The organism is Pseudomonas sp. D47 (assembly GCF_045447305.1).
Lineage (GTDB): Bacteria > Pseudomonadota > Gammaproteobacteria > Pseudomonadales > Pseudomonadaceae > Aquipseudomonas.
Map to the genome: position 1 here is coordinate 1 of NZ_JBJGXU010000008.1, position 57,671 is coordinate 57,671.

Consider the following 57,671-nt stretch of genomic DNA (forward strand, 5'->3'; position numbering starts at 1 on the left):
AATAGCAGCCGTTACCGCAGCAACGGATATGTACTCAATCTACCTAAACCATCGCAGGCTAAAAGCAACACAAAAAGTTGCATAGATACCCATGGCTTGCCCGCGACGAGGTCCGCCCCGTCAACGCACATTCATCGCCGAGCATTAAATGCCGACAACGCCGCTATCGCCTCCGGTGATTTCAGCCGCTGGACAAACAACGCCCCCTCCTCCTCAATCACCCGCCGCAACTGCTCCCGATCAACACTCCTCATCAATTGTTTGGTCACCTGCACCGCTGCGGGCGCCAACGTTTCAAAACGCTCAGCCACTTCCCGCGCCTTGGCTAAGGCCGCCTCACCACTGCCCAGTGCCTCGGTGGCAAAGCCCCATGCCGCCGCCTGCTCGCCGGTAAAACCGTCCCCCAACAGCAACAGTTCAGCCGCTTTCGCATGCCCCAACAGCCGCGGCAGGATCAGGCTGGAACCAAACTCCGGGCACAGCCCCAAGTTGACGAACGGCATGCGCAAGCGTGCATCGCGACTGATATAAACCAGGTCGCAATGCAGCAGCAGCGTTGTACCAATGCCAACGGCCGCACCGGCCACGGCGGCGATCACCGGTTTACGGCAATTGAGCAGGCTTTTCATAAAGTGGAACGGTGGGCTATCGAGGTCGCTGGGTGGTTGCTCGAGGAAGTCGGCAATGTCGTTGCCGGCAGTGAAGCAGTCGCTGCTGCCCTGGATCAACACAGCTCGGACGCCTTCGTCCGCATCAGCCTGCTCCAGCGCCTGGGCCAATTGCGTGTACATGGTCCGGGTCAGGGCGTTTTTCTTGTCGGGGCGGTTGAGCTGCAAGGTCAGCAGCCCGCGTTCACGTTGCAGCAGGATCGCGTCGGTCATGGTGAATCTCGCGGCTGTAGAATTCAGCGCTCAACCACGGGGCAAAAACACATCGGCCAGCAGTTGATTACGCGGCAAACCCGCCAGGAACAGGCGCTTGGAAAACGCCTCGACGCTGGCAGGGTGCCCGCAGAGTAAAGCCAGAGTTTGCCGCGAAACAAGCCGCAGTTGCGCCAATGCCTGGGTTAACTCAGCCGCCGTCCACAGCTCCACGGTCAGGTTCGGGTGCTGCGCAGCCAACTGCGCCAGGGGCTCGGCCAAGTAATGCGCGTCGGCATCATGGGCCAGGTGAATCACGCGAATGGCGCCCTGGTGATCCTGGCGCAACGCCTCACGCAACACGCCCCATAACGGCCCAAGCCCCGTGCCAGAGGCCAGAAGCCAGAGCGGCCGCAATTGCCAATCGGGGTCATAGTGCAGCGCCCCGCCTCTCAACTCGCCCAGTCGCAGGCGGTCGCCCACTTGCAACTGACGGGCAATATCGCTGAATTCACCGGGTTGACGGCAATCGAGATGAAATTCCAGGAAGGTATCTTCCTGGGGCACGCTCGCCAACGAGTAGGGGCGTGCCACCTGCCCCGCCCACACCACCAAGTGCTGCCCGGCCCGGTAACGCAGGCCGCGTTCCGGTTGCAGACGCAGGCGCAGCACCGCCGCGCTCAACCAATCGACACCCACGACCTGAGCCGGCAAACCGTCACGCAACGGGTCAAACGTTTCGACCTGAAGATCCCCGCTGACCTGGCACTGGCAGGCCAAGCGCCAGCCGTCCTGACGTTGCGCCGGGCTCAGGGCGTCAGGTTGCTTGTCCTCGACCTCACCCAGGCAGCGCACCAGGCAGGCATGGCAACTGCCTGCCCGGCAACTGTAAGGCACGGCCACACCCGCCTGATTCAAGGCATCCAACAGGTTACTGCCGGTGGCTACCGACCAGTGGCGTTCGCCGACGTGCAGTTCAGGCATATAAGGTCTCAATCAGAAGGGCCGCGTACAGGAAATCATGCCCGACAGAGTTTGACCATAGTCGGGTGTATCGGCCACCGCGCCGGGTTATACTGCCGCGCCTTTTTAGCGTCGCGCCTGCACCATACGGCGTGCCTTGGAAAGGTGGACTCAGCCGACCGATGTACCCCACTGAGCCACCTTTATTGAATGTTCCCTTATAGAGGAGCGCGACTCATGACCGTGATCAAGCAAGACGACCTGATTCAGAGCGTTGCCGACGCCCTGCAATTCATTTCCTACTACCACCCCGTTGACTTCATCCAAGCGATGCACGAAGCCTACCTGCGCGAAGAGTCGCCGGCAGCCCGTGACTCCATCGCGCAGATCCTGATCAACTCGCGCATGTGCGCCACCGGCCATCGCCCGATCTGCCAGGACACCGGTATCGTTACCGTGTTCGTGCGCGTGGGCATGGATGTACGCTGGGACGGCGCCACCATGAGCCTGGACGACATGATCAACCAGGGCGTGCGCCAGGCTTACAACCTGCCGGAAAACGTCCTGCGTGCATCGATCCTCGCCGACCCGGCAGGCGCGCGCAAAAACACCAAGGACAACACCCCGGCCGTGATCCACTACTCCATCGTCCCGGGTAACACCGTGGAAGTGGACGTGGCGGCCAAGGGCGGCGGCTCCGAGAACAAGTCGAAAATGGCCATGCTCAACCCGTCCGACTCGATCGTCGACTGGGTGCTCAAGACCGTTCCGACCATGGGCGCCGGCTGGTGCCCACCGGGCATGCTCGGCATCGGCATCGGCGGCACCGCCGAGAAAGCCGCCGTGATGGCCAAGGAAGTGTTGATGGAATCCATCGACATTCACGAGCTGAAAAAGCGCGGCCCGTCCAACCGTATCGAAGAGATGCGCCTGGAGCTGTTCGAGAAGGTCAACCAACTGGGCATCGGCGCCCAGGGCCTGGGTGGCCTGACCACCGTGCTCGACGTGAAAATCATGGACTACCCGACCCACGCAGCCTCGCTGCCGGTGTGCATGATCCCCAACTGCGCCGCCACCCGTCACGCGCACTTCGTGCTCGACGGTTCGGGCCCTGCGTCGCTGGAAGCGCCATCGCTGGACGCCTACCCGGAAATCGTCTGGGAAGCCGGCCCGTCGGCCCGTCGCGTCAACCTCGACACCCTGACCCCAGAAGACGTGCAGAGCTGGAAGCCGGGCGAAACCGTGCTGCTCAACGGCAAGATGCTCACCGGTCGCGACGCGGCGCACAAGCGCATGGTCGAGATGCTGAACAAGGGCGAAACCCTGCCGGTGGACCTCAAGGGTCGCTTCATCTACTACGTCGGCCCGGTTGATCCAGTGCGCGAAGAAGTGGTTGGCCCGGCTGGCCCAACCACCGCCACGCGGATGGACAAGTTCACCCGCCAGATCCTCGAGCAAACCGGCCTGTTGGGCATGATCGGCAAATCCGAGCGCGGCCCGACTGCGATCGAAGCGATCAAAGACCACAAAGCCGTGTACCTGATGGCTGTGGGCGGCGCCGCTTACCTGGTGGCGCAAGCCATTAAGAAGTCGCGCGTGGTGGCTTTCGCCGAACTGGGCATGGAAGCGATCTACGAGTTCGACGTGAAAGACATGCCGGTCACCGTTGCGGTGGACAGCAAGGGCGAATCCGTCCACATCACCGGTCCTGCCATCTGGCAGAAAAAGATCAGTGAAAGCCTGGCGGTAGAAGTGCAGTAAACACTTCCCCCGCAAGGATAAAGGCGACTGTTGCCCCATGGCCCAGTCGCCTTTTTTATGCAGGGTAATTTTGTAATGACGAACGCGGTCATGTGGGAGCTGGCTTGCCTGCGATGCAGGCACCTCGGTTTTTCATTGAACCTGAGGTGATGCCATCGCAGGCAAGCCAGCTCCCACAACATCAACGTTGTGCATGCTATGGTGCTCACCCCTTACTGTGCCTGTTCATCACCGTATGATCGCGATCCCACGCCCCCTGCGCCTGACCTTCTACTCCCTGTTGATCATCGCCGGTGCGGTGCTGGCCGCTGCCTTGGCCACACGCCATGCCGAACGCCAAGCTTTGGTAGACGACGCCGCCCGCGCCAATCAACAGCTGGCGCTGTACGCCAACTCCCTGCACACCCTGATCGAACGCTACCGCGCCCTGCCCGCCGTACTGGCGCTGGACTCGGAAATGATCAACGCGTTGAAAGGCCCGTTGAGCGACACCACCCAAGACCTGCTCAACCGCAAACTGGAGCGCATCAACAGTGCTGCGCAGTCCTCCACCCTGGAGCTGATGGACCGCACCGGCCTGGCCGTGGCCGCCAGCAACTGGAACCTGCCGAGCAGTTATGTCGGGCACAACTACGCATTTCGCCCCTATTTCAGCCAGACCTTGAGCCAGGGCACCGGGCGTTTTTATGCGGTGGGCGTGACCACCGGGATCCCGGGTTACTTCCTCTCCAGCGCAATGGTCGATGAACATGAACAGTTCCTCGGCGCCATGGTCGTGAAGCTCGAATTCCCCGAACTTGAGCGCGAGTGGGCCCAGGGCAACGACCTGCTGCTGGTCAGCGATGCGCGCGGCGTCGTGTTTATCGCCAACCAGCCAGGCTGGCGTTACCGCAACCTGCGCCCGCTGTCGGCCAGTGACCTCGCCGACCTCAAGGCCACCCGCCAATACGACAAAAAACAATTGCAGCCGCTGGACACGCAAACGTTGCAGCGCTTTGACGAAAACAGCCACCTGATGCGCGTCAACGGTCCCGACGGCAGCGCCAATTACATCTGGGAATCGCTGCCGCTGAAGGCCGAAGGCTGGACCTTGCACCTGCTGCGCAAACCGCAGTTCGCCTTTGAAGACCAGCGCAATGCCGGCCTCGCCGCTGCCGGTTCCTGGCTGGCGCTGGTGTTCCTGGTGCTGTTCCTGACCCAACGCTGGCGCCTGGCCCGTTTGCGCCAACGCAGCCGCGAAGAACTTGAACGGCTTGTGGAGGAGCGCACCCAGGCGCTACGTACGGCCCAGGATGGGTTGGTGCAATCGGCCAAACTGGCGGCATTGGGGCAGATGTCCGCCGCCCTCGCCCATGAGATCAACCAGCCACTGACCGCCCAACGCATGCAGTTGGCGACCCTGCGCCTGCTGCTGGACCACGGCCGTGTGGACGATGCCTACAAGGCCCTCACGCCGCTGGACGACATGCTCACGCGCATGGCTGCACTTACCGGCCACCTCAAGACCTTCGCGCGCAAAAGCCCCAGCGGCCTGCGCGAAAAGCTGGACCTGGCCACCGTGGTCGATCAATCCCTGCACTTGCTCGACGCGCGCCTGCGCGACGAAACCATCGGCGTGGTGCTGGACCTGACCCGCCCGGCCTGGGTGCGCGGCGATGCCATCCGCCTGGAACAGGTGCTGATCAACCTGCTGCGCAACGCCCTCGACGCGATGGCCGACAAGCCGCGCAAACGCCTGGAAATCCGCCTGCAGGCCGATCAGCAACTGTGGCAGTTGACCGTCAGCGATAGCGGCGGCGGGATTGCCGAGGAACACTTGAACAGCGTGTTCGACCCGTTTTTTACCACCAAACCCGTGGGCGACGGCCTCGGCCTTGGGCTGGCGGTGTCCTACGCTATCGTCCACGAACTGGGCGGGCGCTTGCTCGCCGGCAACCGTGGCGACGGCGCAGTATTTACCTTGACCTTGCCGATTGCGCTGGAGACGCCCGACCTATGTTGAACGCAGTGATTGTGGTCGATGACGAAGCCAGCATTCGCACGGCTGTCGAACAATGGTTGAGCCTGTCGGGGTTTGAGGTGCAGTTGTTCAGCCGCGCCGAAGAGTGCCTGGCGCAACTGCCCAAGGACTTTCCCGGAGTGATCTTGAGCGACGTGCGCATGCCCGGGCTCAGCGGCCTGGAGCTGCTGGCCGAAGTGCAACGCCGCGATGCCGACTTGCCAGTGATCTTGCTGACCGGCCACGGCGATGTGCCGATGGCGGTGGAAGCCATGCGCGACGGCGCCTACGACTTTCTGGAAAAACCCTTCAGCCCCGACGCCTTGCTCAACAGCCTGCGCCGCGCCTTGGACAAACGCGGGCTGATCCTGGAAAACCGTCGCTTGCATCAACAGGCCGACCATCGCGCGCAACTGGAATCCAGCCTGCTGGGCGTGTCCCGCGGTTTGCAGAATTTGCGCCGCCAGGTGCTCGACTTGGCCAGTTTGCCGGTCAATGTGTTGATCCGTGGCGAGACCGGCAGTGGTAAAGAGCTAGTCGCGCGCTGCCTGCATGATTTCGGCCCGCGCGCGAAAAAGCCATTTGTAGCGCTCAACTGCGCCGCCATCCCCGAGCAACTGTTTGAGGCCGAATTGTTCGGCCACGAAAGTGGCGCGTTCACCGGCGCCCAAGGCAAGCGCATCGGCAAATTGGAATACGCCCACGGCGGCACGCTGTTCCTGGATGAAATCGAAAGCATGCCCTTGGCGCAGCAAGTGAAACTGCTGCGTGTGTTGCAGGAGCAAAAGCTGGAGCGGTTGGGCTCGAACCAAAGCATTCACGTGGACCTGCGCATCATCGCTGCCACCAAGCCGGACCTGCTGGAAGAGGCCCGCGCCGGAAGGTTTCGCGAGGATTTGGCGTATCGCTTGAACGTCGCGCAACTGCGCCTGCCGCCGTTGCGCGAACGCCGCGAAGATATTCCGCTGCTGTTCGACCACTTTGCCCACAGCGCCGCCGAGCGGCTGGGGCGTAGCGCCGAACCCTTGAGCGGCGCGCAACTGGGGCGGCTGCTCAGCCATGATTGGCCGGGCAACGTGCGTGAGCTGGCTAACGTTGCCGAACGCCAAGTGCTGGGCCTGGGTGAGCCGGAGCCGGAAGGTATCGAGGCGGGGCAATCGTTGGCGGCGCAGCAGGAGGCCTTTGAAGCGCACTGCCTGAAAGCGGCGCTGGTTCGGCATAAGGGTGATATCAAGGCGGTGTTGGCCGAGTTGCAACTGCCGCGGCGAACCTTCAATGAAAAGATGCAGCGCCATGGGTTGGTGCGGGATACGTTTCTGTAGGCCGGTTTTTGTGTTGTTTTCACAGACGCCATCGCAGGCAAGCCAGCTCCCACATTTTGATTTGTGAACACATTCAACTGTGGGAGCTGGCTTGCCTGCGATGAGGCCAGTAGCCATAAGCGGATTTCCGCTCATCACCCTCAAACCATCAGCGACTTTCCGCTCAAAAATATTCTGAAACCCTTCTAAACCGGGCCTTCATCTACTTGGCACAGCTCCTGCTATAGCCGAACCAGGCAGCGCTCGCGCCGCTCCACAAAAACAATTAGATGAAGGATCCTTCAATGGATAACTCCAACACCTTGCCTCTGGGGTCGGTGGCTGCGCCGGCAAAAGAACGCACGACGTCCAGCCGGATCAAATCGATCTTCAGCGGCTCCGTCGGCAACATGGTCGAGTGGTATGACTGGTACGTCTACGCCGCCTTCTCGCTGTACTTCGCCAAAGCCTTCTTCCCCGCCGGCTCTTCAACCGCCCAGTTGATGAACACCGCCGCCATCTTCGCCGTGGGTTTCATCATGCGCCCGATCGGTGGCTGGCTGATGGGCCTCTACGCTGACTACAAGGGCCGCAAGGCCGCGCTGATGGCCTCGGTATTGCTGATGTGCTTCGGCTCGCTGCTGATCGCGTTGACCCCGGGTTACGACACCATCGGCATCGGCGCACCGATCCTGCTGGTGTTCGCACGCTTGCTGCAAGGCCTGTCGGTCGGCGGCGAGTACGGCACCTCGGCCACCTACTTGAGTGAAATGGCGACCAAGGAACGTCGCGGTTTCTTCTCCAGCTTCCAGTACGTGACCCTGATCTCCGGCCAACTCATCGCCCTGGCCGTATTGATCGTGCTGCAACAAACCCTGACCACCGAGCAGCTGTATGCCTGGGGCTGGCGCATCCCGTTCGCCATCGGCGCGCTGTGCGCAGTGGTCGCGCTGTTCCTGCGTCGTGGCATGGAAGAAACCGAGTCGTTCACCAAAAAGGAAAAAGCCAAGGAAAGCGCGATGCGCACCTTGATGCGCCACCCCAAGGAAGTGTTGACCGTGGTCGGCCTGACCATGGGCGGCACCCTGGCGTTCTACACCTACACCACTTACATGCAGAAGTACCTGGTGAACACCGTCGGCATGAGCATCTCCGACTCCACCACCATTTCAGCCGCCACGCTGTTTCTGTTCATGTGCCTGCAACCCCTGGTCGGCGGGCTCTCCGACAAAGTCGGCCGTCGCCCGATACTGATCGCCTTCGGCATACTCGGTACGCTGTTCACCGTGCCAATTCTCACCACCCTGCACACCATCCAAAGCTGGTGGGGCGCGTTCTTCCTGATCATGGCGGCGCTGATCATCGTCAGCGGCTACACCTCGATCAACGCGGTGGTGAAAGCCGAGCTGTTCCCTACGGAGATTCGCGCCCTGGGCGTGGGCCTGCCGTATGCGCTGACCGTGTCGATCTTCGGCGGTACCGCTGAATACATCGCACTGTGGTTCAAGTGCATTGGCATGGAAACCGGTTACTACTGGTATGTAACGGCATGTATTGCGGTGTCGCTGGTGGTTTACGTGACCATGAAGGACACGCGCAAGCACTCGCGGATTACTACGGACTAAAGGTTTATCGCGCTAAAACATGTGGGAGCTGGCTTGCCTGCGATAGCATCACCTCGGTCTACCTGATAAACCAAGGTACCTGCATCGCGGGCAAGTCAAAGCGTCGAACCGCCGGCTCCCACATAAGCCCGCTCCCACATTTTGAATCAGGACACGTCCGCTAATGCGGCGCGCCCATACCGACGCTGCGCATACGACGCGCCGGCAATCATCACCACCAACACGCCCGCCAACACCGCCGATGAACCAATGGTGCCGAAATCCAGCCCGCCCTTTTCATGGGGCTTGGTGAGGAAATCGCCCAGGGTCGCGCCAAACGGTCGCGTCAGCACAAACGCCACCCAGAACAACAGCACCGACGACAGTTGAGTGAAGTATTTGAGTGCCACCACCACCGCAATGGCCGAGCCGATCAGCAAGGCGCCGCCAGCAAAGCCCAGCCCGGAATCGTCCGCCAGGAAGTCGCCCAACGCGGTGCCCAAGGTGTTGGAGAACAGAATCGCCATCCAGTAAAACAACTCACCCCGCAAGGTCTGCACCTTGTTCACATTCAGCGAATCGCCGCTGAGGTGCCACACGGCAAAGATGATCATCAGGATCACGATCAGGATCATCGACCCCGTGGCATACCCCAGGCCCAGCGTACGGTCCATAAAGTCCGACATCGTGGTGCCGGCCGTGCTGGTGGACAAAATCACGATCCAGTACAGCACCGGGTTGTAGGTTTTCGACCAGAGTTGCGTCACCAGGGTGACGAGAAACACGCTGATCAGGATCATCGAGCTGATGGCGTAGCCAACGTTCAGGGTCATCGACAACAAATCCCCGGCGGTTTCGCCCAGGGTAGTTGCGCAGATTTTCATGACCCAGAACGCCAGGGTGATCTGAGGAAGTTTGTTCATGATGCGCAAGGCTCCGAAGCTCAGTCTTTCATTGGGCCGACTTATAGGGGGTATCGACCTGGCGCGCAGACTGAACCGGACGCTGTGAAAAATAGGTGGGCAATCAATGAAAATTCCATCCAGCCAATGGAATTTCGCCGCTATGGATTGCACTATGGCTACCTCCCAGAACCCCGCAGCAGGAACCCCGGCCCATGTCTGACGATATCCATTTCTACGAGCCCGCCAACGGCCACGGCCTGCCCCACGACCCGTTCAACGCCATCGTCGGCCCTCGGCCGATCGGCTGGATTTCCTCCCACGACCGCGAAGGCCGCCTGAACCTGGCGCCCTACAGTTTCTTCAATGCGTTCAACTACATTCCACCGATCATTGGGTTTTCCAGCGTCGGGCGCAAAGACAGCCTGAACAATATCGAGCAGACCGGCGAGTTTGTGTGGAACCTGGCCACCCGCCCACTGGCCGAGCAGATGAACCAGAGTTGCGCGGCGGTATCGCCGGATGTGAATGAGTTCGAGCTGTCCGGCCTGACGCCGGTGGCGTCGAAAATCGTCGGCGTGCCGCGCGTGGGCAAAAGCCCGGTGTCGTTCGAGTGCAAGGTGACGCAGATCATTCAGCTGCAGCGCGCCGACAAAGAGTTGGTACCGAGCTGGCTGGTACTGGGCGAAGTGGTCGCGGTGCACATTGCCAAGTGGCTGCTTAAGGATGGGGTCTACGACACCGCCGCCGCGGAGCCGATCTTGCGCGGTGGTGGGCCGGCGGATTACTTCCAGTTGGGGCCGGAGGCGTTGTTCAAGATGTATCGCCCTCGCTGATTGGAATACTTCCCAACAGACACAACAGACCAGTGTGGGAGCCGGGCTTGCCCGCGATAGCGGCGTGTCGGCCACCCAATGAGTCGACCATTACGCCCTCATCGCGGGCAAGCCCGGCTCCCACATTTGGTCTATGTTGATCAGCAGAAAGAGCGTTAGCTGGCGGCAGTTGCCCAGGTCAGTTGACCCTCTTCGTCCACATCGATCAACCGCTCTAATTGCACGGTAGCCGCATCATCAGCGTCGGAGGCGGTCTTGAACGTCTGCCCATCAAGGATCTTGTGAAAACGCGGTGCGCCCATGCCATCCAGTGCCTTTACGGCGATGGCAGCGCTGTAGCCACCCGCCTCTTCACGTACCAAGGCGGAAACAGCTTCGTGGTGGGCAAATTGTTTACGTGCCATGTTGCAGGTCCTGGCCAATGGGTAAGTCGGCCATTCTAAAGCACTAGCCGGCCAGTTGCAGGTACTCGCCATAGGCATGCGCAGCGGATGCATCGGTAAAGGTCTGGAAGTCCATGCTGCGCAACACCCTGTCGTTCAACAGCTCGGTAAAGATCATCAAGGCGGGAGAATTGAAGTAGGCGCTCATCGCCTGCTCGCTGCTCCAGAAGCCCGAAACCAGCCATACATCGGGGTCGACCTGTGAGTGCTGCAACGAGAATTGCAGGCAACCCTGAGCCTGACGGCCCGGTTCGATCAAACTGCTCAAGCGTGCACCGAGTTCGGTGCTGCACCCGGTACGGGCGCGGATAAAGGCCATATGGCTCGCGGGAATGGGGGTGGACATGTTCAACTCTCCCGTTGAGAAGTGATGCTCGGCAAGCACTGTGAGGGCGTGTTGCCACAGGATCAAAGATAACGGCGCGGGTGTGGGTGCGGTTAGTCAATTCCTGCCGGCTTATTGCACAATCCTGCGAGAAGCGCAGGCGAGACGTAGGGCCCCTGAGGTTTATTCCAGGCTCATGCTCAGTGTTTCAGGGAGATGACAGGCGCGGCACTTGCCTGATTCGCAACTTATCGCAGGATCAGGCAAGGATTGTGCAGAATCGACGTAACACCTTTTCAAACACCGCCGCTAAGCTTGGCCCATCAAAGAAGTGTGTAGAGGACGCCCCAATGCCGTCGCCGGAACATAAGTCCATTCCCCTCGATGCCGAGACGGAAAAACAGCGCGCCGAACTGGCCAGCATCGTGCATCGGCATACCTGGGAAGACGGCTCCTACGGCACCGCAATCACTTCACTGTTCCTCAACCGTCATAACACGCCACGCGACTTCATGCCGGTGCTGGTGGAGCCCGCGCTGTGCATCCTCGCCAGCGGCAGCAAGGAAGTGCGCCTGGCCGACGAAATCTTTGCCTACGACCCGCTTAACTATTTGGTGTTCTCGGTCGCCATGCCGGTGGCCGGGCGGATCATCGACGCCACCCCCGAAGATCCGAACCTGTCGGTGCGCATCAACATCGACCCCGCGCAGCTGACGGCGCTGATCGCCGAGGCCGGCCCGATGGGCGTGCCCTCGCGCCCGACATCGCGCGGCATGTACGTCGACTGCATCGACTCCCAACTGCTCGACGCGGTGCTGCGCCTGGCGCGCCTGCTGGACAGCCCCAAAGACATCACGATGCTCGCGCCGTTGATCAACCGCGAGATTCTTTATCGTTTGCTGCGTGGGCCGCAGGGCTATCGGCTGTATGAAATCGCCGTGGCCAACAGTCAGAGCCATCGCGTGAGCCAGGCGATCAAGTGGTTGAACAGCAACTATGAACAACCGCTGCGCATTGATGACCTGGCCAAGGAAGTGAACCTCAGCGTCTCGACCTTGCACCACCGCTTCAAGGCGATCACCGCCATGAGCCCGCTGCAATACCAGAAGCAGTTGCGCTTGCAGGAGGCGCGGCGGCTGATGATTGCCGAAGGCCTGGAGGCCTCGGCGGCGGGGTATCGGGTGGGGTATGAAAGCCCGTCGCAGTTCAGCCGGGAGTACAGCCGGTTGTTTGGGGCGCCGCCGCTGCGGGATCTGGCCAGACTGCGCCAAAGTATCTGACTCAGCGCAGCTCCCACATTTGATCCTCGGTGTTCTTTAGTCCAGGGTCCGGGGCAACCGCAGCGTCACTCGCAAACCACCCTCACGCAGGTTCTGCAAACTCACTTCACCACCATGGCTGTGGGCAATGTTGCGCGCAATGCCCAACCCCAACCCATAACCCTGCTGCTGCCCAGCCAACCGAAAGTGCGGCTCAAAGACTTGCTCCAGCCGCTGCTCCGGTACGCCAGGCCCTTCGTCATCCACGTGCAGGATAAATTCCGCGCCATCGTCTTCGATGTGCAAATGCGCGTTCTGCCCATACTTCAACGCGTTGTCGATCAGGTTACCGATGCAACGCTTGAGCGCCAGCGGCTTGCCCGCATACGGCGCCAATGCTCGACCGTCCTGAGTGATGCGGCCATTACCATTGGGCGCCAGGTACGGTTCCACCAGGCAGTCAAGCACGTGATTGAGGTCGACCGGCTCGATGTTTTCGTGGATGTCGGTGTCTTTCACGCATTGCAGCGCGCCCTTCACCAGCAACTCCAGTTCATCCAGATCGCGGCCGAATTTGGTTTGCAGGTTCTCGTCTTCGAGCAGTTCCACGCGCAGGCGCAGGCGGGTAATCGGTGTGCGCAAGTCGTGGGAAATCGCGCTGAACAATTGGCTGCGCTCGGTCAAGTAACGGCTGATGCGCTCGCGCATGGCATTGAACGCACGGCCCACTTCCACCACTTCACTGCCGCCGCCTTCGGCCACCGGCTCCACGTCCGCGCCCAGTGACATATCCCGCGCCGCCAGCGCCAGGCGCTTGAGTGGCCGGCTCTGCCAGTGCACCAACAGGCCAATAAACAGTAACAGGAAGCCGCTGGTCAGCACGATGAACCACACCTGTTGCGAGGGCAGGCCTTGTTCTTCAAGGCTGGTGTAGGGCTCGGGCAACAGTGAGGCGATGTACAGCCATTCGCCCGGCGCCAGCTGGATCTGGGTGACCAGCACCGGCGGGTTCACCGGCTCCAGGGTCAGCGCGTAATGCGCCCAGGAGCGCGGCAGTTCATCGAGTTTCAAGCCGGCGTTGAAAATACGCAGGTCCTCGGCACTGACGAACTCCACCGAGATATGCACATCGCCGCCCAGGGTCTGGCGCAACACTTCGTCTACCGCTTGCAGCACCGCCTGTTTGCGCGGGGTCTGCGGCAATATCTGCATATCCAAAGGTCGGTCGTTGAGGGTCACCACAAAACGCGTGCCGCCCATGCTGCGCAACTGATCCAGCACCAGCGGGCGATAGGCCACGGGCAGCGAACGGAAATAACTCACGCTGGCCGTCATCGAGTGCGCCAAGCTGCGGGCGCTGGTGACCAGGCCTTCGAGCTGGGTGGCACGCAATTGCGAGACCCAGATCACGCTGGACAGCGCCTGGGCGAACAGCACCGCGAGCAAGGTCAGCAGGAGCATGCGCCCCAGCAGCGAGCGCGGCACCGGAAAACGGCGGCGTTCGGTCACATGCTCAGTGGGCATTGCCGGCAACCACGCTGGCTGCCAACTGATAACCGCTGCCACGCACGGTGCGGATCAGCCGTGGCGGTTTTTCGGTATCGCGCAGGCGTTGGCGCAGGCGGCTGACGGCCATGTCGACGATGCGGTCCAGCGGCATCAGGTCGCGGCCACGGGTGGCGTTGCCGATGGTGTCGCGGTCGAGAATTTGTTGCGGGTGGTCGAGAAACAATTTGAGCAGGGCAAAGTCGGCGCCGGAGAGAATCACCTCTTCGCCGTCGACGTGAAACAAACGATGGCTGACCATGTCCAGGCGCCATTCATCAAACACCCACACATCGCCACCGCTGCCGCGCTCCTGGCCGAACTGGGCACGGCGCAACAGGGCTTTGATTCGCGCTTGCAGCTCGCGAGGGCTGAACGGCTTGCCGATGTAGTCGTCGGCACCCAGTTCCAGGCCGATCACGCGGTCGGTTTCGTCGGAGCTGGCGGTGAGCATGATGATCGGCACCTGCGCCTGGCGCGGGTGCTGGCGAATCCAGCGGCAGAGGCTGAAACCGTCTTCGTCGGGCAACATCACATCGAGGATGACCAGGTCGCACGGCGCCTCGTTCATCGCCTGGCGGAACCCCGCGCCATCCGGCACGCCACGCACCTGGAAGCCGGCGCGACTGAGGTAGGTTTGCAGCAATTCGCGGATTTCCTGGTCGTCGTCGACGAGGAGAATCGATTTACTGATTACGCTCACGGGGTCCTCCTTGTTGTTATGGCCAAGCTTAAGTCATTTGTTGCCCTTGAGGCCCTATCGCGGGCAAGCCCGCTCCCACATTTGAAATACATTTTTCAGCACGAATGCATTCCCCTGTGGGAGCTGGCTTGCCTGCGATAGCGCCCTCATGGCCTACGCAAAAGCCTGCTCCAGTGCAACTCCAGCCCCGGTCAACCCGGAATACGGCGCGGTCACCAACCACACCGGAATGCCTTTGAAGTAGTCGCTCATGCAGCCCTTGTCGCCGAAACTCTTGGCAAAACCGCTGTTGATAAAGAAGTCGGCGAACCGTGGAATCACCCCGCCCACGATGTACACGCCACCGCGTCCACCGGTGGTCAGCACGTTGTTCCCCGCGACGCGGCCCAGCCAAACGCTGAACTGGTTTAACACTTCCATCGCCACCGGGTCGCCGGCCAGGCCGGCTGCCGTAATGGCTTCGGGCGTGTCCAGCACCGGTGTATGCCCGTCAACCGCACAAATGGCGCGGTACACGCGCGGCAAGCCGCCACCGCTCAAGGCCGTTTCGGCGCTGACGTGGCCGATCTCAGCGTAGATGTGCTGCCACAGCTGGGTTTCACGCGGGCTGCTCAGCGGCAGGTCGACATGCCCGCCCTCCCCCGGCAACGCAGCGAAGCGCCCGCCCCCCAAATCCAACAAGGTGCCGACACCCAGGCCGGTGCCCGGGCCGATCACCACGGCAGGGCGCAACGGTTCCGGCGTGCCTTCGCACACCACGCGAAATTCGTCGGGCTTGAGGCGGGTCATGCCCAGGGCCATGGCCGAGAAGTCATTGATCAGCAGCAGCTCATCGACCTGCAAGGTTTTGCAGAATGCAGTTTTGCTCAGGCGCCAGTGATTGTTGGTGAATTTAAATTCATCGCCACTCACAGGCCCCGCGACTGACAGGCACACCGCGCCGATGGCGCCGATGTCCAGGCCTTCTTCCTTGAGGTAGACCTTGATGGCCTCCTCAGGGCTGTGGTGATCCGCCGTGGCGTGCACGCGGATCGAATGCAGCGCCTGATCCTGCCACAACGCAAAACGGGCGTTGGTACCCCCGATGTCACCGACCAGCGCTAGCTTCACTTAAGCGTCTCCAAGGCAGAGGTAAAGGCGCTGGCGCCCTGCTCTGCGGAGCTTGCGGCCAAGCGCATAAATGCAAACAGCTCACGCCCCGCCCCCACGTTATTGCCCAACAGGCCCGTGGCAGGCGTGCGCGCTGCAAATTCTTCGGCGTCCACCTTAAGCTCCAAGGTGCCCTTCACGCCATCCACGCGAATGATATCGCCATCTTTGACCCGCGCCAGCGGCCCGCCGCTCTGAGCTTCGGGGTTGACGTGAATCGCGGCGGGGATCTTACCCGACGCGCCGGACATACGCCCGTCTGTCACCAACGCCACTTTGAAGCCACGGTCCTGCAACACACCGAGGAACGGCGTCATTTTGTGCAGTTCCGGCATGCCATTGGAGCGCGGGCCCTGGAAGCGCATCACCGCGACAAAGTCTTTTTCCAGCTGGCCAGCCTTGAACGCATCGGCCAGATCCTGTTGATCCTGGAACACCACAGCCGGTGCTTCGACGATCTGGTGCTCTGGCGCCACGGCCGAGACTTTCATCACGCCCCGGCCGAGGTTGCCCTCCATCACGCGCAGGCCGCCTTCCGCCGAGAACGCACGGGCCACGGGACGCAAGATGGTTTCGTCGAGGCTTTCGATCGGGCCTTCGCGCCAGATCAGCTCGCCGTCGACCAGGAACGGCTCCTGGGTGTAACGGCTTAGGCCCTTGCCCGCCACGGTGTTGACGTCTTCGTGGAGCAAACCGGCTTCAAGCAGTTCACGGATCAGGAACGACATGCCGCCCGCTGCCTGGAAGTGGTTGATGTCGGCCTTGCCGTTCGGATACACGTGGGACAGGGTCGGCACCACCTCGGAGAGGTCGGCCATGTCCTGCCAGGTGAGGATGATGCCCGCCGACATGGCGATGGCCGGCATGTGCAGGGTGTGGTTGGTGGAACCGCCGGTGGCGTTGAGCGCGACGATGGAGTTGACGATGGATTTTTCGTCGACGATCTCGCCGATCGGCGTGAAGTTGCCGTTGGCCTTGGTCAGGCGCGTGACCTGATGCGCAGCTTCGCGGGTCAGCGCATCACGCAGCGGCGTGTACGGGTTGACGAACGAGGCGCCCGGCAAGTGCAGGCCCATCACTTCCATCAGCAACTGGTTGGTGTTGGCGGTGCCGTAGAAGGTGCAGGTGCCAGGGCTGTGGTAGGACTTCATCTCCGACTCCAGCAGCTCCTCGCGGGTGGCCTTGCCTTCGGCGTAGCGCTGGCGCACGTCGGCCTTCTGCTTGTTGGAGATGCCCGACGGCATTGGGCCGCCCGGTACAAAGACCATCGGCAGGTGGCCGTAACGCAATGCGCCCATCATCAGGCCCGGGACGATCTTGTCGCAGATGCCCAGCATCAGCGCGGCATCGAACATGTTGTGGGACAGCGCTACCGCCGTGGACATGGCGATGACTTCACGGCTGAGCAGGCTCAGCTCCATGCCGGGCTCGCCCTGGGTCACGCCGTCGCACATGGCAGGCGTGCCGCCGGCGAACTGGCCGACCGAGCCGACTTCGCGCAGGGCGGTCTTGATCTGTTCAGGGAAATGTTCGTACGGCTGGTGCGCCGAGAGCATGTCGTTATATGACGAAACAATTGCCACGTTGGCGGCATTCATCATTCGCAGGCTATTTTTATCTTCAGTGCCGCAACCGGCCACGCCGTGGGCGAAGTTGGCGCATTGCAGCTTGCCGCGCATCGGGCCGTCGCTGGCTGCGCCGCGAATGAGCGCAAGGTAAGCCTCGCGGGTTGCACGACTGCGGGCGATAAGCCGTTCGGTGACCTCAATAACGCGGGGATGCATGTATAGAACTCCAGGCTAACGGATGTGGCGACCTGAGAGTCTATGCTGGTCAAACGCCCGCCGCGAAGAGGTTGGCAGGGTGTTACTTGACCAATCGGACCAGTTGATTCAGGTCACTCGTTGTAGATTGAACAAAATATTGCCACTAAAAAGGCTTGTTTTCTATTTTTATGCGAATAATCTTGTAATTCTTACAACAAATCGACGACAGGCACTTTCCAATGACTCTTCGTATCGCAATCAATGGTTTTGGCCGTATCGGCCGCAATGTCCTGCGCGCACTGTATACCCAAGGCTACCGCCAGGATTTGCAGATCGTCGCCATCAATGACCTGGGCGACAGTTCGATCAACGCCCACCTGCTCAAATACGACACCGTACATGGCACATTCGAAGCAGAGGTTGCCCACGATCAGGAAAGCCTGACCGTCAATGGTGACCGGATTGCCGTCAGTGCCATTCGTAACCCAGCCGACCTGCCGTGGGCTGCGCACAAGATCGACGTGGTGTTCGAATGCACCGGTCTGTTCACCGACCGTGACAAAGCTGCCGCCCATATTAGCGCCGGCGCGCGCAAGGTGATCATCTCGGCCCCGGCCAAAGGCGCCGATGCCACCGTGGTTTACGGTGTGAACCATGACATTTTGCGTCAATCCCACCAGATCATCTCCAACGCATCCTGCACCACCAACTGCCTGGCGCCTGTGGCTCAGGTGCTGCACCGCGAGCTGGGCATTGAAAGCGGCCTGATGACCACCATTCACGCCTACACCAACGACCAGAACCTGACTGACGTCTACCACACCGACCCGTACCGCGCGCGCTCGGCCACCCAGAACATGATCCCGAGCAAGACCGGCGCCGCTGAAGCAGTGGACCTGGTGCTGCCGGAACTGGCGGGCAAGCTGACCGGCATGGCGGTGCGTGTACCGGTGATCAACGTGTCGCTGGTTGACCTGACCGTGCAGCTGAAAAAAGAAGCCACGGCCGAGCAGGTCAACGCACTGCTCAAGGAAGCCAGTCAGCACTCGACAATCCTCGGCTACAACACCCTTCCGCTGGTTTCCAGTGACTTCAACCATAACCCGCTGTCGTCGATTTTCGATGCCAATCACACCAAGGTCAGCGGTAAATTGCTGAAAGTGCTGGCTTGGTACGACAACGAGTGGGGCTTCTCCAACCGGATGCTGGATAACTGCTTGGCGCTGTGTAACGCCGAGTAATTGGCCAATGCAGATCCCCTGTGGGAGCTGGCTTGCCTGCGATAGCATCGCCTCGGTGTGATTGAAATACCGAGGTGTCTGCATCGCGGGCAAGCCGGGCTCCCACAGGGTTCTTCGCCCCCTCTCAACGTGCCACTTGCCATTTTGGTTGATGATAAGCATTATCATTAACTGCAAATCGATCTGGTAGCACTGTGAGCCAATCTCGCTTCAACCATGTCTTTCTCACCCAACGGGTGATTCTGCTACGTACCTTGCAGCGGATGGTGAATAACCCCAGCACTGCCGAGGACCTGTTGCAGGAAACCTACCTGCGCGTCACCCGGGCCCTCAGCGAGCGGCCGATCGACCACCTCGAACCCTTCGTCTACCAGACGGCGCGCAACCTGGCGCTGGACCACCTGCGCTCGCGCAAAATCCAGGCGCGCACGTTGCAGGAAGATGTCCCACTGAACGTGCTGCAAAGCGTCGCCGCCCCTATCAGCACGCCCGAAGACGCGACCCAGGCCGAGCAATTGCTCGAACACCTGAGTGTCAGCCTCGGCCAGTTGAGCGCCCGTCAACAGCAGATTTTCATCCTCAGCCGCCTGCACGGTTGCAGCTACCAGGAGATTGCCGACCAGTTGCAAGTGTCCTTGAGCACCGTACAAAAGGAACTGAAATTGATCATGGCCATCTGTGTAGGTGTGGCCGAACGGCTGGATCAGCCTTAAGCTGCACCTGACAGAGGTATCGATCCAGGCTGTAGGAAAGATGAATAGAACGTGGCGAAGACCCGAGGAACACCGTGACGGACCCGAATAAACTGCGCCCCCATGAGCTGGCTCATGAGGTGTTGCAAGACACGGTTATGGACCAGGCCCTCGACTGGCTGATCGCCTTGCAGTGCCCGCAACCCGGGCAACAGGCCGAGTTCGACGCCTGGCTGGCCAGCGACCCGGCGCATCTGCACGCCTTCAACAAAGCCCAGGCTGCTTGGGGCGGCGCGCCGGTACACAGCGCCGCCGTGGCCTTGGCGGCGCCGCGTAAACCGAGCACCTGGCGCCGGATCAAACCGCATTGGAAACCCTTGGCCACCGCCGCCGTGCTGCTGATCGGCCTGTTCAGCTTCAGCAACCTACCCGTGCGCCTGCAAGCCGACCATCTCACGGTGGTCGGCGAACGTCAGCGCGTGCAGTTGGACGATGGCGCTAAAGTGTTGCTGAATACCAACTCGGCATTTTCCAGCAGCATCAAGGACCACCAGCGCATCGCTCGCCTGTACCAGGGCGAGGCGTTTTTCGAAATTGCGCCCAACCGCGGTCTGCCGCTTGAGATCGATGCCGGCCCGGTGCGCGCCAGCGTGCGCGACACTGACTTCGCCGTGCGCTACCTCAACGGCGAGGCGCAAGTGCAGGTGCAGCGCGGTGACGTCGACCTGAGCAACACCTTCGACGATGCCCGCGTGCGCCTGCGCGCCGGTGAGAGCATCCGTATCGGCCCCAAAGGCTTTGGCCAGCCCGCCAAGCTGGACGTGAGCAAGGACCTGGCCTGGGTCCAGGGCCGGCTGGTGTTCGAAAATTGCCCGATGAGCGAAGTGCTTGCCGAATTGCGCCGCTACTACCCGGGCTGGATCGTCAACACCAATGACAAGCTCGCCAGCACCGCCGTCACCGGCAACTACCGCCTCGACCAGCCCCTGGACGTGGTGCGCTCGCTGGCGCACATCACCTCGGCCAATCTCTCGGAATACCCGGCGCTGGTCATCTTGAACTAAATGAGAATTATTTTTACTCGAAGGTAACCGGCAGTACGTCTCGTTATAGCCAATGCAACTGATTCCTATTTGATTCGGTTCGCAACTATAAGATTCGTACCTCCGGAGCGCTCTCGATGTCCTCTCGTTTCAACCGCCGGTCTTCTTCGCCCGTCCTGTCCTTGCTGACCGCCGCGATCCTGTTGGCCAGCGCGCCCGTGATGGCCGCCACCGCCACCGCTGCCGAGCCGGTCGCCCGCAGCCACGGCAACTACACCTTCAGCATCGAGCAGCAGCCGCTGGTCTCAGCACTTAATGCATTTACTGCGGTGACCGGCTGGCAAGTCGGCCTGCCGGCGGAGCTGGGCCAGGGTGTGTCGTCCCCTGGCGTACGCGGCCCACTGTCAGCGGAAAAAGCCCTGGACCGGCTGTTGGTGGGGACCAACCTGAACTACCGCAAACTGGGCAATAACAACATCGTGCTGGAAAAACGCGCAGCCGGCAGCGTGCTCAACCTGCAACAGGTGACCATCAGCGCCACGCGTAACGAGCAGGACGTCAACAGTGTGCCGAGCACCGTCAGCGTGCACGACCGCGAAGAGCTAGACCGCCAGAACGTAAATACCATTCGCGAACTGGTGCGCTACGAACCCGGCGTGTCCGTCGGTGGCGCCGGCACCCGCGCCGGCAACGCGGGCTACAACATTCGCGGCATCGACGGCGACCGCATCCTCACCCAGGTGGATGGCGTGGAAGTGCCGGACAACTTCTTCAACGGCCCTTATGCCAAGACCCGCCGCAACTACGTCGACCCGGAAATCGTCAAGCGCGTGGAGATCCTGCGCGGCCCAGCCTCGGCCCTGTATGGCAGCAGCGCCATCGGCGGCGCAGTGAGTTACTTCACCCTCGACCCGGATGACATCATCAAGCCCGGCCAGGACGTCGGCGCCCGCCTGAAAACCGGCTACAGCTCCGCCGATGAAAGCTGGCTGACCTCCGGCACCGTCGCCGGCCGCGTGCAGGACGTCGACGGTTTGCTGCACCTGAGCCAGCGCAACGGCCACGAAATGGAGTCCTACGATGGCAACAACGCCACCGGCCTGGCCCGCACCGGCGCCAACCCGGAAGATGCGCGCACCACCAATATCCTCGCCAAGTTGGGCTGGAATTACGGCGATGACAACCGACTGGGCCTGACGTACGAGAAGTTCAAGGATGATCGCGACGTAAACCTGAAAAACGCCGTGGGCGGCCCGTTTATCGGTGGTCGGGGGATGAATCTGTACCGCGCCCGCTCGGGCAACGACACCATCACCCGTGAACGCTTCGGCCTGGAAAACACCTTCGCCCTCGAATCACCGATGGCCGATCGCATCAAAACCAGCCTCAATTACCAGATCGCCAAGACCGACCAGACCACCGCCGAGATCTACCAGGCCGGTCGTCGCGTGTTGCGCACCCGCGACACGCTTTACGAAGAAAAACAGTGGGTCTTCGACGCCCAACTGGACAAGGCTTTCAGCCTCGGTGAAACCGATCACCACGTCACCTACGGCACCACACTCAAGCAGCAGAAAGTCACCGGCTCCCGCGAAGGTTCAGCCTCCTGCCTCGCCGTCGGTTCGGGTTGCACGGCCATCGGCGCGCCCAGCCCCTCCGCCGGCGACAGTGTAAAAAAGGCCAGTGACTTCCCGGACCCAACCATCAACACCTACTCGCTGTTCGCACAGGACCAGATCAGCTGGGACAAATGGACCTTCCTGCCTGCTGTGCGCTACGACTACACCCAGCTCAAGCCGAAGCTGACCCAGGAATTCCTCAACACCGTCAACCCGACCGGCAAGGACCCGGTCAGCGACAAGGAAAAAATCTGGCACCGTGTGACGCCCAAGTTCGGCCTGACCTACGCGCTGACCGATCAATACACCTGGTTCGGTCAATACGCCGAGGGTTTCCGCACCCCGTCAGCCAAGGCGCTGTACGGACGCTTTGAAAACCTCAACCTGGGCTACACCGTCGAGCCTAATCCTGACCTGAAGCCGGAAACCAGCAAAGGCATCGAAACCGGGATTCGCGGCAAGTTCGACGAGGGTTCCTTCGACATCGCGGTGTTCTACAACAAGTACCGCGACTTTATCGACGAAGACAACGCCGTGGTCGGCGGCACTGTCGAACAGTTCCAGGCCGTGAATATCAAGCGTGCCACCATTAAAGGCGCAGAGGCCAAGGGCCGTTTAAACCTGGATGCATTCGGCGCACCGCAGGGCTTGTACACCCAAGGTTCGATCTCCTACGCCTACGGCCGTAACGACGACAACGGCGAGGCGCTGAACAGCGTCAACCCGCTCAAGGGCGTGTTCGGCCTGGGTTACGATCAGGACACCTATGGTGGGCTGCTGAGCTGGACCCTGGTGAAAAAGCAGAACCGCGTCGACAGCACGACCTTCCACGCCCCCGACGGCGACACCAACGGCCCGTTCAAGACGCCAGGCTTCGGCGTCTTCGACCTGACCGCCTATTACAAAGTCACCAACGACGTGACCCTCAACGGCGGCCTCTACAACCTCACCGACAAAAAATACTGGAACTGGGATGACGTGCGCAGCTACGACAGCGTCGGCGAAGCCGCTGTGACCGGCCCGGCCAACCTCGACCGCCTGACCCAGCCCGGGCGCAACTTCGCGATCAACCTGATCTGGGACATCTGACAGCACTTCACCCAAATGCCGTCCCTTACCTCGCCAGCATTGCAGCGGCGAGGTGAGGATTTTTTACTGTGCCGCGTCTTCTTTTTCGTCTAGTTGATAACAGCTCTCTTTAGGGCACCCAGGCGCTACTCTTCTCAAGGACTTTTTTCGATGACCGCTTCCCCTACCGCAGAACGCCCAAGCCTACGCTCCCAGCGCCTGAACCAGATCACCAACGAGCCACACACCAAGCTCGACGCGCTGGTCAAAGCTCACGCCCCATTCGAAACCCAAGCTAACTTCGCCCGCTTCGTGGTCGCGCAGTACCTGTTCCAATCGGAACTGGTGGCCCTGTACAACGACCCTGAGCTGATCAAGATCGTCCCGGACTTGGCTGAGCGCTGCCGCGCCGACGCCGCCAAGCTGGACCTGAGCGACCTGGACACCGACGTGCCTGCACCGGTCGCCGGCGCCGTGAAGAACCCGAGCAAGGCGCAAGCCTTGGGTTGGCTGTTCGTGTCCGAAGGCTCCAAGCTCGGCGCTGCGTTCCTGATCAAACGCGCCGTGGGCCTGGGCCTGAGCGAAACCTTCGGTGCTCGCCACCTTGGCGAGCCGGCCGGTGGTCGCGCAGAAGGCTGGAAAAGCTTCACCCGCACACTCGATGGCCTGGTATTCAGCGCCGAAGAAGAAGCCGCGGTAGAAAAAGGTGCGATCGACGCGTTTGTGCGCTTCACCGTGCTGCTGGAACAGGCGTACGCTAACGCCCCTGAACTGGCCTGACTGCTGGAATGCGATTAAAAATGTGGGAGCGGCAAGTCGAATCGTCGCCCCGCCGCTCCCACATTTGAATCCCATTTCAAACTGATTTTTGTGATCACCCTACCCATGACCGGCAAAACCCAATCCACCTCAAAAATCGCGCAGATCCTCTTCGGCCTGCTGGCCTACGTCAGCCTGGGCATTGGGTTGGTGGCGATTGTCATACCGGGTTTGCCCACCACCGAATTCATTCTGCTCGCCGCCTGGGCTGCGACCAAAAGCTCGCCGCGCCTGAGCGCTTGGCTGGAAAACCACCGGCTGTTCGGGCCGATCCTGTTCAATTGGCGCAACGGCAAAATCATCGCGCGCCGCGCCAAAGTCAGCGCCACCGTGAGCATGCTGCTGTGTGCCGTCTTGATGCTGGTGATGCTCGATCACGGCTGGCCGATTTACCTGGCGATTGCCGGCATGAGCCTGGGCAACCTGTGGATCTGGTCACGCCCGGAACGGCTTGCAACGCCCGTGTAGCGAGGCGTGTAGTCTTTTACCTACCGCTCATCGCCTTTCCCTCATGAAACATCTCGATGCGCCGATGTTTCGGACATAGCGCCGAATGGAATTGGCTCGCCCAGCTTGCACACCAACAAGACTATTCGCGAGTGAACCTATGTTCGACACCCTCTCCATCCGCTTGAAAATCGTGCTGCTGTCTGGCCTTTGCCTGGTAGGGGTGATTGCGCTGATCATCAGCATCAACCTGTACGAAACCAACCAAAATGATCAACTGATCAGCGATTCAAGCTCGCGAATGCTCACCCAAAGCGTGCAACAGCTGTTGCAAGCCAAAGCCGCCGAGCAAGCAGTGCAATTGCAGAAAACCTTTGGCGAAAATCTGGCAGTGGTCACAGCACTGGCCGATCAGGTCAAGGACCTGCGCGCCCTCGCCAGCAAACGCTCGCTGGAACCGAGCGCCCTGCGTGAGGAACTCAACCAAAGTCTTAAAACCGCGTTCGAACGCAACAGCAAGGTGCTGGGGATCTGGCTGTCGTTCGAACCTAACGGTCTGGATGGTAAGGACAGCGAGTTTGTCGACGATAAAGCCCGCGTCTCCAACGAAAAAGGCCGCTTCTCCAGCTACTGGAGCCGCGCCGCTGGAGATGGCCTGAACACGGTAATGGTCGAGGACGACCTGACCAAGACCACCCCCAACCTCAGCGGTACGCCCTACAACATCTGGTACACCTGCCCACGGGACACGCGCAACGTTTGTCTGCTTGACCCGTATTCCGATGAAGTGGCCGGCAAACAGGTGCTGATGACCACCATCTCCCTGCCGTTGATCGTCGACGGTAAAGTCATCGGTGTTATCGGTATCGATATCGCCCTCAATACCCTGCAAGCCTCGTCGGATGCCGCCCAGAAAGAACTGTTCGACGGCGCGGCGCACCTGGAGATTATCTCCAGCACCGGCTTGATTGCGGCCTACAGCGGTGACCCGGCCCGAGTCGGCAAAAACCTGATGGACACCCTCGGTGCCGAGGGCAAAGAGATTGTGCAGTTGTTGGCCAACGACACGCGCACGATCCGCGAGCAAGACGACACGATTCGCACCGTGTACCCGGTCAAGCCGATTGCCGACGCCAAGTCCTGGGGCATCGTGATCAAACTGCCCAAGAGCGTGATGCTTGCCGACACCTTGAAACTGCAAGGCGTACTCGACAAAGCCCAGGCTGCCGGCACGCTCAAAGCCTTGCTGGTCGGTGCCGCCGCCGCACTGCTGGGCTTGCTGCTGATCTGGCTGACCGCCACCGGCGTGACCCGCCCGATCAATACCGTGGCCGCGATGCTCAAGAACATCGCCAGCGGCGAAGGCGACCTCACCCAGCGCCTGACCTACGCCAAAAAAGACGAATTGGGCGAGCTGGCGAACTGGTTCAACCGCTTCCTCGACAAGCTGCAACCGACCATCGCGCAGATCAAGCAAAGCATCACCGAGGCACGTGGCACGGCGGATCAGTCGTCCGCCATCGCGCGCCAGACCAGCGAAGGCATGCAGGTGCAGTTCCGCGAGATCGACCAGGTCGCCACCGCCTCCAACGAAATGAGCGCCACCGCCCACGAAGTAGCCAGCAGCGCCTCCAACGCCGCCAGCGCAGCACGCGGGGCGGACCAGTCGGCGCGTGACGGCATGGCGATCATTGAACAGAGCACCCGCGACATCACCACCCTCGCCGAAGAAGTCAGCAAGGCCGTAGGCGAAGTGGAAGCCCTGGCGGTGAACAGCGAACAGATCGGCTCGGTGCTGGAAGTGATCCGCAGCATTGCCGAACAGACCAACCTGCTGGCACTCAACGCCGCCATCGAAGCGGCGCGCGCCGGAGAAAGCGGACGGGGTTTTGCGGTCGTGGCCGACGAGGTACGCAACCTGGCCAAACGCACTCAGGATTCGGTGGAAGAGATTCGCCTGGTGATCGAGCGCATCCAGAGCGGCACCCGTGGCGTGGTGGCGACCATGCATTCCAGCCAGCACCAAGCCCAGAGCAATGCCGGGCAGATCCATCAAGCGGTGCAAGCGCTAGGCAAGATCAGCGATGCGGTGACGGTGATCAGCGACATGAACCTGCAAATCGCCAGCGCCGCCGAACAACAGAGCGCCGTGGCCGAAGAGGTCAACCGCAACGTCTCGGCGATCCGCACCGTGACCGAAACCCTTACCAGCCAGGCCACCGAGTCGGCGGCGATCAGCAGCCAACTGAACGCCTTGGCCAGCCAGCAGATGAAGCTGATGGATCAGTTCAAGGTGTAACGCCACTCCTGAAACCAATGAGGGGCAAATGTGGGAGCGGGCTTGCTCGCTCCCACATTTAGATCACTGTTGTTCTAAAGGCCAGTCCAAGCCTGAACAAACGCCGCCACATCTTCCTTCGGCGCAGTACGCGGCGGGTTCTGCGGCGTGCCCAAGTAAAGGAAGCCAATCACTTCCTCGCCCTCCGTCAGCCCCAGGCCTTTAGCCACGTGGGCCGAATAGGACAACTCCCCCGTGCGCCACACTGCACCAATCCCCTGGGCGTAAGCCGCCAGCAGAATACCGTGGGCCGCACACGCGGCCGCCAGCAGTTGCTCGGATTTCGGCACTTTGAAATGCGCTTGCAAGCGAGCAATCACCACCACCACCAGCGGCGCGCGCAACGGGCCGTTCTGCGCCTTGTCGATGGCTGCTTGCGGGGCGTCGGCGTCCTGCAGGCGCGCAGCTTCGGCTAACAGCGTGCCCATCTGCTCGCGGGCGGCGCCTTCTACGGTAAGGAAACGCCATGGGCGCAACTGGCCGTGGTCCGGCGCACGCATGGCGGCGGCGAATAGCAGATCGCGCTGCTCCTGGGTCGGTGCCGGTTCCAGCAAACGCGGCACGGAAACACGGTTGAGCAAAGCGTCGAGAGCCTGCATTGGCCACCTCCAGAGAAAAATGTGCAGCCATTCTAGCGGGAATGAATCGGATTCGACCAAACGATAATTGCTCTTATTCAATCCGCCCCGCCCTGTTAGACTTTGCGGCCTAATTTTGGCCATCGCTTCAGGAATCTTGATGTTCCGTTCGCTATTTCGCCTGTCCGCAGCATTGATGGCTTTGAGCCTGGCTGCCTGCGATGACGCTCCCCGCTTCACTAAGGCAGAGCCTGGTGAAGCGCGGGCCGGCGGCGCGACGACGGTGAACAAGCGCGACCAGAACGCCTTTTCCCTGCCCTCGGCGAACCTGGCGCCCACCCGCCGCCTGGACTTCAGCGTCGGCAACAGCTTTTTTCGCAGCCCGTGGGTGATCGCGCCGTCCACCACCACCGCGCGTGATGGCCTCGGCCCGCTGTTCAATACCAACGCCTGCCAGAACTGCCATATCAAGGACGGCCGTGGCCATCCGCCGCTGCCCGATGCGCCTAATGCGGTGTCGATGCTGGTGCGCCTCTCCATCCCGGATACACCCGCCCTCGCCAAGCTTATCGAGCAGGTCGGCGTAGTGCCCGAACCGGTCTACGGCGGGCAATTGCAAGACATGGCCGTGCCGGGCGTAGTGCCGGAAGGCAAAGTGCGGGTCGACTACACACCGGTTAACGTGGCGTTCAAGGACGGCACCGTGGTCGAACTGCGCAAGCCGGCCCTGCAAATCACCCAGCTCGGCTACGGCCCGATGCACCCGGAGACACTCTTCTCAGCGCGCATCGCCCCGCCGATGATCGGCTTGGGCCTGCTCGAAGCCATCAGCGACGCCGATGTGCTGCGCAACACTGACCCAAAAACGGCCGACAAAGAAGCCCTCGTGGGCCGCGCCAATTGGGTCTGGGATGACGCCCAGCAGAAAACCGTGCTCGGGCGCTTCGGCTGGAAGGCCGGGCAACCCAACCTCAATCAACAAAATGTTCACGCGTTTTCTGGTGATATGGGCCTCACCACGTCCCTGAGACCCTTTGATGACTGCACCGACGCCCAAGTCGCCTGCAAACAGGCCCCCAACGGCAACGGCCCCGATGGCGAGCCGGAAGTCAGCGATAACATCCTGCGCCTGGTGCTGTTCTACACCCGCAACCTGGCCGTGCCGGTGCGCCGTGGCGTCAACACGCCGCAGGTGCTGGCCGGGAAAAACCTGTTCTACCAAGCCGGTTGCCAGGGCTGCCATAAGCCGACGTTTACCACGGCCGCCAACGCCGCCGAACCCGAACTGGCCAACCAAGTGATTCGCCCCTACAGCGACCTGCTGTTGCACGACATGGGCCCAGGCCTTGCCGACAACCGCAGCGAATTCAAGGCCGGTGGCCGCGACTGGCGTACCCCGCCGTTGTGGGGCATTGGCTTGACGCAAACCGTCAGTGGCCACACTCAATTTTTGCATGATGGCCGCGCCCGCAACCTGCTCGAAGCCGTGCTGTGGCATGGCGGTGAAGCACAAACGGCGCAGCAGCATGTGTTGTCCTTTAATGCCGAGCAACGTGCCGCGTTGCTGGCGTTCCTGAATTCTTTATAAGCTTTGCCCCACTTACAGAAGGGAGCTCGACATGTTTCGTCCCAAGTTGTTGTTCACCAGCCTTGCCGCCCTCGCCCTCGGCGCCTGCTCGCCCCAGGACCCGCAAGCGGTGACCTCGGCGGCCATCGCCAAGCAAGTGATCCTGCCGACCTACAGCCGCTGGGTTGAAGCCGACCGCCAACTGGCCGTCAGCGCCCTCGCCTACTGCCAGGGCAAGGAAAGCCTGGAGACCGCCCGCGCCGACTTCCTCCACGCGCAAAAAGCCTGGGCCGAGTTGCAGCCGCTGCTGATCGGCCCGCTGGCCGAGGGCAACCGCTCGTGGCAAGTGCAGTTCTGGCCGGACAAGAAAAACCTGGTGGGCCGCCAGGTTGAACAGCTGGTCATCGCCCAGCCGCAGATCGACAGCGCCGCCTTGGCCAAATCCAGCGTCGTAGTACAAGGCCTGTCGGCCTACGAATACATCCTCTACGACGCCAAGACCGACATCGCCGACGAAGCCCAGAAAGCCCGTTACTGCCCGCTGCTGGTGGCCATTGGCGAGCGCCAGAAAGCCCTGGCCGAAGAGATCCTGGCCAGCTGGAACAGCACCGACGGCATGCTCGCGCAGATGACCAAGTTTCCGAACCAGCGCTACGCCGACTCCCACGAAGCCATCGCCGATCTGCTGCGTGTGCAAGTGACCGCGCTGGACACCCTGAAGAAAAAACTCGGCACGCCGATGGGTCGCCAGACCAAGGGCATTGCGCAGCCGTTCCAGGCCGATGCATGGCGCAGCCAGTCGTCCCTGCAAAGCCTGCAAGCGAGCCTAGCCGCCGCCCAGACCGTGTGGGCCGGGGTCGACAACAAAGGCCTGCGTGGCCTGCTGCCTTCGGACCAGAAGCCATTGGCCGACAAGATCGACGCCGCCTATGCCGCGTCGCTGAAGCTGTTCGCCGCCAACCCGCGCACGCTGAATGAATTGTTGGCCGACGATGCCGGGCGCCAGCAGCTCAACGACCTCTACGACAGCCTCAACGTGGTCCACCGCCTGCACGAAGGTGAGCTGGCCAAGGCGCTGGGCATCCAACTGGGCTTTAACGCCAACGACGGTGACTGATGATGCTCAGGCGACAGGCTTTGGCGATTGGCAGCGTGCTGCTCAGCGCACTCACGTTGGGCGGCTGGACGTTGTTCAAGCAGAAGGGGTTGAAAGGCCCGCTGCTGCTGTCGGCGCGCGATGATGCGGACGGAAAACACTACGCCGTCGGCTACCAGTTGGACGGCAAGCAGGTGTTTGCCACCCAGGTCGGCCAGCGCTGCCACGACATCATCAACCACCCGACGCTGCCGATTGCGCTGTTCGTCGCCCGTCGCCCGGGCACCGAGAGTTACCTGATCAACCTGCGTGATGGCACGCTGCTGCAGACCATCGCCTCGAATGCCAACCGCCATTTTTATGGGCATGCGGTGATCCACAAGAGCGGCGACTGGCTGTATGCGACCGAGAACGACACGTCCGACCCGGGCCGTGGGTTGTTGGGTGTGTATAAGTTCGAAGGTGAGCGGCTGGTGCACACGGGGGAGATTTCCACTCACGGTATCGGCCCGCATCAAGTGTCGTGGATGCCTGACGGTGAGACCTTGGTGGTGGCCAACGGCGGGATTCGCACCGAGGCTGAAAGCCGGGTGGAGATGAACCTCAATGCCATGGCGCCGAGCCTTGTCTTGATGCATCGCGATGGCAGCCTGATCAGCAAGGAAACCCTGGGCCAGCAGATGAACAGCGTGCGTCATATGGGGATTGCCAGCGACGGCACTATTCTCACGGGGCAGCAGTTTATGGGGGCGTCGCAGGAGCGCTCCGAGTTGCTGGCGATCAAGCGGCCGGGGCAGCCGTTTGTGGCGTTCCCGGTGGCGGATGAGCAGTTGCAGGCGATGGGGCATTACACCGCCAGTGTCGCGGTGCACAGTGAGTTGCGGTTGGTGGCGTTGACGGCGCCGCGGGGGAATCGGTTTTTTATCTGGGACATGGACAGTGGTGAGCTGCGCCTGGATGGGCCGTTGCCCGACTGCGCCGGGGTGGGTGCGGTGGCGGATGGGTTTGTGGTGACTTCAGGCCAGGGGCGTTGCCGGTTTTATAACTGCCGGCAGACGCCGTTGGTCGCTAAGCCGTTGGAATTGCCTTCGGGGTTTTGGGATAACCATTTGCATCTGGTTTGACGTTGTTGGGGTTGGGGTTGGGGCTGGGGGTATATCCGTTGCTGCGGTAACGGCGTCTATTGGTTCCGCCCTTACGGCGGCTCACTTTTGGAAAGACCCAAAAGTAAGCAAAAGGTCTTCGCCCCACCACTCGGCACCTCGCTTAGGCTCGGTGTGCCCTCACGCAGGCTTTGGACCGTGGGCCGCCGCCATGGGCCATCCTTGGCCCATCGCGGCTAAACCGGCGTCCTGCCGGTTTACCCCCGCTCCAAAGCCTGCGTTCGGCCAGCGTGGTTTAACGGGGCGCCTCAGATCAAGATCAAAAGCACGGCGGCCTAGTAGCCTACCTGAGTGGTTAAATCAAAAGCGAAGCCGAGGCGGCCTGACAGCCGACCTGATAGTGGAAGCTGAAACTCAATCAACTGTGGGAGCTGGCTTGCCTGCGATGCAGACACCTCGGTCCATCAAGTACACCGAGTTGATGCCATCGCAGGCAAGCCAGCTCCCACAGAAAAGCAAAGCACTGCGGTACTGGCAGCCGAACTCGGTCAAAAATGTGGGAGCGGGCTTGCTCGCTCCCACACTTGGATCTCAGTACATCAGGCAGAGAGTGTGCTGCCGTGTTTTTGCTCTGCTTTTGCTTCTACCACTCAGGTCGGCTACTAGGCCGCCGTGCTCTGCTTTTGATCTCGATCTGACAGGCCCCGTTAACCACGATTACCGCAGCAACGGATATGTATCTCCCCCCCACACACAAAAAAAGGGCCTCGCATCGCAAGGCCCTTTCCCGGGGGTTTGAATCGTTTCAACTCTGCGGCCTCATGCCCTGAGACATCCCAAACATGAACAACAACAAATCATGATCAGGCTTGACCGCCACACTCGCCTTTGCGACACGCGGCAACAGGCATTGCCCGCTACCTTGCACCGCGCTGAGCACTTGTGTGCGAGGCTGTTCCCACGCAGCCAGCGCGAGGGCTGCTATGCCCAACGCCCCGACCAGGAACAAACCTCGTGCTATTTCTAGCTTCATCTGGTTAAACCCTTGATAGCGCTGCCAAACGCCGTTTCATAAAAGTAGCTGAGTTTTTTCCAGTCAGTGTCACTCCACGACGAATGGCGCCGCAGTTGCTGCATGTCGTGGGACGCCGCCCGATAAGCGGTCAAACGCTGACGGCATTTCTCAAAATCCAACAACGCCACTTCCACATTGGCCGAGTCGCCCTCGCCCGTCACCCGTAAGAAGATGTGTTTGATATACAGGCAACCGTGCTGCCAGCGGCCCTTGTGCATACGTGCCAGGGTGCCCGCCACTTCCTTGAGCACACGCTCGTGGACGCACTCGCCATACTGCTCACGGCCACCGGCGGCGTACCAGTTTTCGATCTCGTCAAAACCATCGAGAGACGCCGTCACCAACAGCGCTTTCCATTGATGTTGCGGATCGCGACGCGCCTCGCAGAACACCAGTTCCGGCACCCGCACATCCAATGCGCGCAAGCCCTTGAGGGCATCGCGTTCGCGCAACACGGTCGGGCGCCCGAACGGGTGCAGCACACTGCGGTAGATGTGGCCCGTCTGGCGTTTGCTGTAGAGCAAGCGGCCATTAGGGCTCATCACACGTTGCACACCGCTTTCACCACCGCGTCGGCGGTTGGGTTCTTCAACCCACTCGCCCTGTTGGCGCCAAAAATAATCAAAGCGTTCTTCGGGAGCTACATGACTGCCTGCTATGCACTCAACTGCCATCCTGTTACCTCTTACGCAATACATACACTCGCCACATGGCGTACAGCGGTATGAAGTCCAGGGATTCCTGAACACGGAAACCGGCCTGCTCGAACTCTGCCTCAACAGTAGCAGCCGGTAACACGAACCGGTTTTGGTAACCTCCCTGCTCACCTTTACTGCGACGTTTCACTTCGGCACGCTTGCGTTTCCAGGCCTTGAAATTGCCGTCCACCCAAAGCGAAATAATCACGCTGTCACGGGTAACCCGCTGAAATTCCCGCAGTATCGCCAGCCGGTGCTCCGGTTCACCAATGTAGTGCATCAAGCGCATGCAGAAGATGCTGTCGACCGAGTTATCCGGCAAATCGATATCAAAAGCAGATGTCTGCAAGGGGCGTACCCGTTTCACCACGTCCGCCGGCTGAGCGGCGGTCGCGACCTTCAACATCGACTCGGAATTGTCAGCCCCGATAATCACACGGTTGGGTTTTTCAGCCAGCAGCGGCCAGAAACGCCCGGCCCCGCAAGGCAAGTCCAACACCAGGCCTGGCTCGCCGGCCATAGCCAGTGCGCCGCGCGCCAATTGCTCGTCTCGTTTGTGGGACAACCGGCGAGCCAGATTGTCCTGATGTTTGAGCAAATAATTCTTCGCGTGCTGATCGTCGTACTTTTCAGAAAAATCGAGCTTGATAGGGGTAGACATCAACGGATCTCCAGTAGCTGTTGCCTACAACCTTAAGCAGCTAACTGTGATCAACAGGTCAACCCGTTGTGAAAAACTTGTCCTGTCCAGCCTCATACATTTCAAGACTTTACAGACACAATCAGTGGCATGGGGCCATCTTCGCCGAAAAGCACGGTATCTGCCGCAGGACAGCGGCAGGGTGGGAAGTCAGGGTTTAGCCTGGCTCAACTCGACATGAAAGCGGCATCCGTGAGGTTCCATCGTGCTCAGGCTGACGCTCCAGCCTTGGCTCTCGCAGATGCGCTGCACCAACGACAAGCCCAAGCCCAGGCCTTCACCGCGCTTTTCGCTGCCGCGCACGAACGGCTCGAACATCGCCTCACGTTTGTCTTCGGGAATACCGACGCCGGAGTCCTCCACGACAAACCCGCTGGGCTCGAGAGTCAGGCGGATAAAACCCTGTTCGGTGTAATGCAGGGCATTGCGCAACAGGTTGCCCATCACCGCGTGCAGGAACGTGGTGTTGTAGCGAGTATCCAGCGGATTACCCGGCAGGTAGACCAATTCCAGACCTTTTTGCTCGATAGGCTCCCGCCAGATCCCGAGCAAGTCTTCGGCCACCTGGGTCAAGTTGACCTGCGGCGACATGGCCGCATCATCATGCTTGGCACGGGCCAGCATCAGGAAGGTTTGCACCAGCTCGCGCATCTCTTCACAGGCACGGGCGATTCGCAGCACTTGGTTGCGACCGCGCTGATCAATCGCCGGGTTCTCCAGCAGCAGTTCGCAGGAGCTGGCCAGTACCATTAACGGCGTGCGCAATTCATGGCTTACATCACTGGTAAACAGCTGCTCGCGGGACAACGCCTGGCGCAAGCGGCCCAGGGTGGCGTCGAAAGCCACGGCCAGCTCGCCGACTTCATCGGCCGCATAATCCGGCGCCAGCGGCGGCGCCAAGCCCAGCAACTGGTCGCGATGACGCACTTGGCGGGCCAGCCGCACCACCGGCGCCATTACTTTGCGCGCCAGCACCCAACCGAGGAACACCGCCAGCGCCAGGCTGAGCACAAAGCCCACCAGCACCACGGCAAACAGCACGCGCTCGCGCTCTTCAAAATCGCTTTGGTCTTGCAGCAGGACATAGCGTCGACCATCCACCACTTCGACCATAGCGTGGTACGACAGCGACTCGCGGAACACCTCATGAAAACCCGGCTCCAGGTGGCGCAAATCCTTGGGCAGCTCGAAATCCCCGCGCCCACCGCTGAAATAAAACAGCTGGTCAGGCTCCGGGCGGTGGCTCCAGTCCTCAACGCTGTCCATCAGCAGCAGGCGTTGCAAGTCGCCACCCAAGCCTGCCGAGATCAGCTTTTCTTCCACCAGGTGTACCGTTGCAACGATACCCATGGCGAACGCCCCCGCCACCAACGCGCTCATCAAGGCGAAGGCGATGATGATCCGCTGGGCAAGGCTTTGCTTAAACTCCATCACGACCCTCGGCCAGGCGATAACCCACACCGTGCACCGTTTGCAGCAGCGGCTTGGCGAAGGGTTTATCGATCACTTGGCGCAATTGGTGGACGTGGCTGCGCAGGCTGTCGCTGTCTGGGCAGTCGTCGCCCCACAAGGCTTCTTCGAGAATTTCCCGACGCAGCACGTGGGGGCTCTTCTGCATCAACACCGCGAGCAACTTCAAGCCAACAGGGTTGAGTTTCAGCAGCCGCCCTTCGCGAGTGACTTCCAGGGTATCGAGGTCGTAATGCAGGTCAGCCACCTGCAGGGCACGGCGTCCACCTCCTTGGGCACGGCGCAGCACGGCTTCGATGCGGGCGGCCAATTCCGACAAGGCAAAGGGTTTGAGCAGGTAATCATCGGCGCCGGACTTGAAGCCCTGCAGCCGGTCATCCAATTGGTCGCGGGCGGTGAGCATGATCACCGGCGTATCGCGACGGGCGTCTTCACGCAGGCGTTTGCACAAGGTGTAGCCATCGATGCCGGGCAGCATGATGTCGAGCACGATCAAGTCGTAATGCTCAGTGGCGGCCAGGTGCAGGCCCGATAACCCGTCCTGCGCACAGTCCACGGTGTAGCCCTTCAGCCCCAGGTAATCGGCCAGGTTGGCCAGAATATCGCGGTTGTCTTCAACCAATAGAATTCGCATGGGCAGTGTCTCCGTTCTTTCGTGCCAGCCGTGTTGGCTCGCGCAGCTTAAGGCCAACGGTGGCTCAGGGATAGACCTCAAAGGCCTGTCGATAAAGGTTTTCAACCAATTACACAAGCCAACAAGTTTTTCACTATAGCTTCACAAACTGACTACAGCGTCAGGCCGAAGATCACCGCCATTGATATAAGGAACATAGACATGGGGTTTCTCAAAACGGCGCCTATGCGCTTTTTGCTGCTCGTAACCGGCGCCTGGCTGGTTGTTTTCCTGCTGACCCGCAGCGTGCTGCTCCTCACCCACCTGGATGAAGTCGGTGGCAACCTGCTGCCGGTGTTTGGCGTGGGCTTGCTGTATGACCTGGGTTTCCTAGCCTATGCCGCCTTGCCGCTTGGGTTGTATGTGCTGCTGTGCCCGCCCGCGTTGTGGCGCCGCCGTGGCCACCGCTGGTTCCTGCAGGCGGTGCTGACCGTCAGCCTGTTCGCCATGCTGTTCACCTCGGTGGCCGAATGGCTGTTCTGGGATGAGTTCGGCGTGCGCTTCAACTTTATCGCCGTCGATTACCTGGTGTACTCCGACGAAGTGTTGAACAACCTGCTGGAGTCTTACCCGATCGGCAAGCTGCTCAGCCTGTTGGCGATGCTGGCGATCGTGTTAAGCGTGGTCCTGCGCAAGCCGTTCAATGCCGCCTTGAACGCGCCGCTGCCACCGCTGCGTGGCCGCCTGCTGAATGCCTTGGGCCTGTTGGTGGTCGCTGGCCTCAGCCTGCAACTGATCAGCCAGGACAGCCCGCGCGCCCAAGGCGGTAACGCCTACAAGAACGAACTGGCGAGCAATGGCCCGTACCAGTTTTTCGCCGCGTTCCGTAACAATGAATTGGACTACCCACAGTTCTACCAAAGCCTGCCCACCGAGGTGGTCGCCAAGCAGTTGCGCGCCGAACTCAGCGAGCCCAACGCGCGCTTTATCGGCACCGACCCGCTGGACATTCGCCGTGCAATCACCAACCCAGGCACCTTGCGCAAACCCAACATCGTGCTGGTGACCATCGAGAGCTTCAGCGCGAAATACATGGGCAGCAATGGCGATGGGCGCAACCTCACGCCCAACCTCGATGCCCTGCGCAAACAAAGCCTGTACTTCAATAACTTCTATGCCACCGGCACCCGCACCGACCGTGGCCTGGAAGCCATCACCCTGGCGATTCCACCCACGCCCGGGCGTTCGATCGTCAAGCGCATCGGCCGTGAAAGCGGCTTTGCCAGCCTTGGCCAACAACTCAGTGCCGTCGGTTACGACAGCGTGTTTGTCTACGGCGGTCGCGGCTACTTCGACAATATGAACGCGTTTTTCAGCGGCAACGGCTATCGGGTTGTAGACCAGAGCAGCGTGCCGGAAACCGAAATCTCGTTCAAAAACGCCTGGGGCATGGCCGATGAAGACCTCTACCGGCAGACCCTGAAACTGGCCGACGCCGATTACGCCAAGCAGCAGCCCTTCTTGCTGCAACTGATGACCACCTCCAACCATCGCCCCTACACCTACCCGGACGGGCGTATCGATATCAAATCCGGCAACGGCCGTGACGGCGCGGTGAAATACACCGACCACGCTATCGGTGAGTTCCTTGAGGCGGCACGCCAGAAGCCTTGGTTCGATAACACGATCTTCGTGTTCGTCGCCGACCACACCGCCGGCAGTGCAGGCAAAGAGGACCTGCCCATCACCAACTACCAGATCCCACTGTTCATCTATGCACCCAAGCTGATCAACGCCCGGGAAACCGCGCAACTGGCCAGCCAGATCGACCTGGCGCCCACTTTGCTGGGCCTGATCAACCTGAGCTACGAATCGACCTTCTTTGGCCGCAACCTGTTGCAAGACAACCCGCTGCCACCGCGTGTGGTGGTCGGCAACTACCAACACCTGGGCTTGTTTGACGGCAAGGACCTGGCGATCCTAAGCCCACGCCTGGGCTTGCGCCGCCACGATCAAGCCCTGGCTGAGAGCCAGGAGTTGCGCGTGGGCAGTGATGACCCGCTGATCCAGCGCGCAATCACCTACTACCAGGCCGCCAGCTATGATTTCAAACAGCAATTGCTGAGCTGGAAAGCGCCCAAAGATGAGGCTCCCGCCATCAGCGTCCGCTGACAGCCTACGTGAGCCCTTGCCTGCCACAGGGCAAGGGCGTAACACTTGCGCCCATTCTCCGGCGACGACGCCCTTTCATGTCCGACACCCTGCTGCTGATAGAAGATGACCGCCCACTGGCCGCGCTGACTGCCGAGTTTCTGCGCGCCGAAGGTTTTACCGTCGCCATTGAGCACCGCGGCGACCGTGCCGCCCAGCGCATTCGCGACGAGCAGCCGGCGCTGTTGATCCTGGATGTGATGTTGCCGGGTATCGACGGCTTCACCCTGTGCCGGCAGATCCGCGACCAGTACCCCGGGCTGATCCTGATGATGACGGCCTTGGATGAAAACGCCGAGCAATTGACCGGTTTCAACGTCGGCGCCGACGACTACGTGGTCAAACCTGTCGACCCGCTGCTGTTGCTGGCCAGGGTCCGCTCGTTACTGCGCCGCCACCCGCAAGCCCCTCGCGCGTATTACCAGTGGGGCGCGTTTCGCTTGGACCTGAACAGCCATTTCGCTTGGCTTAATGACACGCCCTTGCAGTTCTCGGTCGCCGAGTTCGAATTGCTGGCGATTTTTGCCCGCCATTGCGGCGTATTGCTGACGCGGGAAAAACTCCTGCAAAGCCTGCGCGGCCTGGAATACGACGGGCTCAACCGCTCCATCGATATGCGCGTATCGCGCTTGCGCAAAAAGCTGATGAGCCTGGAATGCCCGGTGACCATCCAGACCATCACGGCCCAAGGTTATCTGTTCGTCGAAATCCCGCAGGAAGCTGAGCATGCTGGCTAAGGTGCGGCCGTGGATGGTGGCCGTAGTGGGCACGGGCTGGGCGGCCTTGACCCTGTATCTGCTATGGCTGTGCACCAATGCCTCAGTATTTGTTGGTGAAGACAGCTTTTTGCGCCTGATGGCCGGGCCGGGTTATCTGGTGGCTGAACAGCTCAAAGGCGTGCCCGTCGACCAGCGGGAAGCACGGATGGACCTCCTGCGTGCGCACTTTCAGTACCCGGTGAATCTGATCACGCTGGACGATGTCGAGTTGCCGCCGGAAGCCATGGTCATGTTGGAACATCAGCAACCGGCGCTAAACAGCGACGAAGACATCAGCTACTTCCCGCTTGACGACGATACCGTGATCCGATTCGGCCCCATGTGGGGGAGCGCCGAGGTCAAGGACCTGCTGAAATTTCCGGTTTTCTGGATAACCGCCTGCGTCGCGGGCTTGCCGGTCCTGCTACTGCTCGGGATTGGTTTACGTCTACACCGGCGGCGCAACGCCGAGCTGAACACGCTCAATACCTGCCTGGGCACCCTTGCGCGCAGCCCGAACGTGATGCTGCCCGCCATGGGCAAGGAATGGACGCCGCTGCTGCTGACGTTGCAACAACATGCGCGGGACATCAGCGCCATGAGTGAACGCCATCGCGAAGTCTCCCAGGCGGTTTCCCATGAACTGCGCACACCCCTGGCGCGCATGCGCTTCGCCTTGTCGCTGCTGAGCAAAAGCGAAGACCCGCTCACCCGCACCCGCCTTCAGGAACGCTTGCTTACCGATGTCGAAGAGCTCGAAGCCTTGGTTCGCGCCAGCCTGGCCTTTGCGCGACTGGCCGGCGCGCCCACCGACCTGCAGCATGAACCGATCAACCTGCGTGACTGGCTGCATCAAGAGTTTGCCCTGCTCGACGGGCACCATCGCCGGCTGAGCCTGGAAACCGAGCCTGCACACCTTGAACTGATCGGCGACCGTGCCCTGCTGCACCTGATCGTACGCAACCTATTGAGCAACGCCATCACCTACGCCCGCGATCAGGTGTGCGTGAGTGCCACCTACCATGGCCAACATCACCTGGTGTTGCATGTGGACGACGACGGGCCCGGCATCCTCGCGGAAAACCGCGAAAAGATCTTCGAGCCCTTTGTGCGCCTAGCCATGGGCGGCGATGCGCCCGGGGGCTTCGGCCTCGGCCTGGCGCTGGCCAAACGTGCCACCCAGTGGCACTGCGGCGAATTGTCGGCGGCCCGTAGCCCGTTGGGCGGTGCACGCCTGACACTGCTGTTGCCACTGCGCCCGCGGTAGAAAGCGTGTTACAGCCTGTGACAGCGAGGCGCCGCCATTGCCCGTACTCTCTGCCGCCTGAATCCCAGGTTGGAGAGCCCGTTCATGCGTCCCCCCAAAAAGCATGTGTTCACACTGATGCTGTCGTTGTGCATCATTACCGGCTCACTCGTACCCGGTAAGTCGATCACGAACCAGCCATCACAACAGGCGCAAGACAAAACCCCAAGTGCCAATACCTGGACCCCAAGCACGCAGGGCTCGGGCGTGACAGCCGGGCGCAGGAGGAGGCCCAGAGGCACTGCCGCTGAAAAACTCGCGCACCTGCCTGGCCCTCACCCATTCTACGAAGCTGCTGCATCGCAACCCCTGGCACTGGTGTCGAATGCCCAATTGACCCTGGCCCGCGGCATGACCTTCAAGAGGCTGTTACGCCGACGTTCAATCGGCTGAGCCCTCAGCGATATATAAAGAGCCATCAGCGGCGCATAAAGAACCATCAGCGGCGCATAAAAAAACCCCGCCTGCATCACTGCAGGCGGGGTTTTTCAGGTGCCGGGTAAGGCTGGCTTACATCATGCCGCCCATGCCACCCATGCCACCCATGCCGCCCATGTCTGGCATACCGCCGCCAGCCGAGCCGCCTTCAGCCGGTGCATCAGCAATCGCCGCTTCGGTGGTCAGGATCAGACCGCCGATGGAGGCCGCTGCTTGCAATGCGGAACGAGTCACCTTGGTAGGGTCCAGGATGCCCATTTCGATCATGTCGCCGTAGACGCCAGTTGCGGCGTTGTAACCGTAGTTACCTTTGCCGTTCTTGACTTCGTTGACCACAACGCTTGGCTCGTCGCCGGAGTTGGCAGCGATCTGGCGCAGTGGAGCTTCAACAGCACGACGCAGTACAGCGATACCGACGTTCTGATCAGCGTTGTCGCCGGTCAGATTAGTCAGGGCTTCCAGAGCACGGATCAGCGCAACGCCACCGCCAGGTACCACGCCTTCTTCAACGGCTGCACGGGTTGCGTGCAGGGCGTCTTCAACGCGGGCTTTCTTCTCTTTCATTTCAACTTCGGAACCGGCGCCAACCTTGATCACTGCAACGCCGCCGGACAGCTTGGCCAGACGCTCTTGCAGTTTTTCACGGTCGTAGTCGGACGAAGTTTCAGCAACCTGGGCACGGATCTGAGTGATGCGCGCCTGGATGTCCTGCTCTACGCCAGCACCGTCAACGATGATGGTGTTTTCTTTGGAGATGGTCACGCGCTTGGCGCTACCCAGGTTTTCCAGGGTGGCGCTTTCCAGGCTCAGGCCGATCTCTTCGGAGATAACGGTACCGCCGGTCAGAACAGCGATGTCCTGCAGCATGGCCTTGCGACGGTCGCCGAAGCCTGGAGCCTTGACGGCTGCAACTTTAACGATGCCACGCATGTTGTTCACAACCAGCGTCGCCAGGGCTTCGCCTTCAACGTCTTCGGAAACGATCAGCAGTGGGCGGCCGGCTTTGGCAACGGCTTCCAGTACTGGCAGCATTTCGCGGATGTTGGAGATTTTTTTGTCGACCAGCAGGATCAGCGGGCTGTCCAGCTCGGCAACCATGGTTTCTGGCTTGTTGACGAAGTACGGGGACAGGTAGCCACGGTCGAACTGCATGCCTTCTACAACCGACAGTTCGTTTTCCAGGCCAGTGCCTTCTTCAACGGTGATCACGCCTTCTTTACCGACTTTTTCCATGGCTTCGGCAATGATGTCGCCGATGGAGCTGTCGGAGTTGGCAGAGATGGTGCCTACCTGAGCGATAGCCTTGGTGTCAGCGCATGGCTTGGACAGGTTTTTCAGCTCAGCCACAACGGCGATGGTCGCCTTGTCGATGCCGCGCTTGAGGTCCATCGGGTTCATGCCGGCAGCGACGGCTTTGTAGCCTTCGTTGACGATTGCCTGAGCCAGAACGGTAGCGGTGGTGGTGCCGTCGCCTGCGTCATCGTTGGCACGGGAGGCAACGTCTTTGACCAGCTGCGCGCCCATGTTCTCGAAGCGACATTTCAGCTCGATTTCTTTGGCTACGGAAACGCCATCTTTGGTGATGGTCGGAGCGCCGAAGCTTTTCTCGATGATCACGTTACGGCCTTTAGGGCCCAGGGTCGCTTTTACTGCGTCAGCCAGGACGTTGACACCGGCGAGCATTTTTTTGCGGGCGGAATCGCCGAATTTAACTTCTTTAGCAGCCATGATCGATATTCCTTAAATACTTTGTAGTAACGGGAAAGTGAGCGGGGAATCAGTCTTCCAGAACGGCGAGAATTTCGTTCTCGCTCATTACCAGCAGGTCTTCGCCGTCGACTTTCACAGTGTTGCTGCCGGAGTAAGGGCCGAAAACAACCTTGTCACCCACTTTCACAGCCAGCGCACGTACTTCACCGTTTTCCAGAGCCTTGCCTGGGCCAGCAGCGATGATCACACCGTGGTTGGCTTTTTCAGCAGCCGAACCTGGCAGAACGATACCGCCAGCGGTTTTCTTTTCTTCTTCGCTGCGACGGATTACGACGCGGTCGTGCAGAGGACGAAGCTTGCTCATTGTCGATCTCTCCTAATTGTGTTTTTCATCGGCCGGTATCGGTACCGGCGGGTTGTATTCCGGCGGTGCCGGTCGCGCCTCGCCAAGCAAGACGCGGAAGTCTGTCTGGTGTCGCCACCAGAAACCTTGCGGTGACCGTTACATAAGGGCGCATAAGCTTATTACAAGGGGCCGTAGCGGAAATTTTTTGTGTCTGCTGACGACCAAAAGCAACACGACACCCATAGGTGCCGTGCCCATAAAGCGGTTATTTGCTGTCGCGGTGTTCGAACTCGCCTTCGATCACATCACCTTCACGCCCCAACGGCTGGCGTGGAGCCGGGCCACCACGGGGTTGCAGGTCGTCGGCGAACGCACGTTGGCGAATCGCCGCCTCTTCGGCACGCTGGCGCATCTTGCCGGCCAGCAGCTTGCGGGTAAACGGCAGCAGCATGACCAAGCCGACCACGTCGCTGATGAAACCCGGCAGGATCAACAGGCCACCGGCCAAGGCCATCATCAGGCCTTCAAGCATGGTCTGGGCTGGCAGTTCGCCGCGGTTCAAGCTTTCACGAGCACGCAACGCCGTGGCCAGGCCGGCGACGCGCAGCACCAGCACGCCGAGCATCGAGCCGAGAATGATCAGTAACAGTGCCGGGAAAAACCCGATCGCACCGCTGACTTGAACGAATACGAACAGCTCCAACACCGGGAACAGCAGAAAGAGCAATAAAAAAGGGCGCATCAAATGGTTCCTCAACGCAAGAATGCCTTGCCAGTCCACCCTAGATGACGTCGCCGTTTCGTGAATTCAAGCGTTGGCGCGCTCTTTTTTCGGCCAGACCTCGGCGTGGGCCAATAAAACCAGGGCTTCGCGTACTTGTGTCGGATTATTGCAAGGCTCCGCAAAAGGCAACCAATGCAGGGATTGGCCAATGCGCAGGTGCATGCCTTCACTGTCGACGCCGGCCAATTGCGCAGGCTCGGTGGTCGGCAAACCGGCCAGTTCGACGTAATGCGCGATGGCCTTGGTGTGATCGCTGTTCATGTGCTCGATCATGCTGCGCTCAGCCTTGCCCGCGAACGGGTTGGCCAAGGTCAGTTGGTCGACCCAGTGGATCGCACCAAACCCGCCTATATATCGGTGACGCACGGGCTTGAACACCCAGAAGTCAAAATCGTGGGCTTTGTGGTAGTTGGCAGAATCAGGGAAGTAGCGGTAATAACGCTCGGCGGCCGCTTCAATGGCAGCGGCGTCTTCAAGCTTCTCGGCTTCGGCCAAGTAGGTCAGGCGCCCCACCGCCTGCACATCATCGGCCTCGCGCTCACCCACCAGCAGCGAGCACTTGGGGTCTTTTTGCAGGTTATGGGTGTGCTGGGCAATGCGGCTGATCAGGACCAGCGGGCGGCCCTGCTCGTCGAGGCAATACGGCACGACGGAGCCGAAGGGAAACCCGGGCATGGCTTTGGACAATGTGGAGAGAGCCCCACGGTATTCCTTGAGCAACAGCTCTCGGGCGTTCTTGGCAACGTGCGCGCTCAACGTATGACTCCTCGGGTATTCCGCCACCCACAGCCTATGGGGACTATGGGAATGGATCTCAATACAAGGTAATCAATATCCGCGCAGGTTGCCAGAGTGCTTTTACCAGGCCACGCCAAACCCTGCGGTGTAACGGGTCTTGCTCAAGCTACCTTCCGACTCGCCACTGATGATGTCGCGCTCGGCCTTAAGGTTAAGCGAAGCCCATTCGGTGACTTTGTAACGCAGGCCCATCTCCGCATCCAAGGAGTATTCGGACGGCCCGGAGAGCGGCTTGCCCACCTCGCCGTTGGTGAAAAACTCCACGGTCTTGCCTACGAGGTAGCGGTTGTAGTTCCACTTCATGGCCAGGGAATAGAAGTCGGTCTTGCGGCCGTTTTCATATTCATAGTCGGTGCGGTTTACCAAGGAGCCGAGGGAGAACGCACCCAGCTCATCGTCCCAGAACTGGTAGCCCGGGCCGGTACCGACGGTGCGTTGGCGGGACAAGTCTTCAACCTTGTCACGCTTGTAGGTCAGGCGGCCCTGCCAGTACCAATGCTCGGTGATGAAGCGGTCCAAGTCATATTCCAACGCCCAGTTGTCGGTGGTGGTGACGTCGTCCTGGAACTCGCGGTTGTATTCGCCTTTGCCGGTATGACGCCACTGGCCGTGGCGGGCGGTGGTCTTGAAGTCGATGTCGTAGTCGTTGGTGTCTTTGTCGGCACGCTTGTAGTCCAGCGCCAGGTCAACGTTGCCCTTCCACACCAGGTCTTCGATCACAGGCTTGGGTTTGATGATTTGCTGGATGCTTGCCAACTCAACCGTCTTCGGCGCTTCGCCATTGGCCAGCACCACCTTGCCATCATCCGCCGCTTTGAGGGATTTGGCTTTTTCGCCGGTATAGGCGTCCTGTTTGACCAGCAACTCCTGGTCACTTTCCAGGGTTTTCACCTGTTTCCAGTCCACCGGGATCGCCCCTGCGTAACTGGTCTGAATCAGCAACTTGCCACCGTCGAAGACTTTGATCTTGCCGGTCAGGCGGTCACCGTTTTTCAACCAGACGGTGTCGGCGAGCAAGGGCGTGGAAGCGCTGAAAACAGCAAGGCACAGCAGGGTTCTGGACAACATAAGCGGATTCGGAGCTCGGAGTTGGCGAAAAAGGGACGTTATCGTGTTAGATAGCTAGGACTGACTCAAGGATTTATGTTGAGTTCAATTCTCAACACCATGATTACAGACGTTTCTTACAAAGACACCGACGATGCCCACAGTAAATCCACCTGCCGAACCCCCTCAAAGCCCGGCCGACATGCGCCGCACGGCGCTGTACCTGACATTGGCGCAAGTGCCCGAGGGCTGCGTGGTGAGCTACGGCGAATTGGCCAACCTGGCAGGGCTGGGCCGCGCGGCACGCTGGGTCGGGCGCACGCTCAGCCAGCTGCCAGAGGGCACTCGGTTGCCTTGGCACCGGGTGCTGGGTGCCGGTGGTCGGATAAGTCTGCCGGTGGGCAGTGCCTCAGGCGACGAACAACGTGCGCGTTTACGCAGTGAAGGTGTCAGTATCCTGAACAATCGCGTTGATATTCAGCGTCATGGCTGGCGCCCGGTAGAGCACAGCGGTTAGAGTGCGCGCTTTGTTTCCGCAAATCTGAGGCAGACTCCAGCCCATGCCCCGTAAAACCTGGCGCGCCGCGCTCGCCGCCTATGCCAGCCCCTCGACGTTAGTGTTGTTGTTGCTCGGTTTCGCCGCCGGCTTGCCTTACATGTTGGTGTTCTCGACGCTTTCAGTGTGGTTGCGCGAGGCCGGTGTGGCCCGCGAGACCATCGGTTATGCGAGCCTGATCGGTTTGGCCTACGCCTTCAAATGGGTCTGGTCGCCGTTGCTCGACCAATGGCGCTTGCCGCTGCTCGGTAAACTCGGACGTCGTCGGTCCTGGCTGGTGCTGGCCCAGACGCTGGTGATCCTCGGGTTGATCGGCATGGGCTTTTGCGACCCGCAAAAACACCTGTCCTGGCTGATTGCCATTGCCGTAATCGTCGCCTTCGCGTCGGCCACCCAAGACATCGCGGTGGATGCCTACCGCCTGGAAATCGCCGACGACAGTCGCCAGGCGGCCCTGGCTGCCAGCTACATGTCCGGTTACCGCATCGCCGCCCTGCTGGCCACGGCGGGTGCACTGTTTTTCGCCGAAGGCTTCGGCTCCACCGGCTTCAACTATAAACACTCGGCGTGGACCGGCACTTACGTGCTGTTCGGCTTGCTGATGATCCCGGCGCTGCTGACCACCTTCTTCATGCGCGAGCCCAATGTGCCACTGCGCACCCAGTTGCAGGCCGGCCGCTACAGCTTCGCGCATCAGCTTGTTTCTGTATTTGTGCTGATCGTGCTGCTGGTGTCGGTCCCGGCGATGTTCACCCAGCTGTACAACACCGACTTCGCCAGCGTGCTGTTCCACGGCGTGAGCCTGTGGGAGCTGCTGATGGAAGACCGCGCGTTCCTGCGCGCCATCCTCTATATCATCCTCACCGCACTGTGCCTGTCGGCCATGGGTCGCCGGGGGCTGGCGCCGGTGCTGACGCCGGTCAACGACTTTATCCTGCGCTACCGCTGGCAGGCGTTGCTGCTGCTCGGGCTGATTGCGACCTATCGCATGTCCGACACGGTGATGGGCGTGATGGCCAACGTGTTCTACATCGACCAGGGTTTTACCAAGGACCAGATTGCCGGAGTCAGCAAGATCTTCGGCCTGATCATGACCCTGCTCGGCGCCGGTATGGGCGGCCTGTTGATCGTGCGCTTCGGGATCCTGCCGATCCTGTTTATCGGCGGCATCGCCTCGGCCGGCACCAACCTGCTGTTTGTCGCGCTCGCCGACATGGGCCCCGACCTGCAGATGCTGATTTTCACCATCTCGCTGGACAACTTCAGCTCAGGCCTGGCCACCTCGGCGTTCGTCGCCTACCTGTCGAGCCTGACCAACCTCAAGTTCTCCGCCACCCAATACGCCCTGCTCAGCTCGATCATGCTGTTGCTGCCTCGCCTGATTGGCGGCTATTCGGGGGTGATGGTGGAGAAGTTCGGGTATCACAACTTCTTCATGATTACCTGTTTGCTGGGTGTGCCGACGTTGTTCCTGATTGCGTTGCATTGGTTTCAGGAAACTCGACGAATTCGTTTGAACCCGCCCACTGAAGACTGACTCACCTCAGTCAATGTGGGAGCGGGCTTGCTCGCGAAGGCGCAGTGTCAGTTGATACATGCATGACTGATACACCGCCTTCGCGAGCAAGCCCGCTCCCACAGACCCCTCTGTATTCTGATACCTGTACTCCAGCAGTTTGCGCCCGTACAATCCCAAGTCATTTCAAGTCCAAGCAACCGACAACGGCCTACCATGCGTACCAGTCAATATTTGCTCGCCACACAGAAAGAAACGCCTTCCGACGCGGTTGTGATCAGCCATCAGCTGATGCTGCGCGCCGGTATGATCCGCAAACTGGCCTCCGGCCTGTACACCTGGCTGCCCATGGGCTTGAAGGTGATGCGCAAGGTCGAAGCGATCGTTCGCGAAGAAATGAACGCCGCCGGCTCTCTGGAAGTGTTGATGCCGAGCACCCAACCGGCTGAGCTGTGGCAGGAATCCGGGCGCTGGGAAGAGTACGGCCCTGAGTTGCTGCGCTTCAAGGACCGTCATGGCCGCGATTTCTGTGCTGGCCCGACCCATGAAGAAGTGATCACCGACCTGATGCGCAACGAGCTGAGCAGCTATAAACAGCTGCCGCTGAACCTGTATCAGATCCAGACCAAATTCCGTGACGAAATCCGCCCACGCTTCGGTTTGATGCGCGGCCGCGAATTCATCATGAAGGACGCCTATTCGTTCCACGCCGACCAAGCTTCGTTGCAGGTCACCTACGACCGCATGCACAAGGCTTACTGCAACGTGTTCACGCGCCTGGGCCTGAAATTCCGCCCGGTTGAAGCGGACAACGGCTCCATCGGCGGCGCCGGCTCCCACGAATTCCACGTGCTGGCCGACTCCGGCGAAGACGATATCGTGTTCAGCAACGGTTCCGACTACGCGGCGAACATTGAGAAAGCCGAAGCCGTGCCACGCGAGACTTCCCGCCCAGCACCGGCTGAAGCGCTGCGCCTGGTGGACACACCTGATACCAAGACCATCGCGGCCTTGGTGGAAAAATTCAATCTGCCGATTGAAAAGACCATCAAGACCCTGATAGTGCGCGCCGAAGAAGAAGGCAAGCTGATCGCCCTGGTGATCCGTGGCGACCACGAGCTCAACGAAATCAAGGCTGCCCAGCAACCTGGCGTGGCCAGCCCGCTGGTCATGGCCAGCGATGCCGAACTGCGCGACGCCATTGGCGCCGGTGCCGGCTCGCTCGGCCCGCTGAACCTGCCGCTGCCGATCATCATCGACCGTTCGGTCGAGCTGATGAGCGACTTCGGTATCGGCGCCAACATCGACGACAAGCACTACTTTGGCGTGAACTGGGAACGTGACCTGCCGGTTCCGACCGTGGCCGACCTGCGTAATGTAGTGGCCGGCGACCCAAGCCCGGATGGCAAGGGCACCCTGGAAATCAAGCGCGGCATCGAAGTCGGGCACATCTTCCAGCTGGGCAACAAGTACAGCAAGGCGATGAAGTGCGAAGTGCTGGGCGAGAACGGCAAGCCGATCACCCTGGACATGGGCTGCTACGGCATTGGTGTGTCCCGCGTGGTGGCTGCTGCCATCGAGCAGAACAACGACGAGAAAGGCATCATCTGGAGTGACGCCCTGGCGCCGTTCCAAGTGGCCTTGGTACCGCTGCGCTACGAAACCGAGCAAGTACGCGAAGCCACCGACAAACTGTATGCCGAACTCACGGCCGCCGGTTTTGAAGTGTTGCTGGATGACCGGGACAAGAAAACCAGCCCGGGCATCAAGTTCGCCGACATGGAACTGATTGGCATCCCGCACCGGATCGTGGTCAGTGACCGCGGCCTGGCCGATGGCAATCTGGAATACAAGAGCCGGACCGAAGCCGAAGCCCAACCGTTGCCGGTGGCTGACGTGCTGTCTTTCCTTCAGGCGCGTATTCGTCGCTGAAAATCAGATCAAGAGAAGTCATGTTCAAGCGAAACACCAGAGCCCTGGGGGGCGCCGCCTTGTGCGGCGCCCTGCTGGTCAGCGGCTGCGCCAACCAGATGTCGCAACGCAGTGAGCACGAGGAGCGGATCGAGCGTAAGTTGCTCGATCACAGCCTGCAGATCGATGTAGGCGAACCCAAAGTGCTGGAACTGCCGCAACGCCGGGTTCGCATTCACGAGCAGAAGACCTTTGAGGTCACCGAATTCGAAGTCACCCGCCGTTACGATCGCTACACGCCCTACCAACCCTGGCGCAAACTCTACGAGATGCCACTGGGCGCGGTCGCTTTGGTGGCGGGCGCGGGGGCCAACGTGGCGAACATTTTCGCCCTCGGCAACCTGCCCACCAGCATGACCCGCGACTGGCTGAGCTACGGCGTGGACGGCATTAACCCGTTCATGAACGTGCAATCCCACGGCCGTGCGCAACAGAACCTGGCCGGCATTGATGAAGTCCAGCGCGACAAGCGCACGGAGTATTCGAGCCTGCCCTGGAGCGAACGCCCGGTACAGGTCACCGCCGGCAAGCAGACCCATGAGCTGACCACCGACCGCAACGGCGTACTGCGCCTGAACCTGTTGGACAGCCCATTTGCCGAGCAGGACCTGAACCGCGTCACGACCCTAAAGATCAGCGTGGAAGATGGCCAGGACGACGTGCATTCGGACTCCACCCTGGCGATCAGCAACACCCTGCGCGGCAAGTTGCTGGAAGCCCATGGCCTGATTTACGACGACTTGGAAGATGACGAAGTCAACCAGTGGGTGCACAGGGTCAAGCGTCTGTCGGAACTGGGCCTGGAAGAAGAAGCCAGTGAGCTGGAACAAAGCCTGATCGAACTGACCCGCAATGATCCCGAGTTGCAGCAGGAGTTTCTGCAGGCGCTGACCAAGGATGCGGGGCGATTGGTGGCGGATCCTGGGGCTCGCTGAATTCCCGAGAACACCGAAATACACCTGTGGGAGCTGGCTTGCCAGCTCCCACAGGTGGTTTTGGGTTTCTACCAGGAGAACTCGAGCTGTTCATTGCCGCTGCTTAGGTCGAGCAACCTCACCCCAATCCCCAGCAACCGCACCGGTTTACCACCGCGATTGAACGCCTGGGTCAACAGCTGTTGATAACTCTCCAGATCCCGCCCTGCCCCGGCTTGCTCCAAGGTGGTCTGGGTAAAGTCATGAAACTTCACTTTGACGAACGGCTTGCCCGCCCGATAGCTGCTGTCGATGCGCGCCATACGCCCGGCCAGGGTTTCCATCAACTCGGGCAGCTTCGCCAAACAACTTGAGAGATCCGGCAGGTCCACGTCGTAGGTGTTTTCCACACTGATGGATTGCCGGCGGCTATCGTTCTGCACCACGCGGTCATCAATCCCACGGGCCAGGCTCCAGAGCCGCTCGCCAAAACTGCCGAATTCACGCACCAGCGCCAGCTTGTTCCACTCACGCAATTGCAGGCAGTCTTCAATGCCCAAGCGCGCCAGCTTGTCGGCGGTGACCTTGCCGACGCCGTGCAACTTGTTTACCGGTAACTGGGACACGAAGTCTTCGACCTGGTCCGGGGTGATCACAAACAGGCCGTTGGGCTTTTTCCAGTCGCTGGCGATCTTGGCCAGGAACTTGTTCGGCGCAACGCCTGCTGACACGGTGATGTGCAGTTGGTTGGAGACCCGACGGCGAATGTCCTGGGCGATACGCGTGGCACTGCCGCCAAAATGCGGGCTGTCAGAGACGTCCAGGAAGGCTTCGTCCAGTGACAGCGGTTCGATCAGGTCGGTGTAATCACGAAAGATCGTCTGGATTTCCTTCGACGCTTCCTTATAGGCATCCATGCGCGGCTTAACGATGGTCAGGTCCGGGCACAGCTTCAAGGCGTGGCGTGACGACATGGCTGACCGCACGCCATACGCCCGCGCCTCATAGTTGCAGGTAGCGATCACCCCTCTTCTGTCCGCCGAGCCGCCAACCGCCAGGGGCTTTTGCGCCAGGCTCGGGTCGTCGCGCATCTCGATGGCGGCGTAGAAGCAATCACAGTCGACGTGGATGATTTTGCGCTGCGTCATATAAACAGAGGGTGTAATCCAACGGGCGGCCAGTATCGCACTCACACCTGTATATAGCACCAGTAGTTTGAATCTTCCGTTTGAACGGTGGGAAATCTCGCAGATGAATTTATTTTTTCAATCGAAATCAGCCCATCGATAGAGCTGAAACCCTCGGCCCGACTGGCCCCGAGCCCTTCCAAGGCACGCTTTGGAGAGCTAAGCGGTTGAACCACAAGCGCTTTTCTTCTATTCACAGGTTGACACACCTGCGTTCCTCTGTAGAATGCCGACACACAGACGCGGGATGGAGCAGTCTGGTAGCTCGTCGGGCTCATAACCCGAAGGTCGTCGGTTCAAATCCGGCTCCCGCAACCAAACATCAAAAAAGGCTACTCGAAAGAGTGGCCTTTTTTGTGCGCGTCTATTTTCTAAAGACCAGAGCGCGTGAACTTCACTACGGGCTGCTCCGCAACCCGTCGCGGGTGGTGCGACGATTCGACAAGCCCGCTCACTACAAAAACCGTTTCCAAACGAGAACTTAGGTCGCTTGAGCCACTAATTCACACTAATTTGACCCATCGACCGATTAACGGTTGACACCTCGTCGTTGCGCTGTAGAATGCCGCCCACAGACGCGGGATGGAGCAGTCTGGTAGCTCGTCGGGCTCATAACCCGAAGGTCGTCGGTTCAAATCCGGCTCCCGCAACCAAACATCAAAAAAGGCTACTCGAAAGAGTGGCCTTTTTTGTATCTGGCGAAAAAGTTCTTCTGAAACAATGGCATGGCATCTTTCATGAAACCGTATACGGTTTGTAGAGTCCATCTCATTGCACGCTATGCTCAATGCTCAAGCGCTACCCTCTACGACCAATGGCCGCAGTCGCCGCACCCGGCGATACGCGTTAATATTTGTAATTATTTTGTCCATAGGGATTGGTAACTTGGCTGGATACCTCCATCCTGTCGCGCACAATCCACGAGGTGATTGATGCGCGCCAACTCGTCTGAACCACAAGACACCGTCACAGCGACACAACCGATCACACCCGCCCGTTTGCGCTGGCTGGATCTGTTGAGCAAATACCGTCAGCCCATCGGGTTGGCAGTTACCCTGTTGCTGTTCGCAATCGCCCTGATCGCCTGCCGACACCTGCTGTTGGAACTGGACCTGTACGCTCTCCACGACTCGATCCTGGAAGTGCCCAAGCCCGCCCTGCTGGGTGCGTTTGCGGCGGCGGTCGTCGGTTTCATCATTCTGTTGGGCTATGAGTTCTCCGGCGCGCGCTATGCCGGGGTGAAGCTGCCCGCCAAAACCTTGGCCCTGGGTGGCTTCACCGCCTTTGCCATCGGCAATGCCATTGGCCTGTCGATGCTCTCCGGCGGTTCGGTGCGCTACCGTTTATATGCACGCCATGGCATCGGGGCTTCAGAAGTCGCGCACATGACCGTGTTCGCCAGCCTGGCCTTGGGCTGCGCCCTGCCGCCGCTGGCTGCATTGGCCACGCTGAGCAACTTGCCGGCAGCATCGACCTACCTGCACCTGTCGCAAGGTTTGCTGGGTGGCATTGCGGGTGCGGTGCTGCTGCTGTCGGTCGCGCTGTGCATCGGCATCTATCGCCGCCGCCTGGCGGAACAACCCTACCCGGACAACCTGCTGGTCAAGGCGGGTCGCCGCACGCTGCGCCTGCCCGGCCGGCGCCTGACGTTCCTGCAACTGGTGATTACCGCACTGGACGTCGCCGCCGCCGCCACCGTCCTTTATATGCTGCTGCCGGAAGCGCCGCCGTTCGGCCCCTTCCTGCTGGTGTACCTGCTGGCCCTGGCCGCCGGTGTGCTCAGCCATGTACCGGGCGGCGTGGGTGTATTCGAAGCGATTCTGCTCGCCGCCTTTGCCGACAAGCTGGGCGCCGCGCCATTGGCCGCCGCCCTGCTGCTGTATCGGATGATCTATGTGGTACTGCCGCTGCTGATCGCCTGTGTGTTCCTGCTGGTCAACGAAGCCCAGCGCCTGTTCCAGACCCAGCAAAGCCTGCGGGTGGCCTCAGGCCTGGCCGCACCGGTGCTGGCCGTACTGGTTTTTTTGTCCGGCGTGGTCCTGCTGTTTTCCGGCGCAACGCCGGAAATCGACTCACGCCTGGAAAACATCGGCTTCCTGATTCCCCACCGCCTGATTGACGCCTCGCACTTTGGTGCCAGCCTGATCGGCGTGCTGTGCCTGTTGCTTGCCCAAGGTTTGCGTCGGCGTTTATCCGCCGCCTGGATGCTGACCATGGTGTTGCTGCTGACCGGCGCCCTGCTCTCGCTGCTTAAAGGCTTCGACTGGGAAGAAGCCAGCCTGATGATCATGACCGCCGTGCTGCTGGCGATCTTCCGGCGCTCGTTCTACCGCGCCAGCCGCCTGACCGAGCTGCCGTTCTCGCCGCTCTACCTGGTGGCCAGCGTGTGCGTGCTGGGGGCCTCGATCTGGCTGCTGCTGTTTGCCTATCAAGACGTACCCTACAGCCATCAGCTGTGGTGGCAGTTCACCCTGGATGCCAACGCCCCACGCGGCCTGCGCTCGTTGCTGGGTGCGGCGGTGCTGCTGGTGATCGTCTCGTTGACCTGGTTGCTGCGCACCGCGCGCCCGGTGATCCACCTGCCGACCCCGGATGAACTGGAACGCGCCACCAAGATCTTGATGGCCTCGTCCCAACCCGACGGCGGCCTGGCACTGACCGGTGACAAGGCGCTGCTGTTCCACCCCAACGATGAAGCCTTCCTGATGTACGCCCGTCGCGGGCGCAGCCTGGTGGCTTTGTATGACCCCATCGGCCCGACCCAACCGCGCGCCGAGATGATCTGGCAGTTCCGTGACCTGTGCGACATCCATCACGCGCGCCCGGTGTTCTACCAGGTCCGCGCCGAGAACCTGCCGTACTACATGGACATTGGCCTCACCGCGATCAAGCTGGGTGAAGAAGCCCGCGTCGACCTGAAACGCTTTGACCTGGAAGCCAAGGGCAAAGAGATGAAGGATTTGCGCTACACCTGGAACCGTGGCACCCGGGACGGCCTGTCCCTGGAGATCTTCGACCCGGGCCAGGCGCCGATGGATGAACTCAAAGTCATCTCCGATGCCTGGCTGACGGGCAAGAACGTGCGGGAAAAGGGCTTTTCGCTAGGCCGTTTCAGCGACGACTACCTCAAGCACTTTCGCATCGCGATCATTCGCTTCGAAGGGCGCCCGGTGGCTTTCGCCAACTTGCTCGAGACTTACAACCACGACCTGGCCAGTCTCGACCTGATGCGTGCGCACCCGGACGCGCCGAAGCTGACCATGGAATTCATGATGGTTGGCCTGATTCAACATTATAAGAACCACGACTACGCCCGCTTCAGCCTCGGCATGGTGCCATTGTCGGGCTTGCAACCCCGCCGTGGCGCCCCGCTGACCCAACGCCTGGGCTCAATGGTGTTCCGCCGTGGCGAGCAACTGTATAACTTCCAAGGTTTGCGCCGCTTTAAAGACAAGTTCCAGCCTGACTGGGAACCCCGTTATATGGCCGTGCCCGCAGGACTTGATCCGCTGGTGGCACTGGCCGATACCGCCGCCCTGATTGCGGGCGGCTTGACTGGATTGGTGAAACGCTGATGATTCGACGCTCCTGGCGGTATGTGTTGGCCTTTGTAGTGCTGCTCGCGCTGATCGCGGCGGGTGGCTTTTGGTACTGGAACCGCCCTGCCCCGCAACCGACCTTGGAGCAACTGCCCCAGGCTGACGGCTCGGTGATGACCCGTGTAACGCCTAACGGCTCGGCAAAAGCCCGTGTGGCGGTGGCCGTGATGGCCGATGAAACCCTGACCGACAGCCAGTTGATTGCCCTGAGCAGGGGCGGCGCAGCTCAAATCGTTCAAGTGGTCCTGCCAAAAGATGACTGCAAGCTGCAGGAACAAGCGCTGCAAAGCGCCCTGGCCCAGCTTAAAGGCCCGGCGACCCTGGTCAGCGGCATCGGCCCTGGCGCTGCGCTCGCCTGGCGCTGGTTGGCCACACAGAACGACGACAAGGCCAACGCCATCTCCGTCGGTTTCGCCCTGGTACAGGAAGGCTGCAAGGACCCGCTGCCGAAGACCTCCGCCCATGGCAACTGGCTGGTGGCGTGGAACGATAACCCTGACGATGAAAGCGCCAGTTTCGTACGCGACACTCCGCGCGCGACCACCAGCATCAGCGACTACGACATTCATTACCCGCAAGTGCTGAACAACGAACTGCGCAAGCAATTGGTCGGTTCGGACAACGGCGGCCTGGCGATTCCAGTGGTGGAAGTGCCGGCTGGCCAAGCCAAGGACACCGTTACCCTGTTCCTCTCCGGTGACGGCGGCTGGCGTGACCTGGACCGTGACGTGGCCGGTGAAATGGCCAAGATCGGCTACCCGGTGGTCGGCATCGACACCCTGCGCTACTACTGGCAGCACAAGACCCCGGAACAGAGCGCCAAAGACCTTACCGAACTGATGCAGCACTACCGGCAGAAATGGGGCACCAAGCGCTTCGTGCTGACCGGCTACTCGTTCGGCGCTGACGTACTGCCGGCGATCTACAACCGCATGCCGGAAAACGAACAGCAGCGCGTGGATGCAATCATCCTGCTGGCGTTCGCACGTACCGGTAGCTTTGAAATCGAAGTGGAAGGTTGGTTGGGCAACGCCGGCAAAGAAGCCGCGACCGGCCCGGAAATGGCCAAGCTGCCGGCTGACAAAGTGGTGTGCATCTACGGCGCCGAAGAAGTCGACGAGAGTGGCTGCACCGACAAGACCGCTGTTGGCGAAGCGGTGAAGCTGCCAGGCGGGCATCACTTTGATGAAAACTACCCGGCGCTGGCGCAGCGGCTGGTAGACATCATCGTGAAGCACCAAGCCAAGGACAAAGCCGAGTAACTCTAGGCTGTATGCAAAACCAAACGTGGGAGCAGGCTTGCTCGCGAAAGCGGTGGATCAGTCACAGCAACATTGACTGACACTCCGTATTCGCGAGCAAGCCCGCTCCCACATTTGTTTGCGGCGTGCCGAATAACTAGCGCGGTTCGATATGCGCAATCATCAACTGCACAGTTTCCTGCCCACGGAACTCGTTCACGTCCAGCTTGTAGGCCAACTCCACCCAACGCACCGTCGGGTTCGGCCAGACTTCACGGTCCACACCAAACGCAATGCCATCAAGCTTCACTGACCCGCATTCGCTCTTGAGCACCACTTTCAGGTGCCGCTCGCCCACTACGCGTTGTTCGACCAACTGAAACACGCCGTGAAACAACGGTTCTGGAAAATGCTGCCCCCACGGCCCGGCATGCCGCAATGCGCGCGCCAGTTCCAGGTGAAACTCTTCCACGGCCAAGGTGCCGTCAGACAGCAAGCGCCCGGTGAGGTCTTCTTCACGCAGTTGCCGACGTACTTCAGCGTCAAAGGCTTCGGCAAACAGTGGGAAATTCGCCTCGGGCAACGTCAGACCCGCCGCCATGGCGTGACCGCCGTACTTGGCGATCAGGTTGGGATGCTGGCTGGCAACGACCGCCAGGGCATCACGGATGTGAAAACCCTGCACAGAGCGCCCTGAGCCCTTGAGCAGGCCGTCGCCAGCGTCGGCAAAGGCGATGGTCGGGCGGAAATACCGCTCTTTCATCCGCGACGCCAGAATGCCGATCACGCCTTGGTGCCATTCCGGGTCGAACAGGCACAAACCGTACGGCATCGATTCCACCGGCAAATCCTTGAGCTGGGCGAGCGCCTCGCGCTGCATGCCCTGTTCGATGGATTTGCGGTCCTGGTTCATACCGTCCAGTTGCGCCGCCATTTCCCGCGCGGCGGCGAAGTCGGTGGTGAGCAGGCATTCGATGCCCAGGCTCATATCATCCAGGCGCCCGGCGGCATTCAGGCGCGGCCCGAGAATGAAACCGAGATCGGTAGAGGTGATGCGCGCGTGGTCGCGCTTGGCGACCTCGAGGATCGCCTTGATGCCCGGCCGCGCACGACCGGCACGAATGCGCTCCAGGCCCTGATGGACGAGGATGCGGTTGTTGGCGTCCAGGGGCACCACGTCAGCGACGCTGCCCAAGGCCACCAGATCAAGCAATTCGCCGATGTTCGGCTGCGGCTTGTTGTCGTACCAGCCCAGGCCGCGCAACCGCGCACGCAAAGCCATCAACACGTAAAAGATCACGCCGACGCCGGCCAGCGCCTTGCTGGGGAACTCACAGCCGGGCTGGTTCGGGTTGACGATGGCGTCTGCCGCCGGCAACTCATCGCCCGGCAAGTGGTGGTCGGTGACCAACACCTGCAAACCGGCCGCCTTCGCCGCCGCCACGCCTTCGACACTGGAAATACCGTTATCCACAGTAATCAGCAACTGCGGCTCGCGCTGCAGCGCCACCGCGACGATTTCCGGGGTCAGGCCGTAGCCGTACTCGAAGCGGTTGGGCACCAGGTAGTCGACATGCGCCGCACCGAGCAAACGCAGGCCCAAGGTGCCCACCGTGCTGGCAGTGGCGCCATCGGCGTCGAAGTCACCGACGATGAGAATGCGCTGGCGCTGCTCCAAGGCCGTCACCAGCAGGTCCACCGCGGCA

At 60.7% G+C, this 57,671-nt stretch carries 48 protein-coding genes, 2 tRNA genes and 1 pseudogene (1 of these 51 running past the window's edge); 29 read left to right on the forward strand and 22 right to left on the reverse strand.

Going from position 1 to position 57,671, the window contains the following annotated elements; genetic code table 11:
- Positions 1 to 131: 131 nt before the first annotated feature.
- Together ACI77I_RS08080 and ACI77I_RS08085 are read right to left on the reverse strand one after the other, a co-directional pair.
- Entirely contained in the window at positions 132 to 881 is a 750-nt protein-coding gene (locus ACI77I_RS08080; protein ID WP_406997293.1) for an enoyl-CoA hydratase-related protein, read from the reverse strand.
- A 30-nt stretch (positions 882 to 911) separates the two neighbouring features.
- The gene (locus ACI77I_RS08085; protein WP_406991775.1) at positions 912 to 1,844 is read right to left on the reverse strand and encodes an iron-sulfur-binding ferredoxin reductase; all 933 of its coding nucleotides are present in this window, start codon (positions 1,842 to 1,844) and stop codon (positions 912 to 914) included.
- Positions 1,845 to 2,060: 216 nt separating this feature from the next.
- Between ACI77I_RS08085 and ACI77I_RS08090 the strand changes: the two genes are divergently transcribed.
- The 4 genes from ACI77I_RS08090 to ACI77I_RS08105 all read left to right on the forward strand — a co-directional run bounded on the left by ACI77I_RS08090 (position 2,061) and on the right by ACI77I_RS08105 (position 8,509).
- On the forward strand, positions 2,061 to 3,584 hold the full coding sequence (locus ACI77I_RS08090) for a fumarate hydratase (RefSeq protein ID WP_094953881.1): 1,524 nt from the start codon (positions 2,061 to 2,063) through the stop codon (positions 3,582 to 3,584).
- Positions 3,585 to 3,819: 235 nt separating this feature from the next.
- Positions 3,820 to 5,586 (forward strand): ATP-binding protein, encoded by a 1,767-nt coding sequence (locus ACI77I_RS08095; RefSeq protein ID WP_406997294.1) that lies wholly within the window; start codon positions 3,820 to 3,822, stop codon positions 5,584 to 5,586.
- Positions 5,580 to 6,905, forward strand: coding sequence for a sigma-54 dependent transcriptional regulator (locus tag ACI77I_RS08100; RefSeq protein WP_263273914.1), 1,326 nt, complete (start codon positions 5,580 to 5,582; stop codon positions 6,903 to 6,905). The genes ACI77I_RS08095 and ACI77I_RS08100 overlap by 7 nt, the downstream gene beginning before the upstream one ends.
- A gap of 284 nt (positions 6,906 to 7,189) precedes the next feature.
- Complete coding sequence (locus ACI77I_RS08105; RefSeq protein ID WP_406997295.1) at positions 7,190 to 8,509, forward strand: MFS transporter; 1,320 nt, start codon at positions 7,190 to 7,192, stop codon at positions 8,507 to 8,509.
- Positions 8,510 to 8,655: 146 nt separating this feature from the next.
- Here the strand turns inward: ACI77I_RS08105 and ACI77I_RS08110 are convergent, their stop codons facing one another.
- Positions 8,656 to 9,411, reverse strand: coding sequence for a hypothetical protein (locus ACI77I_RS08110; protein ID WP_094952644.1), 756 nt, complete (start codon positions 9,409 to 9,411; stop codon positions 8,656 to 8,658).
- A gap of 194 nt (positions 9,412 to 9,605) precedes the next feature.
- Between ACI77I_RS08110 and ACI77I_RS08115 the strand changes: the two genes are divergently transcribed.
- Positions 9,606 to 10,226, forward strand: coding sequence for a flavin reductase family protein (locus tag ACI77I_RS08115; RefSeq protein WP_406997296.1), 621 nt, complete (start codon positions 9,606 to 9,608; stop codon positions 10,224 to 10,226).
- Positions 10,227 to 10,381: 155 nt separating this feature from the next.
- Here the strand turns inward: ACI77I_RS08115 and ACI77I_RS08120 are convergent, their stop codons facing one another.
- Together ACI77I_RS08120 and ACI77I_RS08125 are read right to left on the reverse strand one after the other, a co-directional pair.
- Complete coding sequence (locus ACI77I_RS08120; RefSeq protein WP_094952646.1) at positions 10,382 to 10,630, reverse strand: hypothetical protein; 249 nt, start codon at positions 10,628 to 10,630, stop codon at positions 10,382 to 10,384.
- Between the two features lie 43 nt (positions 10,631 to 10,673).
- On the reverse strand, positions 10,674 to 11,015 hold the full coding sequence (locus tag ACI77I_RS08125) for an antibiotic biosynthesis monooxygenase family protein (protein ID WP_094952647.1): 342 nt from the start codon (positions 11,013 to 11,015) through the stop codon (positions 10,674 to 10,676).
- Between the two features lie 329 nt (positions 11,016 to 11,344).
- Between ACI77I_RS08125 and ACI77I_RS08130 the strand changes: the two genes are divergently transcribed.
- The gene (locus tag ACI77I_RS08130) at positions 11,345 to 12,274 is read left to right on the forward strand and encodes an AraC family transcriptional regulator (RefSeq protein ID WP_094952648.1); all 930 of its coding nucleotides are present in this window, start codon (positions 11,345 to 11,347) and stop codon (positions 12,272 to 12,274) included.
- Between the two features lie 36 nt (positions 12,275 to 12,310).
- On the opposite strand, the gene ACI77I_RS08135 is transcribed toward ACI77I_RS08130, so the two are convergent.
- The 4 genes from ACI77I_RS08135 to edd all read right to left on the reverse strand — a co-directional run bounded on the left by ACI77I_RS08135 (position 12,311) and on the right by edd (position 17,434).
- The gene (locus ACI77I_RS08135) at positions 12,311 to 13,738 is read right to left on the reverse strand and encodes an ATP-binding protein (RefSeq protein WP_371917705.1); all 1,428 of its coding nucleotides are present in this window, start codon (positions 13,736 to 13,738) and stop codon (positions 12,311 to 12,313) included.
- Between the two features lie 28 nt (positions 13,739 to 13,766).
- Positions 13,767 to 14,501, reverse strand: a complete 735-nt coding sequence (locus ACI77I_RS08140; RefSeq protein WP_094952650.1) for a response regulator — start codon at positions 14,499 to 14,501, stop codon at positions 13,767 to 13,769.
- Between the two features lie 153 nt (positions 14,502 to 14,654).
- Positions 14,655 to 15,611 carry a glucokinase gene (locus tag ACI77I_RS08145; protein ID WP_094952651.1) on the reverse strand — a complete coding sequence of 319 codons (957 nt, stop codon included), beginning with the start codon at positions 15,609 to 15,611 and terminating at the stop codon, positions 14,655 to 14,657.
- Entirely contained in the window at positions 15,608 to 17,434 is a 1,827-nt protein-coding gene (edd, locus tag ACI77I_RS08150) for a phosphogluconate dehydratase (RefSeq protein ID WP_094952652.1), read from the reverse strand. The genes ACI77I_RS08145 and edd overlap by 4 nt, the downstream gene beginning before the upstream one ends.
- Before the next feature lie 221 nt (positions 17,435 to 17,655).
- On the opposite strand from edd, the gene gap reads away from it, so the two are divergent.
- The 8 genes and pseudogenes from gap to ACI77I_RS08190 all read left to right on the forward strand — a co-directional run bounded on the left by gap (position 17,656) and on the right by ACI77I_RS08190 (position 26,644).
- Entirely contained in the window at positions 17,656 to 18,657 is a 1,002-nt protein-coding gene (gap, locus tag ACI77I_RS08155) for a type I glyceraldehyde-3-phosphate dehydrogenase (RefSeq protein WP_406997297.1), read from the forward strand.
- Between the two features lie 194 nt (positions 18,658 to 18,851).
- Entirely contained in the window at positions 18,852 to 19,370 is a 519-nt protein-coding gene (locus ACI77I_RS08160) for an RNA polymerase sigma factor (RefSeq protein ID WP_094952654.1), read from the forward strand.
- A gap of 74 nt (positions 19,371 to 19,444) precedes the next feature.
- Positions 19,445 to 20,413 (forward strand): FecR family protein, encoded by a 969-nt coding sequence (locus tag ACI77I_RS08165; protein WP_406997298.1) that lies wholly within the window; start codon positions 19,445 to 19,447, stop codon positions 20,411 to 20,413.
- A gap of 116 nt (positions 20,414 to 20,529) precedes the next feature.
- Positions 20,530 to 23,100: a TonB-dependent receptor gene (locus tag ACI77I_RS08170; protein WP_406997299.1), complete on the forward strand. Its 2,571-nt coding sequence runs from the start codon at positions 20,530 to 20,532 to the stop codon at positions 23,098 to 23,100.
- Between the two features lie 150 nt (positions 23,101 to 23,250).
- Positions 23,251 to 23,859: a biliverdin-producing heme oxygenase gene (locus ACI77I_RS08175; protein WP_263273918.1), complete on the forward strand. Its 609-nt coding sequence runs from the start codon at positions 23,251 to 23,253 to the stop codon at positions 23,857 to 23,859.
- 105 nt (positions 23,860 to 23,964) lie between these two features.
- Positions 23,965 to 24,366, forward strand: a complete 402-nt coding sequence (locus tag ACI77I_RS08180) for a YbaN family protein (protein WP_094952658.1) — start codon at positions 23,965 to 23,967, stop codon at positions 24,364 to 24,366.
- Positions 24,367 to 24,646: 280 nt separating this feature from the next.
- Positions 24,647 to 25,786 (forward strand): annotated as a pseudogene (locus ACI77I_RS08185) (HAMP domain-containing protein); the annotation flags it as partial.
- Positions 25,787 to 25,888: 102 nt separating this feature from the next.
- Positions 25,889 to 26,644, forward strand: coding sequence for a methyl-accepting chemotaxis protein (locus ACI77I_RS08190; protein ID WP_371917706.1), 756 nt, complete (start codon positions 25,889 to 25,891; stop codon positions 26,642 to 26,644).
- Between the two features lie 74 nt (positions 26,645 to 26,718).
- Here ACI77I_RS08190 and ACI77I_RS08195 read toward each other — a convergent pair whose 3' ends face one another.
- A complete protein-coding gene (locus ACI77I_RS08195; protein ID WP_094952660.1) occupies positions 26,719 to 27,282 on the reverse strand; it encodes an NAD(P)H nitroreductase in 564 nt (187 codons plus the stop codon).
- Positions 27,283 to 27,421: 139 nt separating this feature from the next.
- On the opposite strand from ACI77I_RS08195, the gene ACI77I_RS08200 reads away from it, so the two are divergent.
- The 3 genes from ACI77I_RS08200 to ACI77I_RS08210 are packed head-to-tail and all read left to right on the forward strand — an operon-like array spanning position 27,422 to position 31,048.
- Positions 27,422 to 28,849 (forward strand): di-heme oxidoredictase family protein, encoded by a 1,428-nt coding sequence (locus ACI77I_RS08200; protein ID WP_094952661.1) that lies wholly within the window; start codon positions 27,422 to 27,424, stop codon positions 28,847 to 28,849.
- A 31-nt stretch (positions 28,850 to 28,880) separates the two neighbouring features.
- Positions 28,881 to 29,945 (forward strand): imelysin family protein, encoded by a 1,065-nt coding sequence (locus tag ACI77I_RS08205; protein ID WP_094952662.1) that lies wholly within the window; start codon positions 28,881 to 28,883, stop codon positions 29,943 to 29,945.
- Between the two features lie 2 nt (positions 29,946 to 29,947).
- Complete coding sequence (locus tag ACI77I_RS08210) at positions 29,948 to 31,048, forward strand: DUF1513 domain-containing protein (protein ID WP_406997331.1); 1,101 nt, start codon at positions 29,948 to 29,950, stop codon at positions 31,046 to 31,048.
- A gap of 784 nt (positions 31,049 to 31,832) precedes the next feature.
- Here the strand turns inward: ACI77I_RS08210 and ACI77I_RS08215 are convergent.
- From ACI77I_RS08215 to colR, 5 genes are all read right to left on the reverse strand, one after another.
- Complete coding sequence (locus tag ACI77I_RS08215) at positions 31,833 to 32,060, reverse strand: hypothetical protein (protein ID WP_053257809.1); 228 nt, start codon at positions 32,058 to 32,060, stop codon at positions 31,833 to 31,835.
- Positions 32,057 to 32,776 (reverse strand): lipopolysaccharide kinase InaA family protein, encoded by a 720-nt coding sequence (locus ACI77I_RS08220; protein WP_094952999.1) that lies wholly within the window; start codon positions 32,774 to 32,776, stop codon positions 32,057 to 32,059. Before ACI77I_RS08220 ends, ACI77I_RS08215 begins: the two co-directional genes overlap by 4 nt.
- Before the next feature lie 4 nt (positions 32,777 to 32,780).
- Positions 32,781 to 33,461, reverse strand: a complete 681-nt coding sequence (locus ACI77I_RS08225; RefSeq protein WP_406997300.1) for a class I SAM-dependent methyltransferase — start codon at positions 33,459 to 33,461, stop codon at positions 32,781 to 32,783.
- A 189-nt stretch (positions 33,462 to 33,650) separates the two neighbouring features.
- Positions 33,651 to 34,931 (reverse strand): HAMP domain-containing sensor histidine kinase, encoded by a 1,281-nt coding sequence (locus tag ACI77I_RS08230; protein WP_094953001.1) that lies wholly within the window; start codon positions 34,929 to 34,931, stop codon positions 33,651 to 33,653.
- Entirely contained in the window at positions 34,921 to 35,604 is a 684-nt protein-coding gene (colR, locus tag ACI77I_RS08235) for a two-component system response regulator ColR (protein WP_016975511.1), read from the reverse strand. Before colR ends, ACI77I_RS08230 begins: the two co-directional genes overlap by 11 nt.
- Before the next feature lie 201 nt (positions 35,605 to 35,805).
- Between colR and ACI77I_RS08240 the strand changes: the two genes are divergently transcribed.
- From ACI77I_RS08240 to ACI77I_RS08255, 4 genes are all read left to right on the forward strand, one after another.
- A complete protein-coding gene (locus ACI77I_RS08240) occupies positions 35,806 to 37,755 on the forward strand; it encodes an LTA synthase family protein (protein ID WP_406997301.1) in 1,950 nt (649 codons plus the stop codon).
- A 77-nt stretch (positions 37,756 to 37,832) separates the two neighbouring features.
- Positions 37,833 to 38,531 carry a response regulator transcription factor gene (locus ACI77I_RS08245; protein ID WP_094953003.1) on the forward strand — a complete coding sequence of 233 codons (699 nt, stop codon included), beginning with the start codon at positions 37,833 to 37,835 and terminating at the stop codon, positions 38,529 to 38,531.
- The gene (locus ACI77I_RS08250; RefSeq protein WP_406997302.1) at positions 38,521 to 39,819 is read left to right on the forward strand and encodes a sensor histidine kinase; all 1,299 of its coding nucleotides are present in this window, start codon (positions 38,521 to 38,523) and stop codon (positions 39,817 to 39,819) included. The genes ACI77I_RS08245 and ACI77I_RS08250 overlap by 11 nt, the downstream gene beginning before the upstream one ends.
- Positions 39,820 to 39,903: 84 nt before the next feature.
- Positions 39,904 to 40,251, forward strand: a complete 348-nt coding sequence (locus ACI77I_RS08255) for a hypothetical protein (protein WP_406997303.1) — start codon at positions 39,904 to 39,906, stop codon at positions 40,249 to 40,251.
- Between the two features lie 117 nt (positions 40,252 to 40,368).
- Here the strand turns inward: ACI77I_RS08255 and groL are convergent, their stop codons facing one another.
- The 5 genes from groL to ACI77I_RS08280 all read right to left on the reverse strand — a co-directional run bounded on the left by groL (position 40,369) and on the right by ACI77I_RS08280 (position 45,002).
- Positions 40,369 to 42,024 (reverse strand): chaperonin GroEL, encoded by a 1,656-nt coding sequence (groL, locus tag ACI77I_RS08260; protein ID WP_242152332.1) that lies wholly within the window; start codon positions 42,022 to 42,024, stop codon positions 40,369 to 40,371.
- Positions 42,025 to 42,073: 49 nt separating this feature from the next.
- Positions 42,074 to 42,370 (reverse strand): co-chaperone GroES, encoded by a 297-nt coding sequence (gene groES / locus ACI77I_RS08265; protein ID WP_094953007.1) that lies wholly within the window; start codon positions 42,368 to 42,370, stop codon positions 42,074 to 42,076.
- Positions 42,371 to 42,617: 247 nt separating this feature from the next.
- On the reverse strand, positions 42,618 to 43,094 hold the full coding sequence (locus tag ACI77I_RS08270) for an FxsA family protein (RefSeq protein ID WP_024077215.1): 477 nt from the start codon (positions 43,092 to 43,094) through the stop codon (positions 42,618 to 42,620).
- Between the two features lie 66 nt (positions 43,095 to 43,160).
- On the reverse strand, positions 43,161 to 43,892 hold the full coding sequence (locus tag ACI77I_RS08275) for a HugZ family protein (RefSeq protein WP_406997304.1): 732 nt from the start codon (positions 43,890 to 43,892) through the stop codon (positions 43,161 to 43,163).
- Between the two features lie 102 nt (positions 43,893 to 43,994).
- Positions 43,995 to 45,002: a DUF481 domain-containing protein gene (locus ACI77I_RS08280; protein WP_094953009.1), complete on the reverse strand. Its 1,008-nt coding sequence runs from the start codon at positions 45,000 to 45,002 to the stop codon at positions 43,995 to 43,997.
- A gap of 133 nt (positions 45,003 to 45,135) precedes the next feature.
- On the opposite strand from ACI77I_RS08280, the gene ACI77I_RS08285 reads away from it, so the two are divergent.
- From ACI77I_RS08285 to ACI77I_RS08300, 4 genes are all read left to right on the forward strand, one after another.
- Positions 45,136 to 45,498, forward strand: a complete 363-nt coding sequence (locus tag ACI77I_RS08285; RefSeq protein WP_406997305.1) for an MGMT family protein — start codon at positions 45,136 to 45,138, stop codon at positions 45,496 to 45,498.
- A gap of 43 nt (positions 45,499 to 45,541) precedes the next feature.
- Positions 45,542 to 47,074, forward strand: a complete 1,533-nt coding sequence (locus ACI77I_RS08290; protein ID WP_406997306.1) for an AmpG family muropeptide MFS transporter — start codon at positions 45,542 to 45,544, stop codon at positions 47,072 to 47,074.
- Between the two features lie 195 nt (positions 47,075 to 47,269).
- Entirely contained in the window at positions 47,270 to 48,985 is a 1,716-nt protein-coding gene (locus ACI77I_RS08295; protein ID WP_094953012.1) for a proline--tRNA ligase, read from the forward strand.
- A gap of 20 nt (positions 48,986 to 49,005) precedes the next feature.
- The gene (locus ACI77I_RS08300; protein WP_094953013.1) at positions 49,006 to 49,959 is read left to right on the forward strand and encodes a hypothetical protein; all 954 of its coding nucleotides are present in this window, start codon (positions 49,006 to 49,008) and stop codon (positions 49,957 to 49,959) included.
- Between the two features lie 68 nt (positions 49,960 to 50,027).
- Here ACI77I_RS08300 and dinB read toward each other — a convergent pair whose 3' ends face one another.
- Positions 50,028 to 51,086, reverse strand: a complete 1,059-nt coding sequence (gene dinB / locus ACI77I_RS08305) for a DNA polymerase IV (protein ID WP_094953014.1) — start codon at positions 51,084 to 51,086, stop codon at positions 50,028 to 50,030.
- Between the two features lie 280 nt (positions 51,087 to 51,366).
- On the opposite strand from dinB, the gene ACI77I_RS08310 reads away from it, so the two are divergent.
- The 4 genes from ACI77I_RS08310 to ACI77I_RS08325 all read left to right on the forward strand — a co-directional run bounded on the left by ACI77I_RS08310 (position 51,367) and on the right by ACI77I_RS08325 (position 55,986).
- Positions 51,367 to 51,443 (forward strand) — tRNA-Met (locus ACI77I_RS08310).
- Positions 51,444 to 51,701: 258 nt separating this feature from the next.
- A tRNA-Met gene (locus ACI77I_RS08315) sits at positions 51,702 to 51,778 on the forward strand.
- 279 nt (positions 51,779 to 52,057) lie between these two features.
- Positions 52,058 to 54,700, forward strand: coding sequence for a bifunctional lysylphosphatidylglycerol flippase/synthetase MprF (mprF, locus tag ACI77I_RS08320; RefSeq protein ID WP_242152341.1), 2,643 nt, complete (start codon positions 52,058 to 52,060; stop codon positions 54,698 to 54,700).
- A complete protein-coding gene (locus ACI77I_RS08325) occupies positions 54,700 to 55,986 on the forward strand; it encodes a virulence factor family protein (RefSeq protein ID WP_406997307.1) in 1,287 nt (428 codons plus the stop codon). Before mprF ends, ACI77I_RS08325 begins: the two co-directional genes overlap by 1 nt.
- 136 nt (positions 55,987 to 56,122) lie before the next feature.
- On the opposite strand, the gene recJ is transcribed toward ACI77I_RS08325, so the two are convergent.
- On the reverse strand, positions 56,123 to 57,671 hold the 3' portion of the coding sequence (gene recJ / locus ACI77I_RS08330) for a single-stranded-DNA-specific exonuclease RecJ (protein WP_406997308.1). 161 nt of this gene lie beyond the right edge of the window; only the last 1,549 of its 1,710 coding nucleotides appear in the window; the start codon falls outside the window, past its right edge — the gene reads right to left on this strand; its stop codon occupies positions 56,123 to 56,125.

Excerpts from the sequence above, each read along its gene's own strand:
- ACI77I_RS08205 (WP_094952662.1), top strand. The coding sequence starts at position 28,881 with ATGTTTCGTCCCAAGTTGTTGTTCACCAGCCTTGCCGCCCTCGCCCTC.
- ACI77I_RS08085 (WP_406991775.1), bottom strand. The coding sequence starts at position 1,844 with ATGCCTGAACTGCACGTCGGCGAACGCCACTGGTCGGTAGCCACCGGC.
- ACI77I_RS08280 (WP_094953009.1), bottom strand. The coding sequence starts at position 45,002 with ATGTTGTCCAGAACCCTGCTGTGCCTTGCTGTTTTCAGCGCTTCCACG.
- groL (WP_242152332.1), bottom strand. The coding sequence starts at position 42,024 with ATGGCTGCTAAAGAAGTTAAATTCGGCGATTCCGCCCGCAAAAAAATG.
- ACI77I_RS08175 (WP_263273918.1), top strand. The coding sequence starts at position 23,251 with ATGACCGCTTCCCCTACCGCAGAACGCCCAAGCCTACGCTCCCAGCGC.
- ACI77I_RS08100 (WP_263273914.1), top strand. The coding sequence starts at position 5,580 with ATGTTGAACGCAGTGATTGTGGTCGATGACGAAGCCAGCATTCGCACG.
- ACI77I_RS08255 (WP_406997303.1), top strand. The coding sequence starts at position 39,904 with ATGCGTCCCCCCAAAAAGCATGTGTTCACACTGATGCTGTCGTTGTGC.
- ACI77I_RS08090 (WP_094953881.1), top strand. The coding sequence starts at position 2,061 with ATGACCGTGATCAAGCAAGACGACCTGATTCAGAGCGTTGCCGACGCC.
- ACI77I_RS08125 (WP_094952647.1), bottom strand. The coding sequence starts at position 11,015 with ATGTCCACCCCCATTCCCGCGAGCCATATGGCCTTTATCCGCGCCCGT.
- ACI77I_RS08115 (WP_406997296.1), top strand. The coding sequence starts at position 9,606 with ATGTCTGACGATATCCATTTCTACGAGCCCGCCAACGGCCACGGCCTG.
- edd (WP_094952652.1), bottom strand. The coding sequence starts at position 17,434 with ATGCATCCCCGCGTTATTGAGGTCACCGAACGGCTTATCGCCCGCAGT.
- groES (WP_094953007.1), bottom strand. The coding sequence starts at position 42,370 with ATGAGCAAGCTTCGTCCTCTGCACGACCGCGTCGTAATCCGTCGCAGC.
- ACI77I_RS08230 (WP_094953001.1), bottom strand. The coding sequence starts at position 34,931 with ATGGAGTTTAAGCAAAGCCTTGCCCAGCGGATCATCATCGCCTTCGCC.
- gap (WP_406997297.1), top strand. The coding sequence starts at position 17,656 with ATGACTCTTCGTATCGCAATCAATGGTTTTGGCCGTATCGGCCGCAAT.
- dinB (WP_094953014.1), bottom strand. The coding sequence starts at position 51,086 with ATGACGCAGCGCAAAATCATCCACGTCGACTGTGATTGCTTCTACGCC.
- ACI77I_RS08250 (WP_406997302.1), top strand. The coding sequence starts at position 38,521 with ATGCTGGCTAAGGTGCGGCCGTGGATGGTGGCCGTAGTGGGCACGGGC.
- ACI77I_RS08170 (WP_406997299.1), top strand. The coding sequence starts at position 20,530 with ATGTCCTCTCGTTTCAACCGCCGGTCTTCTTCGCCCGTCCTGTCCTTG.
- ACI77I_RS08215 (WP_053257809.1), bottom strand. The coding sequence starts at position 32,060 with ATGAAGCTAGAAATAGCACGAGGTTTGTTCCTGGTCGGGGCGTTGGGC.
- ACI77I_RS08295 (WP_094953012.1), top strand. The coding sequence starts at position 47,270 with ATGCGTACCAGTCAATATTTGCTCGCCACACAGAAAGAAACGCCTTCC.
- ACI77I_RS08220 (WP_094952999.1), bottom strand. The coding sequence starts at position 32,776 with ATGGCAGTTGAGTGCATAGCAGGCAGTCATGTAGCTCCCGAAGAACGC.
- ACI77I_RS08120 (WP_094952646.1), bottom strand. The coding sequence starts at position 10,630 with ATGGCACGTAAACAATTTGCCCACCACGAAGCTGTTTCCGCCTTGGTA.
- colR (WP_016975511.1), bottom strand. The coding sequence starts at position 35,604 with ATGCGAATTCTATTGGTTGAAGACAACCGCGATATTCTGGCCAACCTG.
- ACI77I_RS08240 (WP_406997301.1), top strand. The coding sequence starts at position 35,806 with ATGGGGTTTCTCAAAACGGCGCCTATGCGCTTTTTGCTGCTCGTAACC.
- ACI77I_RS08290 (WP_406997306.1), top strand. The coding sequence starts at position 45,542 with ATGCCCCGTAAAACCTGGCGCGCCGCGCTCGCCGCCTATGCCAGCCCC.
- ACI77I_RS08130 (WP_094952648.1), top strand. The coding sequence starts at position 11,345 with ATGCCGTCGCCGGAACATAAGTCCATTCCCCTCGATGCCGAGACGGAA.
- ACI77I_RS08325 (WP_406997307.1), top strand. The coding sequence starts at position 54,700 with ATGATTCGACGCTCCTGGCGGTATGTGTTGGCCTTTGTAGTGCTGCTC.
- ACI77I_RS08225 (WP_406997300.1), bottom strand. The coding sequence starts at position 33,461 with ATGTCTACCCCTATCAAGCTCGATTTTTCTGAAAAGTACGACGATCAG.
- ACI77I_RS08190 (WP_371917706.1), top strand. The coding sequence starts at position 25,889 with ATGCAGGTGCAGTTCCGCGAGATCGACCAGGTCGCCACCGCCTCCAAC.
- ACI77I_RS08285 (WP_406997305.1), top strand. The coding sequence starts at position 45,136 with ATGCCCACAGTAAATCCACCTGCCGAACCCCCTCAAAGCCCGGCCGAC.
- ACI77I_RS08105 (WP_406997295.1), top strand. The coding sequence starts at position 7,190 with ATGGATAACTCCAACACCTTGCCTCTGGGGTCGGTGGCTGCGCCGGCA.
- ACI77I_RS08270 (WP_024077215.1), bottom strand. The coding sequence starts at position 43,094 with ATGCGCCCTTTTTTATTGCTCTTTCTGCTGTTCCCGGTGTTGGAGCTG.
- ACI77I_RS08300 (WP_094953013.1), top strand. The coding sequence starts at position 49,006 with ATGTTCAAGCGAAACACCAGAGCCCTGGGGGGCGCCGCCTTGTGCGGC.
- ACI77I_RS08195 (WP_094952660.1), bottom strand. The coding sequence starts at position 27,282 with ATGCAGGCTCTCGACGCTTTGCTCAACCGTGTTTCCGTGCCGCGTTTG.
- ACI77I_RS08180 (WP_094952658.1), top strand. The coding sequence starts at position 23,965 with ATGACCGGCAAAACCCAATCCACCTCAAAAATCGCGCAGATCCTCTTC.
- mprF (WP_242152341.1), top strand. The coding sequence starts at position 52,058 with ATGCGCGCCAACTCGTCTGAACCACAAGACACCGTCACAGCGACACAA.
- ACI77I_RS08095 (WP_406997294.1), top strand. The coding sequence starts at position 3,820 with ATGATCGCGATCCCACGCCCCCTGCGCCTGACCTTCTACTCCCTGTTG.
- ACI77I_RS08200 (WP_094952661.1), top strand. The coding sequence starts at position 27,422 with ATGTTCCGTTCGCTATTTCGCCTGTCCGCAGCATTGATGGCTTTGAGC.
- ACI77I_RS08110 (WP_094952644.1), bottom strand. The coding sequence starts at position 9,411 with ATGAACAAACTTCCTCAGATCACCCTGGCGTTCTGGGTCATGAAAATC.
- ACI77I_RS08245 (WP_094953003.1), top strand. The coding sequence starts at position 37,833 with ATGTCCGACACCCTGCTGCTGATAGAAGATGACCGCCCACTGGCCGCG.
- ACI77I_RS08210 (WP_406997331.1), top strand. The coding sequence starts at position 29,948 with ATGCTCAGGCGACAGGCTTTGGCGATTGGCAGCGTGCTGCTCAGCGCA.
- ACI77I_RS08080 (WP_406997293.1), bottom strand. The coding sequence starts at position 881 with ATGACCGACGCGATCCTGCTGCAACGTGAACGCGGGCTGCTGACCTTG.